Below are 43,739 nucleotides of genomic sequence, written 5' to 3'. Positions count from 1 at the left end.
AGGGCCTCGCCGATGGCGAGGATGCGGCGCAGCGAGGCCGGCAGGCGTCCGCCGGAGGCGGTGAGCAGCGCGTCGAGCATCGACGGGACGACGTGCAGCGTGGTCACCCGCTCGCGCCGCATCAGCTCGTCGAGGTAGGCGGGATCGCGATGGCCGTCCGGGGCGGCGACCACGAGCCGGCCACCACAGACGGCGGCGGACCAGAACTCCCACACCGAGAGGTCGAAGGTGGCGGCGGTCTTCAACAACACCGCGTCGTCGGCGTCCAATTCGAATGCCGCCGTCTTCCAGCGCAATTGGTTGACGATCGCCTCGTGCGCGACGGTGACGCCCTTGGGTCGGCCCGTCGATCCGGAGGTGAAGATGACGTAGGCCGGATGCTGCGGCAGCAGCGGGGCACGGCGGTCCCGATCGGTCACCGGGGCGGCGGACAGCTCCGGCACCTCGTCGACGTCCACCACGCGGAACTGCCTGTCCCGCAGCGTCGGTGCGATATCCGAGGTGGTCAGCACACACAGCGGAGCCGCGGTCGAGAGGATGTAGTCGACGCGTTCGGCCGGCTGGTCCGGATCGACCGGCACGTACGCGCCACCGGCGACGCTGACCGCGTACATGGCGACGATCAGTTCCCGGGAACGGCGCACGGCCAGCGCCACGCGGGTCTCCGGGCCGACGCCCAGTGCGATGAGATGCCGGGCGAGACGGTTGACCTGCGCCGACAATTCGGCATAGCTCACCGATTCACCGGCACCGTCGCGATCGACGATCAGCGCGGGCGCGGTACCGGCGGCTTCCACCGTCGCGGTCCACAGCGCGGGAAGCGTTGTCGCGCAATAAGGTTCGGCGGTGTCGTTCCAGGTCTGCAGAATCCGCGCCCGCTCCTGCGGCGCGAGCAGATCCACCGAGCCGAGCGCCCGCGCCGGATCGGCGCACACCGCTTCCAGCAGCCGTAGCAGCCGCTCGCCGAAGCCGGCCACGGTGGGGGCATCGAAGAGAGCGGTGGCGTAGGTGAGGGAGGCGGCCATGCCGAGCGGCGCACCGGATGCGTCGTAGCGGTCGGTGATCACCAGATGCAGGTCGAACTGCGAGACCGCGGTATCGAAATCCGCCGCGCTCACCGTCAGGCCGTCCAGCGCGAATTCCGCGGCGGCCTGATTGTGGAAGGAGAATCCGACCTGGAACAGCGGATGCCGGGCGGTCGACCGGACCGGGTTCAGCACCTCCACCAGCCGCTCGAACGGAATGTCGGCGTGGGAGAAGGCGGCCAGGTCGCCGTCGCGCACGCCCGTGAGCAGTTCGGCGAAGCCGGCGCCCGGATCGACCTCGGTGCGCAGCACCAGGGTGTTGACGAACATGCCGACCAACTCGTCGAGGGCCCTGTCACCGCGGCCGGCGATGGGAGTACCGATCGCGATATCCGTCGAGGCCGACAGCCGCGACAGCAGGGTCGCGAAGGCGGCGTGCATCACCATGAACAGCGTCGCGCCGTGGGTGCGTCCGATCTCGGCAAGCCGGGTGTGTGTCGCGGCGTCCACGGTGAAATCGACGGTGCCACCTGCGGTGGAGACCGTCGCCGGACGCGGCCGGTCGGTGGGCAGCGCCAGCTGGTCGGGCAGCCCCGCCAGGGTGCGAGTCCAGTACCCGATCTGCCGGGCGGCCAGCGATTCCGGATCCTCCTCGGAGCCGAGCACCTCGCGCTGCCAGAGCGCGAAGTCGGCGTACTGGACCGGCAGCGGCGTCCAGTCCGGCGCGGTCCCGCCGCGGCGGGCGGCGTAGGCGGTCATCACGTCCCGGGCCAGCGGTACCAGCGAGGACCCGTCGGCGGCGATGTGATGCACGGCCACGACCAGGACGTACTCGCTGCCGGGTGCGTCGGTGACGACGAACAGCCGGGCCCGCAGCGGCACCGCGGCCGTCACGTCGAACGGCTCGGTGACGAAGTGCGATACGGCATCGAGCATGTCGGCGCTGTGCAGCGGCACGGGCGCCAAGTGCGGTGCCGGGGCGTCGGCGACGGGGAGGATCACCTGCACGGGTCCCGCGTCGGTCTGCGGATACACCGTCCGCAGCACCTCGTGCCGGGCCACCACATCGGCGAACGCGGCATTCAGCGCGGGCACGTCGAGTGCACCGCTCAACCGCATGGCGAGCGGGATCGTGTAGGCGGCGGAGTGCTCGTCCATCCGGTTGAGCAGCCACATGCGCTGCTGCGCGAGCGACAGCGGCACCGGCCCGTCGACGGCGCGCGGGGTGAGCGCCACCCGGGCCGGCGCGCCCTCCGGCGCCGCGGCGGCGGCCGCGAGGGCGGCCACCGTGGGATGTTCGAAGACGGCGCGCACCGGCACCGTCGTCTCGAATGCCGATCCGAGCCGCGCGGCCAACCGGGTTGCGGTGAGCGAGTTGCCACCGAGTGCGAAGAAGTCGTCGTCGAGGCCGATGCGGCGGGATTCGCCGAGGCCGAGCACCCCGGCCACGATGTCGGCGACCGTGGATTCGGCGGCCGTGCGCGGGGCGCGGAATTCGGCTACCCGGAAAACCGGCTCCGGCAACGCCTTCCGATCCAGTTTTCCGGTCGGCGTCAGCGGAATCTCGTCGATGACCATGATCGCGGCCGGAACCATGTACGCGGTGAGACTGCGGGAGGCGTGGGCCACCAGTTCGTCCACGTCGACCACGTGCCCGGCTGCGGCGACCACATAGGCGACCAGCGAGGTCTCCCCCGCCGCATCGAGATGGCCGAGGGTGGCGGCGAATGCGACCGACTCGTGCGCCGCCAGCACCGCGTCGATCTCGCCGAGTTCGATGCGCAGGCCGCGCACCTTCACCTGATGGTCGGACCGGCCCACGTATTCGACGACGTAGTCCTCGCCGCGCGCCACCCAGCGCACCAGATCGCCGGTGCGGTAGAGCCGCTCACCCGGTGCACCGTACGGATCGGCGACGAAGCGCTCGGCCGTCAGCGCCGACCGCGCGTGATAACCGCGCGCGAGCCCGGGGCCGCGCAGATACAACTCACCCGTGACGCCGAGCGGCACCGGGCGCAGCCGCCCGTCGAGTACCACCGCCGACATTCCGGCGATCGGGGCGCCCATGTCCAGCGGGTCGCCCGGACGCTTCACCGCGCTCACGGTGGCGAACACGGTGGTCTCGGTCGGGCCGTAGGTGTTGTGGAATTCGCGGCCCGCGGCCCAGCGGGCCATCAGGTCCGGACCGTAGGCCTCACCACCGACCGTCAGCCGCCGCAGCCGGGGCAGCGCGGCGGGGTCGAGGGTCCGCAGCACGGCGGGGGTGATGAAGGCGTGCGAAACACGCTGCGCTGCCAGCAATTCCGTCAGCTCGTCGCCGCCGTAGACGCCGACCGGCGCGATGACGGCGGTCGCCGAGCCCGCGAAGGCCATCAGCAGTTCCAGCATCGACGCGTCGAAGCTCGGGGAGGAGGCGTGCAGCACCCGCGCGCCCGAATCGACCCGATAGTGCCGGCGATGCGCGGCAACGATCGCCCCGATACCGCCGTGGGTCACCACGACGCCCTTCGGCTTACCGGTCGTGCCGGAGGTGTAGATCATCCATGCCGGATTCTGCAACCGAACCGGGCGCAGCAGTTCGTGCGTCTCGATAGGCGCCGGAGAGGTATTCCGCAGGCGGGCAGCGAGTTCCGGCGCGTCGACGGTGAGCGTGCGCACCGTCGCCGGGAGCGCGGCGGCGTCCGCGACGGTGGTGATACCCACGGCCGCACCGGAATCGGCGAGCATATGGGCGATCCGCTCCGCCGGATAGTCCGGATCGACGGGCAGGAAGGCGGCACCCGCCTTCGCCACCGCCCACCAGGCCACCACCCACCGCACCGATCGGGTGATCGCAATCGCGACGAAATCCTCTGTGCCGACGCCGGATTCGATCAGGACGCGCGCCAATCGGCTCGATTCGGCGTCCAGTTCCGCGTAGGTCACATCCCGGCCGTCGCCACACAGCGCGATACCGGTGGGATTGCGGCGGGCCGCCTCCGCCAGGAAATCCGCGAGTGTGCGCGCGGCGACGAACGGCGTCGGCCGAGCGTCGAGCAGGGCCGCGTGTTCGGCCGGGGACAGCAGGTCGATATCGCCGACGGCGCGCTGCGGTTCGGCGACGGCCGCACCGATCACCCGGCCCAGCCGCCGCAGCAGTCCCGCCGCGGTGGCCGGGTCGTACAGGTCGGTGGCATAGGTGAGTTCGAGCGGCAGGTGCCCGTCGGCGTCGAGTTCGTCCGACACGGTGAACTGCAGGTCGAATTTGGCCACGGGATTGTCGAATTCGACCGGCTCGAGGATCAGCCCCGGTACGGCATGGGTGTGTGCGCCGAGATTGAGATAGCTCAGCGACACCGTGAACAGTGGGTTGCGGTCCGCGGTACGCGCCACGCCCAGGGCGTCGACCACGCGATCGAAAGGCAGTGCCGCATGGGCGAATGCGGCCAGGTCGACGGCGCGGGTGTGCGCGAGCACCGCATCGAAACTGTCGGTGATCCGAGGTCTCGTCCGCAGCGTGAGGGTGTTGACGAACATGCCGATCAGCTCGTCGAGTGCACTGGCGCCGCGTCCGGCGACGGGGGTGCCGATCGCGATGTCGTCACCGCCGGACAGCCGGCCCAGCAGCACGGTCAGGGCGGCGTGCCAGACCATGAACGGGGTCGCGCCGTGCGCCTTGGCGAGGCGCTGGACCGCACCGGCGACGGCGCCGTCGATACGACCGCGCACGACCGCACCCCGGCGCGAGGCCACGGCCGGGCGCGGCCGGTCGGCGGGCAGGGCGAGTTCGTCGGGCAGATCCGCCAGCGTCCGGGTCCAGAAGTCCAGGTGTTCGGCCTCGGCGGCAACCAGCGACTGTCGTTGCCACAGTGCGTAATCCGCATACTGCACGGGCAGCGCGGGCCAGTTCGGCGCGGTCCGCGTCCGGCGGGCCAGATAGGCGGCGATCAGATCCCGCAGCAGCGGATTCAGCGAATAGCCGTCCGCGGCGATGTGGTGGACGACCACGACGAAGACGTGGCTGGTGTCGGATTCGCGGATGAGCAGGGCCCGTACCGGCGGTGCGGCGGTGACGTCGAAACCGCGTCCGGCGAAGTCGGCGATCGGCTCCGCCGCGGCGCCCGTTCGGCTCTCGAACTCGATATGCGCCTGTTCGGGAGGCAGCACTGCCTGGCAGCCCTCACCCTCGGCATCGAGCGGATAGTAGGTGCGCAGCGCCTCGTGGCGGGCGACCACATCGGTGAAGGCGCCGTACATGGTCGCCTCGTCCAGATCGCCGAGGATACGGACCGCGACCGCGATATTGTCGGCCGCCGAATCCGGAGCCAGGCGGTTGAGGAACCACATGCCCTGCTGCACCGGCGCCAGCGGAACGACCTCGGGCCGTTCGGCGGCGACGGGTCCGGGCAGATCCGTTGCGCTGCCGTCGATGTCGATCATGACGGCCGCCAGACCGGCGACGGTCGGGTGTTCGAACAGCATGCGCACCGGAACGCGACGGCCGTGGCGCTCGCCGAGCCGGGCCAGTACCCGCGTCGCGACCAGCGAATTACCGCCGAGGGCGAAGAAGTCGTCGTCGGCGCCGACCCGTTCGATGCCGAGTACCTGCGCGAAGGTTTCGGCGACCAGCCGCTGAGCCGGTGTGCTCGGCTCGCGGTACTCGCCACCGCCGAAGACCGCCGCGACCCGCGGATCACCGGCATCGGGCAGCGCAGTGCGGTCGAGCTTGCCGGAGGCATTGAGCGGGAACGCGTCCAGGACGACCACGGCCGACGGGACCATGTACCCGGGCAGTTGCGCGACGGCGGCGTCGCGCGCCCGCTCGCCGAGGCCGGGTGCGACGGAGCCGTCGCCGGCCGCGGTGACGAAACCGATGAGGTGGTCGCCGCCCGGAGCCGTCACGATCCGCACGGCCGCCGCGGCGACACCGGGCACCGCCGCGAGCACCGCCTCGATCTCGCCGAGTTCGATGCGCTGACCCCGGAATTTCACCTGGAAGTCGGTGCGGCCGAGGTAGATCAGTTCCGGTGCGCCGCCGCTGACGTCCCAGCGCACCAGATCACCGGTGCGGTACATCCGGGAGCCGGGTTCGCCGGCGCCGTTCGACACCGCGAACGGATCGGCGACGAACCGGTCGGCGGTGAGGTCGGCGCGGCCGTAGTAGCCGCGCGCCAGCTGGGCGCCGGCCAGATACAACTCGCCCGCGACACCCGGCGGGGTCGGCCGCAGCCGCGAATCCAGCACGTAGACGCGGCTGTTCCATTCGGGCCGGCCGATCGGCAGGGCCGGGCGGTCGGTCACCCCGGTGACATCCCGGTAGGTGATCGAGACCGCCGCCTCGGTGGGCCCGTACAGGTTGTGCAGCCGCGCCGAGCTGATCGCGCCGAACGCCCGCACCGTCTCGGCGGGCAGCGCCTCACCGATCACGAACACCTGTCGCAGCGACCGCACCTGCGCCGAGCCGACCTGCGCGGCGAAGACACTGAGCATCGAGGGCACGAAATCGGTGACGGTGACGCCGTATTCGGCGATGGTCTCGGCCAGGTAGCCCGGGTCGCGGTGGCCGTCCGGAGCGGCCAGCACCAGGGTGGCGCCGATCCGCAACGGCAGGAAGTAGCCCCACAGCGAGACGTCGAAGGTGGTCGCGGTCTTCTGCAGGTACACATCGGCGGCGGTGAGCCGGTATTCGGCCTGCATCCACGTCATCTGATTGACGATCGCCGCGTGAGTGACGGTGACGCCCTTGGGCTTTCCGGTCGAACCGGAGGTGAAGATCACGTAGGCCGGATGGTTCGCGTACATCGGGCTGTGGCGTTCGTTCACCGCGATCGGGTCGTCGCGGTAGGCGTCGAGGGCGACGGAGTCGACCGCGACGGTCGGGCCGTCGAAGTCCACCTCGGCACCGGCGGTGGTGAGCAGGACCGCGGGCCGGGCCGTCTCCAGGATGTGGGCGATGCGCTGGGCCGGATGGTCGGGATCGATGGGAACGTACGCCCCGCCGGCCTTCAGCACGGCGTACATCGCCACCACCAACGCCGGCGACCGCCGAATCGACAGGGCGACCGGCGATTCCGGGCCCACCCCGGCGGCGATGAGGTGGCGGGCGAGCCGGTTGCTGCGGCTGTCCAGCTCGCCGTAGGTGAGGACGGTCGGCGCCGAGCCGTCGTCCGGGATGTAGCGCACGGCGGGCAGTTGCGGCGCGGTCGCGGCCTGCGCTTCGAATTCGTCGAGCAGCAGTTCCGCGCCGAAACCGATATGCGCCGAATCGTTCCACTCGGTGAGGACGCGCTCTCGCTCACCGGCGGCGAACAGGTCGATATCGCCGACGACGCGTTGCGGCTCGTCGACGACCGACTCGAGCACCCGCAGGAACCGCTCGGCCAGCCCCTCGACCGTCACCGCGTCGAAAAGCGCTGTCGCATAGGTGAACCCGATCTCGCGATCGGTGACGGTGACCTGCAGGTCGAACGGATTCACCGCGGTGTCGAGACGCACCTCGCCGACGGTCAGCTCACCCAGTTCGACCGTCACCGGATTCAGGTTCTGGAAGAACAACGCCACCTGGAACAGCGGGTGGTGGGCTTGCGACCGAGGCGGGTCGAGCACCTCCACGAGCCGCTCGAACGGGATGTCGGCGTGGGCGAAGGCGGCGAGATCATTCTCGCGCACCTGCCGCAGCACGGCCGAGAACGGCTGCGCCGCCTGGATATCGGAGCGCAGCACGAGGGTGTTGACGAACATGCCGACCAGATCGTCGAGCACCGCCGCACCACGTCCGGCGACCGGTGCGCCGATGGCGATATCGGCCGTCCCCGACATCCGGGCGAGCAGTACCGCGAGCGCGGCATGCACCACCATGAAGGGCGTGCTCTCGTAGCGTCCGGCCAGGCCGTCCAGGCCGGCGCGCAGCCGCGCGTCGAAGTCGACGGTGATCGTGGCCGCCGCGTGATCGGCCACCGCCGGGCGTGGCCGGTCGGTGGGCAGGTCCAGCCGGGCCGGAAGTCCGCGCAACCGGTCGCGCCAGAACTCCAGTTGGCGCGCGGCCGAGGACTCGGGATCGGATTCCGCGCCGAGTACTTCGCGCTGCCACAGCGCGTAGTCGGCGTACTGGATCGCCAGCTCGTGCCACTGCGGGGCGGTCCCGGCACTGCGGGCCGCGTAAGCCGTGGCGATATCGCGCGCGAGCGGTCCCATCGAGAAGCCGTCCGCGGCGATGTGGTGAACGACGAGAACCAGAATATGTTCGGGCGCAGCGGTTTCCGATCGCACCGGCAACAGGGCCACGCGCAGCGGAACCTCGGTGGTCACATCGAAGGGTTCGGCGACGAATGCGCCGATGACCGCGGCGATGTCGTCGCCGTGCAGCCGCGACAACACCGGTACGTGGTCGGCCGGCCGAATCTGCTGATAGCCGATGCCGCCGATATCCGGGTACACCGTGCGCAACGTTTCGTGGCGCGCGACGATATCGGCGAGTGCGGATTCCAGCGCCGCCGTATCCAGCGCACCGGTGAGGCGCAGCGCGACGGGGATGTTGTGCACGCTCTGCCCGGGGTCGAACCGGTTGAGGAACCACATGCGCTGCTGCGCCGGCGAGAGCGGCACCAGGTCCGGGCGCGGGCGCGCGATCAGCGGCACGGCGGCGCCGCGGCCCGCGAATTCCGCGACGCGGGCGGCCAAGGCACCGACGGCCGGCGCATCGAAGATCAGGCGTACCGGTAGTTCGGCGTCGAGTTCGGCGCCCAGCCGGGCGGCGACACGGGTGGCGGTCAGCGAATTGCCGCCGAGGGCGAAGAAGTCGTCGTCGAGTCCGACGCGGTCCAGACCCAGCAGCTCCGCGTAGACGGCGGCGACGGCGAGTTCGGCCCGCGTGCCGGGAGCGCGGAAGGCGCGCGGCCGGAAAGCCGGCTCCGGCAGGGCTTTCCGGTCCAGTTTGCCCGAGGCGTTGAGGGGCAGGGACTCCAAGGTCATGATCACCGCGGGGACCATGTATTCGGGCAGCCGCCGGGCACAGTCGGCGCGCAGCCGCTCGGCATCCAGGTCACGGCCGGACGCGGCGACCACGTAGGCGACGATCCGATCGCCGGTGTCGCGGTCGTCGCGCACCACGGCCACGGCCTGGGCGACGCCCTCGGATTCGCGCAGGGCGGCCTCGATCTCACCGAGTTCGATGCGCAGGCCGCGCACCTTCACCTGGAAATCGGTGCGGCCCACGTATTCCAGTTCGCCCGTGGCCTGCCAGCGTGCGATATCGCCGGTGCGATACATGCGTTCACCGGCGCGGAACGGATCGGCCACGAAGCGGTCCGCGGTCAGGTCGGGCCGGTCGACATACCCCTGGGCCAATTGTGTTCCGGCGAGATACAACTCGCCCGCCACACCGACGGGGACGGGGCGCAGCGCCGAATCCAGCACGTAGACACGGGTATTGGCGACGGGACGGCCGATCGGCACGGTCACCGCGTCCGCCTCGGTCACCTCGTGGAAGGTGACATCGACCGCGGCCTCGGTCGGACCGTACAAATTGTGCAGCGGCGCACCACCGAGCTCACGCCAGCGCGCGGCCGTATCCGCGGGCAACGCCTCACCCGAGGTGAACACCCGGCGCAGGCGCGCGGGAACCAACGCGGAGGCATCGGCCGCCGCGTCGACGAAGACCGACAGCATCGAGGGCACGAAGTGCGCGGTCGTGATCGCCTCGTCGTCCATCACGCGCGCGAGGTAGGCCGGGTCGCGGTGGCCGTCCGGACGCGCCACTACCAGCCGCGCACCCACCTGCAACGGCCAGAAGAACTCCCACACCGACACATCGAAGGTCGCCGGAGTCTTCTGCAACACCACATCATCCGCACCGAGGCGATACTCCGACTGCATCCACACCAGACGATTCACGATCGCCCCGTGACTCACCGCCACACCCTTGGGACGACCCGTCGACCCCGACGTGAAAATCACATACGCCACATGCTCCGGCCGCAGCTTGCCCATCCGATCCACATCGGTCAGCGGACCGTCGGCGTAGCCGGACACGTCCAGTCGATCGAGGTCGAGCACCGGCGGCGCCGACTCCGTGCGCACCGGCGCATCCGTGGTCGCGAGTACACAGGCCGGACGCGCGGTGTCGAGGACGTACCGGATGCGTTCGGCGGGATGATCGGGGTCCAGCGGCACATAGCCTGCCCCCGCGGCGACGGTCGCGTACATGCCGACCACGAGTTCCAGCGAACGGCGCATATGCAGCGCCACCAGCGATCCGGGACCCACGCCCTGCGCGATCAGGTGGCGGGCGAGCCGGTTCACGCGGGCGCCGAATTCGGCGTAGGTCAGCGTCGTCTCCGCGTAGGTGAGCGCGGGCGCCTTGGGCGTGCGCGCGGCCTGCACATCGAACAGCACGGGAAGCGTTGCGGTGCGGTCGATTTCGGCCGCGGTCGCATTCCAGATGTCGAGGACCTGCAACCGTTCGGACAGTTCCAGCAGATCGATGTCGCGGATGCGGACGTCGGGGTCCGTCGTCACCGCGGTGAGCACCCGTAGCAGCCGGCGACCGAGTGCGGTCACCGTCGACGCGTCGAACAGATCGGTGGCATACCGCAGCACCGCCTGGAGTTCGCGGCCCTGCGCGCCGTCGACCTCGGACAGCGACAGCGCGAGATCGAATTGCGCCACGGGATTGGCCAGCGGGTAATCGGTCACCTCCAGCCCGGGTAGCCGCAGGTCGGTGCCGGAGCGCTGCTCGAACGACAGCATCACCTGCACGATCGGCGCATAGGCTTGGGAGCGTTCGGGATTCACCTCCTCGACCAGCCGGTCGAACGGCAGGTCGGCGTGGGCGAAGGCCCGCACGTCGGCGTCGCGGACCTGGGCGAGCAGCTCACCGAACCGTTCGTGCGCGCCGATCCGGGTGCGCAGGACCAGTGTGTTGACAAACATGCCGACCAGATCGTCCAGCGCCTGCGCCGATCGGCCCGCGATCGGTGTGCCGACGGCCAGGTCCTCCGTACCGGACAGCTTGGCGAGCAGGGTGGCGTAGGCGGCGTGCAGCACCATGAAGGTGGACACGCCCACGCGCCGGGCCAGGGTCTCGACGGCGGCGGTCAGCTCGGCCGGAATGCGGAATTCGATCGCCGCGCCCGCGCCCGACGCCACCGCCGGCCGCGGCCGGTCGCCCGGCAGGTCGACGACGGCGGGCAGGTCGGCCAGCTCGGCGCGCCAGAATTCGAGGTGGCGGGCCAGGCGGGATTCGGGATCGTCCGCGCGACCCAGGACCGCGTGCTGCCACAGCGCGAAATCGGCGTACTGCACCGGCAGCGGCTGCCAGTCGGGTACCGCCGCGGCCCTGCGGGCGGCGTAAGCGGTCACCAGATCGCGGGCCAGCGGCGCGGTGGACACGCCGTCGGCCGCGATGTGGTGCACGACCACCAGCAGGATGTGTTCGTCGGGCGCTACCCGGAAAGCGCTGATCCGCAACGGAATGTCGTGCCGCAGATCGAAGCCGCGCGCCGCCGCGGCGGCGAGTTCGGCATCCACGTCGCCGGCATTCACGGTATGTAGCGTGAGGGCCGTGGCGGCGCAGTCCTCGACGGCGCGAATGTCCTGGCGCGGGCCTTCGGCATCCTCGGGGAAGACCGTGCGCAGCGACTCGTGCCGAGCCAGGACATCGGTGATCGCCTCGGAGAGGGCGAATTCGTCCAGATCGCCGCGCAGGCGCAGCGCGAACGGGATGTTGTACATCGCCGAATCCGGCTCGATGCGGTTCAGCAGCCAGATGCGAGTTTGGGCGAGCGACAACGGAATTCGGTCGGGGCGCGGCCCGGCGATCAGCGGCGGGACGGTCGCGCCCGGTGCGTCGTCGACGAGGCGGGCGAGCAGGGCGGCGGTGGGTGCGCCGAAGATCTCGGCGACGTTGAGATCGCAGCCCAGCGCGTCGTTGACCCGGGCGACCACCCGCATGGCGAGCAGGGAGTTACCGCCCGCGGCGAAGAAGTCGTCGTCGGCACCGAAGCGGTCGGCACCGGCCGGGTCGAGGCCCAGCAGCTCGGCCATCACGGCGGCGACCACGGCCTCGGCCCCTTCGGCCGGGGCGCGGTAGACGGACTTCTCCCCCGGGTCCACGGCCGGCAGTGCGGCGCGGTCGAGCTTTCCGGAGCTGTTCACCGGTAGTTGCGCCAGCACCGTGACACCGGCCGGGACCATGTACGCGGGCAGGGCGCGGCCCGCGGCGGCCAGGACGGCATCGGAATCGACGGAGGCGCCCGCCGCCGGCACCACGTAGGCGTGCAGCCGGGCCCGCTCGCCCGCTCCCGTCACCACCACCGCCGCCTGGGCGACGCCGGTCCGCCCGGTCAGCGCGGCCTCGATCTCGCCGAGTTCGATGCGCAGTCCGCGCAACTTCACCTGGAAGTCGTTGCGGCCCAGATATTCCAGCTCACCGGCGCGGTTCCAGCGGACCAGATCGCCGGTGCGGTACATCCGGGCTCCGGCGTCGAACGGGTCGGCGACGAAGCGATCGGAGGTCAGGTCGGGACGGCCGACGTACCCGCGCGCAAGCTGATCGCCCGCCAGGTACAGCTCGCCGGTGACCCCGACGGGCACCGGACGAAGCATCGAATCCAGCACGTAGACACGGGTATTGGCGACGGGACGGCCGATCGGCACGGTCACCGCGTCCGCCTCGGTCACCTCGTGGAAGGTGACATCGACCGCGGCCTCGGTCGGACCGTACAAATTGTGCAGCGGCGCACCACCGAGCTCACGCCAGCGCGCGGCCGTATCCGCGGGCAACGCCTCACCCGAGGTGAACACGCGACGCAGCGACGCCGGGGCCGCCGCCACCGAGCTGACGAATACGGCCAGCATCGAGGGGACGAAGTGCGCCGTGGTCACGGCCTCCTCGTCCATCAACCGCGCGAGATACGCCGGATCGCGGTGCCCATCGGGGCGCGCCACCACCAGCCGCGCACCCACCTGCAACGGCCAGAAGAACTCCCACACCGACACATCGAACGTCGCCGGAGTCTTCTGCAACACCACATCGTCGGAGCTCAACCCGTACTCGGCCTGCATCCACACCAGACGATTCACGATCGCCGCGTGACTCACCGCCACACCCTTGGGACGACCCGTCGACCCCGACGTGAAAATCACATACGCCATATGCTCCGGCCGCAGTGGCGACACCCGGTCGGCATCGGTCACCGCGTCGTCGGCACAGCCGGACAAATCCAGCCGGTCCAGCCGCACCGCGTCCACACCGGCCGGTAACTCGGATGCGTCGGTGGTGGTCAGCACACAGGCGGGTCGTGCGGTGTCGAGCACGTGGCGCACGCGATCGACGGGATGGTCGGGGTCCAGCGGTACGTAGGCCGCCCCGGCGGTGACGATCGCGTGGATGGCGACGACCAACTCCAGCGAGCGCGGAATGCGCACGGCCACAGCGGTATCCGGTCCCACGCCGCGGGCGATCAGATAGCGCGCGAGCCGGTGCACCCGCCGGTCGAATTCGCGATAGGACAGACTGGTGCCCTCGAAGGTCACCGCCTGCGCGGCCGGGCGCTGCGGCCGGGCGGCGAGAAGTTCGGGCAGGGTGCGGGGGCCGACCGGGTAGGCGGTGGCATCGTGCCCGCCGATCAGCCGCTCGCGTTCGGCCGGCGACATCAGCTCGACGTCGGCGACCCGGGTGGTCCCGTCGGCCGCCATCGCCGCCACGATCCGCTCGAAGCCGTCGAGCAGCGCCGCGACGGTCTCCGGATCGAACAGGTCGGCGGCATAGTGCACGTGCAGGTCGATACCCGCGGCCGTACCGTCCGGCGCGTAGGTCTCGTTCGCGGTCCAGTGCTGGTCGACCTGGATCGGCGCCGCCGCGGGTTCGACCGCGGCGATCTCCAGCCCGTCGAGCCGCAGCTGCGCGCGGGTCTGGTTCTGCAGCGTCAACGAGACCTGGTACAGCGGGGAATGTGCCCGGGAGCGAGCCGGATTCAGGACGTCGACGAGCTGTTCGAACGGCACCGCGGCATGGTCGAAGGCCGCGAGGTCGACGGCCCGCACGTGGTCGAGATGTTCGGCGAGACTGTCCCCGCTGTGCACCGGCGTCCGCAGCACCAGGGTGTTGACGAACATGCCGACCAGATCGTCGAGCGCCTGATCACCGCGCCCGGCGACCGGGGCGCCGATCACGATGTCGTCGCTGCCTCCGAATCGGGACAGCAGCACCGACAGCGCGGCGTGCAGCACCATGAACGGTGTCACCCGATGCGCGGCCGCGAGATCGTGAATGCGCTGGTGCAGGGCGGGACTCAGCCGCGCGGTGCGGGCACCGCCCCGCTGGGAGGCGATCGCGGGGCGCGGACGGTCGGTCGGCAGCGCCGACAGCTCCGGCGCCCCGGACAGTTGCGTACGCCAGAATTCCAGCTGCCGAGCGGATTCCGAGTCCGGATCCCCGATCGACCCGAGCGTGCGCTGCTGCCACAGCGCGTAATCGGCGTACTGGATCGGCAGCGGCGACCACTGCGGCGCAGCGCCCGCGGTGCGGGCCTGGTAGGCGACGGCGAGGTCTCTGGTCAGCGGGGCGAAGGACCAGCCGTCGGCCGCGATGTGGTGGACGACGAACAGCAGCACGTGGGTCTGTGCGGCGCGATCGGCGTCGGGGGCGCGGCGCACCCGCAACAGCCGGATCCGCACGGGCACCTCGTCCGCCACGTCGAAACGACTGTGCGCCAGGGTTTCCGCCATGGCGGCGACCTCGGTGGCATCGACATCGGTGACCGCGAGATCCGGGACAGCGGCGGGTAGAACGCATTGGGTCGCCGCCCCGTCCCGCTCGGGGTAGCGGGTACGCAGGGTTTCGTGCCGCTCGATCACATCGGCGATCGCGGCGCGCAGGGCGGCGATGTGCAGATTGCCGGTCAGCCGCAGGGCGAACGCGATGTTGTAGCTGCCGCCGCCGGTGTCCAGGCGGTTGAGCATCCACATGCGCTGCTGGGCGATCGACAGCGGCACGATCTCCGGGCGCGGGACCACGGCACCCGGCCCGGCGTCACGGGAACCGTTGTCCGACAGTGTGATCCGCGCCGCCAGCGCCCGCACGGTCGGCGCGTCGAAGACCGCGCGCACCGGCACCGTGTCCCCGGTCGCCTTGTTCAGGCGTGCGGCGAGCTGTGTGGCGACGAGCGAGTTGCCGCCCAGGGCGAAGAAGTCGTCGTCCGCACCCACCTGTTCGACGCCGAGCAGGGCGGCGAAGGTGTTCGCGACCAGGACCTCGGCGGCGCCGACCGGCGCCCGGAACCGCGCCGGCGCCAGCACCGGTTCGGGCAGCGCCTTGCGGTCCACCTTGCCCACCGGGGTCAGCGGAATCTTGTCCAGGACGACCAGTGCGGCCGGCACCATATGCGAGGGCAACCGGCGAGCCGCGAAATCGGTGAGGTCGGCGGGGTCGATCGCGCGTCCCGGCTTCGGCAGGACGTAGGACACCAGCATGGTGCCGCGGGTGTCGTGGTCGCGGCCCAGGGTGGTCGCGTAATCGACGTCGGGGTGGGCGCCGAGCACCGCGTCGATCTCGCCGAGTTCGACCCGGAAGCCGCGGATCTTCACCTGGAAATCCGAGCGCCCGACGTACTCCAGCTCCCATTCCGGCTGTGCCTGCCGCACGGTCGGCGCGATCGCCCGCCAGCGCACGACGTCGCCGGTGCGATACATCCGGCTGCCCGGCGCACCCCAGGGGTTGGGCACGAACCGCTCGGCGGTGCCTCCCGATCGGTTGCGGTACCCCCGCGCCAGGCCACCACCCGCCAGGTACAGCTCACCGGCCACTCCGGGCGCCACGGGCCGCAGCCGCCGGTCCAGCACGAGCGCCGACATGCCGTGCACCGGAGTACCGATGGTGACCGGCTGACCGGCGGTCAGGCGCGCGTAGGAGGAGATGATGGTGGTTTCGGTCGGACCGTAGCCGTTGAAATAGCGGCGGCCGGGCTCCCAGGTCGCCAGCAGTTCGTCGGTGGTGACATCGCCGCCGACCGAAAGTACCTGCAGCTGCGGCTGTTCCGTGGCATCCAGGGTGCCCAGCACGGCGGGCGTGATGATCGCGTGCGTCACCACTTCCGTGCGCAGCAACGCGCCCAGCTCGGGGCCGCCGATGACGCGCGCCGGCACGATCACCAGCGTCGCGCCGGTGGCGAAGGCGCAGATCCATTCCAGGACCGACGGGTCGAAGCTCGGCGAGCAGATGTGCAGCATGCGGTGTTCGGGCCGCAACCCGTACCGCTCGATCGCGTACTGGGCCAGCCCGCCCAGGCCGGCGTGCGTCACGGTGACGCCCTTGGGCATACCTGTCGAGCCCGACGTGTAGATCACATACGCCGGATGGGACATCCGCAGCGTGGCGATCCGTTCGGCGTCGCCGATCGGCCCGGCGGGCAGGGCGGCGAGCTCGGCCTCCGTCGCCGGTGCGTCGAGGACCAGCCAGTGCACGCCCTCGGGCAGTGCGTCGGCGTACGCGGCGACCGTGATGCCGACCCGCGCCGCCGAGTCGGTGACCATGTAGCGCACCCGCTCTGCCGGATAGGTGGGGTCGACGGGCACGTGTGCGCCGCCCGCCTTGGCCACCGCCATGGCCGCGGCGACCATCTCGAAGGACCGCGGAAGTGCCACGGCCACCAGCTGTTCCGGGCCGACGCCGGCCGCGATCAACCGGCGGGCCAGCCGGGAGGAGTAGTCGTCGAGGTCGCCGTAGGTGATCGAACGGCCCTCATAGCGCACCGCGATCCGGTCGCGCCCCAGACCCAGCCCGGCGGTGAGCAGTTCCGGCAGCAGCGCGGTCGCCATCGCCTCGTCGGGCCGCACCCGGGTCAACCGGACGTATTCGTCGGCACTGAGCAGCGACGTATCACCGACCGCGGCCTCGGGATCGGCGACCAGCTGCCGCAGCAGACCGAGGAAGCGGCTCGCGAAGCCCTCGATCGTGGCGTGGTCGAAAAGGTCGCGGGCATAGGCGAATTCCGCGGCCATTCCGTCGGCCGTCTCCCGGATGTTCAGGGCCAGATCGAATTTCGCGGTTCCGGCGTCCGGCTCGACCGTGCCGACCCGCAGCCCCGGCAGCTCCAGCTCACCGGTGGGCAGATTCTCGAAGGCCAGCGCCACCTGGAAAAGCGGATGCCGCGCGGTGGACCGTTCCGGATCGAGCAGTTCCACCAGCCGCTCGAACGGCAGGTCGGCGTGTGCGAAGGCACGCAGGTCGGCCTCGCGGGTGCGGTCGAGCAGTTCGGTGAAGCTCGCGCCGCCGGGCACCGCGGTCCGCAACACGACGGTGTTGACGAACATGCCGATCAGATCGTCGAGTTCGCGCTCGCCGCGCCCGGCTATCGGCGAGCCGATCGCCACGTCGTCGGTGCCGGCCATGCGGGCCAGGAAGATCGCCAGCGCGGTGTGCACGGCCATGAAGGTGGTCGCCTGCCGCCGCTGGGCGAGTTCGCGCAGGCCGTCGCGGATGTCGCCGCCGATATCGAATCGCACCCGGCCACCGGCGTAGGAGGGGCGCATCGGGCGCGGCCGGTCGGTGGGCAGATTCAGCTCGTCGGCCAGCCCGGCGAGCGTCGCCCGCCAGTAGGCCGCCTGGGCGCCCAGGACACTGTCGGGATCCGATTCCGAACCCAGCACCGCGTGCTGCCAGATGCTGAAATCCGCGTACTGCACGGGCAGTGGTTCCCACTGCGGTGCGGTCCCGGCCGCGCGGTGGCCGTAGGCGGTCATGAGGTCGCGGGTCAGCGGGGCGATCGACCAGCCGTCGGCCGCGATGTGGTGGGCCACGAAGACGAGGATGTGCTCGGGCTCCACGCCGTCCGGGCCGGCGGCGCCGATGTCGCTGCCGTCGTCGGCGTGGCTGCGCAGCAACGCGATGCGCAGTGGCGGTTCGGCGGTGACGTCGAATCCCCGCGCGGTGAGCGCGGCGATGCGGCTCGCGGTCTCCGCCGCCGGGACATCGACCGGTGTCAGGTCCACGCGCACATCGGCGGCGGGCAGCACCTCCTGGGCGGGGCCGTCCTCGTATTCGGGATAGCGCGTGCGCAGGGTTTCATGGCGTTCCAGCACATCCGCGACGGCGGCGGCCAGCGCCGCGACATCCAGGGCACCGGTCAGCCGGACCGCGACCGGAATGTTGTGGACACCGGACTCGGGATCGAACCGGTTGAGAAACCACATCCGCTGCTGCGCCGGTGAGAGCGGAATACGCTGCGGCCGTTGCTGTTTCACCAGCGCGGGACGGGCCCGCTCGGCCACGTCACCGCCGACGGCGGCCGCGAACGCGGCGACGGTCGAGGCCTCGAACAGGGTGCGCACCGGTACCCGGGCATCCACGATCCGGCCGACGCGGGCACTGACCTGGGTGGCGTCGAGCGAACTGCCGCCGAGGGCGAAGAAGTCGTCGTCGCGGCCGACCCGCTCCAGCCCGAGCACGTCGGCGAACACCGCGGCCACCCGCTCCTCGAGTGGGGTGCGCGGAGCGTGGAATTCGGCGGCCGCCAGCACCGGTAGCGGTAACGCCGCGCGGTCCAATTTGCCGCTGCTGTTGAGCGGGAATTCGGTCAGTTCGACGACGGCGGTGGGAATCATGTAGGCGGGCAGCACCGTGCCGAGACCGTCCCGCACAGCCTGCACATCGAGTTCGGCACCCGGCGTGCGGATCACGTATCCGGCGAGGTAGTCGCCGCTCTCGCCGGTGATCAGGCGCACCGCGGCCTGGCCGACACCCGGTGCGGCCAGCAGGGCGGTTTCGATCTCCGGCAGTTCGATGCGCTGGCCGCGGAATTTCACCTGGAAGTCGATGCGGCCCAGATAGTCGAGCTCGCCCTCGGGGGTCCAGCGCACCAGATCACCGGTGCGATACATCCGTTCGCCGCCGAAGCCGAAGGGATTGGCGACGAACCGGTCCGCGGTCAGGTCGGCGCGTCCGCAGTAGCCGCGCGCGAGCTGGGTGCCGGCCAGGTACAACTCGCCCGGCACGCCGATCGGCACCGGATGCAGCCGGGCGTCCAGCACGAAGACCTGCGAATTCCACTCCGGCTCGCCGATCGGCACGCTGCGCACATCGTCCGGGGTGACCTCGTGGCAGGTGATCGACACCGCCGCCTCGGTCGGGCCGTACAGATTGTGCAGGGCACCGTCGCACTTCTCGGCGAACAGCGCCGCGGTTTCGGCGGGCAGCGCCTCACCGACGACGAAGGCGGCCCGCAGGGTGGCCAGCTCCTGCGCCTCGGCGTGGTTGAGGAAGACGGTGAGCATCGACGGCACGAAGTCGGTCAGCGTAACCCGCTGCGCGGCAATGGTTTCGGCGAGATAACGGGCGTCGCGATGGCCGTCGGGGGTGGCCAGGATCAGGGTGGCGCCGGCCCGCAGCGGAAGGAAATAGCCCCACAGCGACACGTCGAAGGTGGTCGCCGTCTTCTGCAGGTAGATGTCGCCGGCCCGCACCCCGTACTCGGCGTGCATCCATTCGAGCTGGTTGGCGATGGCGCGATGGCTGACCGCGACTCCCTTGGGCCGCCCGGTCGAGCCGGAGGTGAACAGCACATAGGCCGGGTGGTCCGGATCCAGCGTGCCGCGGCGCTCCCGATCGCCGATCTTGGCGGCGGAGTAATCGGAGAGGTCCAGTTCGTCGAGGTGAACCACCGCCGTATCGGCGGCCGTCGGCGGCAGTTCGAAGCCGGCGGCCCGCGTGGTCAGCACCGTATGGGGCCGCGCGGTGGCGAGGATGTGGCCGATGCGTTCGATCGGATGGGACGGGTCGACCGGAACGTAGGCGCCGCCCGCGTGCAGCACCGCGTACATGCCGAGCACCAGTTCGATCGACCTCGGCATGGCCAGCACGACCAGCGTCTCCGGCCCGACGCCGGATTCGATCAGCTTGCGGGCGAGGCGGTTCACCCGGTCCGACATCTCGCCGTAGGTCAGTTCGGCGCCCTCGAAGACGAGCGCGCGGTTGTTCGGCGTGCGGCGCGACTGCCGGTCGAATCCCTCGTGCAGGAAGTGGTCGGCCACCTTGTGGCCGCTGGCATTCCAGCTGGAGGTCACATAGTCGAGTTCGCCGGCGTCGAGCAGTTCCAGATCGCCGACCGGCAGGTGCGGGTCGGCCGTGGCGCCGCCGAGCAGGCGCAGGAATTTGGCGGCGAATTCCTCGACCGTCGGCGCATCGAAAAGATCAGTGGCATAGGTGAATTCGGCGCGGTATCCGCCCTCGGGCGGTGTGGAGACGGTGAGCTGGAGGTCGAATTTCGCGAAGCCGGGATCGAAATCGACGAGCTCGGTCTCGAGGCCCGGCAGTTCCGGCGTGCCGACCCCGATGTTCTGCATGAACAGGCCGACCTGGAACAGCGGATGCCGCGCCTGCGACCGCGCCGGATTCAACACCTCCACCAGGCGTTCGAACGGAATCTCGGCATGGGCGAAGGCATCGAGATCGACGGCGCGAGTGCGGCGGACCAGCTCGGCGAAATCGGCATCGCCCGCCACCCGGGTCCGAAGGACGAGCGTGTTGACGAACATGCCGACCAGATCGTCGAGTGCGCGCTCGCCCCGGCCCGCGACGGGGGTGCCGATCGCGATATCGCTCGTCCCGGACAACCGGGCGAGCAGCAGCGACAACGCAGCGTGCAGCACCATGAACGGCGTGGCCCGCAGCTGTTCGGCCAGTCCATCGATGGCGGCGCGCAGACCGGCGTCGATGGCGAACTCGACGGTCGCGCCCCGATACGAGGCCGCAGCCGGGCGCGGCCGATCGGCGGGCAGATCCAATTGCGCCGGGAGCTCGGCCAATTCGTGCTGCCAGAAGGTGAGCTGGCGGGCCGCCTCGGAGCCCGGATCGGTGTCATCGCCGAGTACTCGCTGCTGCCACAGCGTGTAGTCGGCGTACTGCAGCGGCAGTGGCGACCATTGCGGGGCGGTGCCGCGGCTGCGCGCGGTGTAGGCCTGGATCAGGTCGCGCAGCAGCGGTCCCATCGACACGCCGTCGGCGGCGATGTGGTGGACCACCAGCACCAGGGTGTGATCGTCGGCGCCCGTACGCAGCAACCGCACCCGCACCGGAATCTCGGCGGCGACGTCGAAGCCGGTGGCGGCGACCTCTCGCACCGCCGCGACCAGATCGGCCTCGGCGACCTCGACCGGCGCCAGCTGCGGCTCGGCGACGGGCCGCACGACCTGCACGGCACCCGCGGCGGTCTGGGGATACACCGTGCGCAGCACCTCGTGACGCGCGGTCACATCGGCGACGGCCGCACGCAATGCCGCGGTGTCGAGCCGGCCCCGCAGGCGCAGCGCGACCGGAATATTGTCCACCGCGGCCGCGGCGTTGCCGGTGGCGTCGCTGTTGGCCAGGCGGTTGAGGAACCACATCCGGCGCTGCGCCGGCGAGAGCGGGACGGTATCCGGGCGCGGGCCGGCGACCAGCGGCGGCCGCACGCGCGCGGTGGTGGCCAGGGCGGCGAGCCCGGCCGGGGTGGGGCGGTCGAAGAAGTCCCGCACGTCGACCGCGATGTCGAGAGCGGCCGAGATGCGCGCGATCGCGCGGGTGGCCAGCAGCGAATTGCCGCCGCGGGCGAAGAAGTCGTCGTCGGCGCCCACGGCGTCGATGCCGAGCAGATCGGCGAAGATCTCCGCCACCGCCCGCTCGCCCGGGGTCGCCGGTTCGCGGAATTCGCCTGCGGTGACGCCGAATTCGGGTTCCGGCAGCGCCTTGCGATCGAGTTTGCCGTTGGCGTTGACCGGCATGCGGTCCATGGCGACGAGCAAGGACGGCACCATGTATTCCGGCAGTCGCCGCGCGGCCTCGCCGAGAATCGCGCCGGAATCGAGTTCGCATCCGCCGGCCGCCACGACGTAGCCGATCAAGTGGTCGCCCGTGCTGTGCCGGTACAGCACCACCGCGGCCTGTGCCACAGATTCGTGCGCCAGCAGCGCCGCCTCGACCTCACCCAGTTCGATCCGCAGACCGCGCAGCTTCACCTGGAAGTCGCTGCGGCCCAAGTATTCCAATTCGCGCGGGCCGCCGTCGATACCGCTGTTCCAGCGCACCAGGTCGCCGGTGCGGTACATGCGATCACCGGGCGCGCCGTGCGGGTTGGCGACGAACCTCTCGGCGGTCAGCCCCGCGCGGCCGAGGTAGCCACGGGCCAGCTGCACACCGGACAGGTACAGCTCGCCCACCACACCGTCGGGGACGGGTTGCAGATTGTCGTCGAGGACGTGCAGATCGGTGTCGTCGGCCGCGGCGCCGATCGGGACCGAGACCGTATCGGCCGCGGTCACCTCGTGGGCGGTCACGTCGACCGCGGCCTCGGTCGGCCCGTACAGATTGTGCAGGCTCGCGCCGCTCACGTCGCGGAAGGCGGCGCCGGTCGCGGCGGGCAGCGCCTCACCGGAGGCGAAAACCGCACGCAGGGAGTCGATATCGCTCATCGTCTCGGCGTCCGCGACGGCGGCGGCGAACACCGCCAGCATGGACGGCACGAAATGCGCGATGGTGATGTGCTTGCCGGCGATGGTCCGGATCAGATACGCCGGATCGCGATGGCCGTCCGGTGCGGCGATCACCAGCCGGGCACCGACCTGCAGGGGCCAGAAGAACTCCCACACCGACACGTCGAAGGTGAACGGCGTCTTCTGCAGCACCACATCCGCGGCGTGCATGCGGTAGCACCGCTGCCGCCAGCGCAGATTCGCCACGATGGCGCGGTGCGAGACCGCGACCCCCTTGGGCCGGCCCGTCGAACCCGAGGTGAAGATGACGTAGGCGGTGTTGTCCGGGCGCGCCGGCACCACCTCGCCGGACTCCAGCACCGAGGTCGAAGCCTCTGTCTCCCAGTCGAATTCGTCCACCCGCAGCACGGGCACTCCGTCGAACGAGGGACTGCCTGCATGGGTGAGGACCACGACGGGCGCGGCGATCTCCAGCACGTAAGCGATGCGATCGGCGGGATGCTCCGGGTCGATCGGCACGTAGGCCCCACCGGCCTTGTGGATGGCGTACATACCGATCACCAGTTCCAGCGACCGGTGCATGGACACACCCACCCGCGCATCCGGGCCCACTCCCAGCCGGACCAGCTGCCAGGCCAGTGCGTTCGCCCGGGCGTCGAGTTCGGCGTAGGTGAGGGTGCTGCCGTCGAATTCCACCGCGACCAAACCGGGCGTGCGCCGCACCTGCTCGGCGAACAGCGTGGCGAGCGTATCGGCGGGAGCCAGGCCGGGATCGAGCACATCCGCGGCCGCGGTGAGCGCGTCGTCGAGCAGATCGGAGACGGCGGCGGCCAGTGCGCCCTCCCCCGATTCCAGCAGTGCCGGCAGCCGGCCCGAGATCACCACCTGCACGAGCGCATCGGGGGTCAGCGCATCACCCATCACCGCGGCCAGCGTGGTCAGCTCCGCACCCAGCTCGGCATAGGTGATCGCGACGTCCGTGTGCCGGACCGCGACGCGCTGCGGTTCCAGGTCGGCGACGACCTCGATCAGGTACGGCAGATCCGCGATGCCGTAGGCGCCGCGCAGCGCGGGGTGCTCGGTGGACCGGACGGGTGTAACCGACTCTGCATGCGTCATCAGTGGGTTCCTTCCGTGGTGATCACGCCCTGTGCGCGCAGATGCAGGGCCTCGAGCATGGTGGTGAGTCCACCGGCGCCGGCGGCGAGAACGCCGGGCAGCAGTCCGGCCAGCGCGACGTTGATCAGCGCGTCGGGAGTGGCGTTCGCGCCCATGGCCCGGCCGACGGTGACCAGTTTGTGGTGCAGTTCCGCGAATCCGATTCCGCGCCCGCCGAATTCGACGGCCAGCGAATCGGGCGCGGTTCCGGCCGCGGCGGCGATGAGATCGACCAGGTCACCGGGCAGCCGGGTGGTCGCCGCGCGGCCGGTGCGGCGGTCGCGCTCCTCGGCGGTGCGAATGTCGATCGCGCGCACGGTGATCGACGGATCCGCCGCCACCGCCCGCACGATCAGCTGTAGTCGTTCGGCGAACAATCGCACCGTGCGCTCGTCGAAGATGTCGGTGGGATAGCAGAATTGCATCCGCAGCCGCTGCAGTTCACCGTCCGCGCCGAATTCCTCCAGCGCGGTGAGCTGCAGATCGAATTTCGCCTCCGGCAGCGGCGGTTCGAGCGTCTCGACCCGCAGACCGGGCAGCGTGACCGCCGTGGCCGGCAGGTTCTGGAAGGTGAACAACACCTGGAAGATCGGCGTATACGCGCTGGTGCGGGTGCGGCCCAGCGCCTCCACCACCCGCTCGAACGGCACCTCGGTGCGGCCGAGCGCCGCCAGGTCGGCTTCCCGCACACCCCGCAGCAGCTCGGCGAAACTCGTCCGGGCGTCGATCTCGGTGCGCAACGCCACGGTGTTGACGAACATGCCGACCAGATCGTCGAGTTCACGTTCCCCGCGCCCGGCCACCGGCGCGCCGACGACGATGTCGGACTGTCCGGACAGCTTCGCCAGCAGCACCGCGAAGGCGGCGTGCATCGTGGAGAACAGGGTCGTCCCGTGCGCTCGGGCGACACCGGCCAGCTGCGCGACCAGCGGCTGATCGAAGGCGAAATCAACTGTCGCACCGCGCATCTCGCGGCGGGCGGGACGCGGCCGGTCGGTGGGCAGCGCCAGCTGCTCGGGCGCGCCGGCCAGCCGGTCGCGCCAGTAGCCGAGCTGTTCGGACAGCACGCTGTCCGGGTCGGTCTCGGCGCCGAGAACGGTCCGCATCCATTCGCTGTAGTCGGCGTACTGGATCGGCAGCGGACTCCACTGGGGCGCGGACCCGGCCAACCGGCTGGTGTAGGCCACGATCAGGTCGCGGGTCAGCGGCGCCATCGAATAGCCGTCGGCACTGATGTGGTGGACCACCACGACGAGGATGTGCTCGTCGTCGGCCACCCGCAGCAGACGCACCCGCACCGGTGGGGCGGCGGTGACGTCGAAGCCGACGGCGACGATCTCGGCGATACGCTCGTCGATCTCGTCGCGCCGCACCGGCATCGGCTCGAGGTCGACCGGCGTGGCGGGCAGCACCTCCTGCACCGGTTCCGGTTCGGCGGAGGTGGTGCGGGCTTCCGGATACCGGGTGCGCAGAATGTCGTGGCGCTGCACCAGATCCGCGAGCGCGGCCCGGAGGGCGGCGAGTTCCAGCGCCCCGGTCAGGCGCAATGCGACCGGCACGTGATAGGCGGCCGAATCCGGGGCGAGCCGGTTCAGCACCCACATCCGCTGCTGGGCGAGCGACAGCGGTACCGGCGCGCAGGTGGTCCGGGCCCGCAGCGGCGGACGGACATCCCGCTCGGCCGCATCGATCCAGGCGGCCAGCGCCGCGACGGTCGGCGCGGTGAAGACCGCGGCGACCGGCACCCGCACGCCCGAGGCCGCACCCAGCCGCGCGGCCAGGCGGGCGGCCGCGAGCGAGTTGCCGCCGAGTTCGAAGAAATCGGTGTCGGCGCCGATGGGCGACTCGCCGTCGGCGGACCGCCCGACGATATCGGCGAATTCCGCCGCCACCAGGCGTTCGGTCTCGGTATCGGGCGCTCGGAACTCGGCCTCGGACAGCACCGGGGCGGGCAGCCGGTCGCGGTCTACCTTGCCGTTGGCGTTGAGCGGCAGCGCGTCCAGCACCACCACGGCCGCGGGCACCATATATTTCGGCAGTTCGCTGCCGAGCGCCGAGCGCAGCGTGCCCGCGTCGACATCGGCGCCGGGCACCGCCGCGTAGGCGATCAGGCGCGGTCCCGCGCTGCCGTCGGTGCGGGCCACCGCGACCGCGGCCTCGACGCCGGGCCGGCGCAGCAGGGCCGCCTCCACGTCGCCGAGTTCGATCCGGAAACCACCGATCTTGACCTGGAAGTCGGCCCGCTCCAGATACTCGAGCAGTCCGTCGGTGCGGCGGCGCACGATATCGCCCGTGCGGTACATGCGGCCGCCGTGGAAGGGATCGGCGACGAAACGGCCCGCCGTGAGCGCCGGTTGTTCCGCATAACCGCGGGCCAGCTGATCGCCGGCCAGATACAGCTCGCCGGGCACGCCCGGTGGTACCGGCCGCAGCCGCCGATCGAGTACATAGGCCCGGCTGTTCCACACCGGCGCGCCGATCGGCACCACCGGCTCCGGATCGGCGCCGACCCGGTGCGAGGTGATCGAGACGGCGGTTTCGGTGGGACCGTAGAGGTTGAACAGCGTCGCGTCGCAGCGGGTTCCGAACTGGCGCGCCGTCGACTGCGGCAGCGCCTCACCGATCGCGAGGACGGCCCGCAGCGTCTGCGGCAGGGCGGTCTCGTCGGCCAGCAGCATGCCCAGCAGCGAGGGCACGGTGAACAGGATGCTCACCCGGTGCTGCCGCATGAGCTCGCGCAGGTGGTCGGGATCGCGTTCGCTGCCCGGCTCGCTGATCACCAAGGCTCCGCCGCTGACCAGCAGCGACCAGAACTCCCACACCGACAGGTCGAAGGTCGCGGGCGTCTTGAGCAGCGCGCGGTCGGCACTGTCGATGCCGAATTCACTACGCAGCCAAAGCAATTGGTTGACGATCGCGCCGTGCGAGATCGCCACGCCCTTGGGGCGTCCGGTGGAGCCGGAGGTGAACACGACGTAGGCCGTGTTCGACGGCCGCAGCGGCGCGAGCCGATCGGCGGCGGTGATCGGCGTGCCCGGATACGCGGCCAGATCCGTACCGGGATCCACGATCGCGGTGTCGTCGCCCACGCCCGGCACCGCACCGCCGCCCAGGACGCACACCGGCCGCGCCGTCTCGACGATCTGCGCGATCCGATCGGCCGGATGGTCGGGATCGATCGGCACATAGGCGCCGCCGGCTTTGGCCACCGCGAACATCGCGATCACCAGATCGACCGAACGGCGCAGCGCCAGCACCACAGTCGTCTCCGGGCGTACGCCGAGGCCGATGAGGTGACGGGCCAGCCGGTTGACCCGGACGTCGAAGTCGCGATAGCTCAATTCGGTGCCGGCCGCGTCGATCAGCGCCACCGCCGCGGGATTCGCGGCGACCCTGGCATCGAACAGATTCACCAGCGTCGCCTCGGGAACCTCCCGCGCGGTCCGATTGCCGTCCTCGATCACGAACCGGTATTGCTGCTCTCCGAGCAGGTCGAGATCGCGAATCCGGGTCGCGGGCGCGGCGGCCACCGCATGCAGGACGCGGTTCACCTGCGCGGCGATCCGCTCGGCGGTCTCGGCGGTGAACAGATCGGTCGCATAGCCGAGAGCCAGCTCGATGCCGGCCGGGGCTCCGGACTCGGTGTGGTGGTCGACGGCGAACAGATGCAGGTCGAATTGCGCTGTCTCACTGTCGGGTTCGACTTCGGTGACGGTCAGGCCGGGTAGTCGCAGAGTCGCGCGATCGTGGTTCTGGAACGACAGACCCACCTGCACCAGCGGATGCCGAGCGGTCGAGCGGCGCGGATTCAACACCTCGACGAGGCGTTCGAACGGCACATCGGTATGTGAGAGCGCGGCGATGTCGGTGGCGCGCACGCCGTCGAGCAGCGTGTCGAAGCGCGCGTCCACATCCACCGCGGTCCGCAGCACCACGGTGTTGACAAACATGCCGATGACCTCGTCCAGCGCGGCGTCGTTGCGCCCCGCGACGGGCGTGCCCACCGCGATGTCGCCGGTATCGCAGAGCCGGGCCAGCACCGCCGCGAACGCCGCGTGCACGACCATGAACACCGTGGCGCCGGCGCCGCGGCCCACGTCGGCCAGCCGCCGGTGCACCGCGGCGTCGACGGTGAATTCGACGCGGCGGCCGTGCAGGCTCTGCCGGGCCGGGCGAGGCCGGTCGGTCGGCAGGTCGAGCTGATCCGGCAGCCCGGCCAGCGTCTCGCGCCAGAACGCGATCTGCCGGGCGGCCACCGATTCCGCGTCGTCCTCGGCGCCCAGCAGACGCTTCTGCCACAGCGCGTAGTCGGCGTACTGGATCGGCAGCGGCGACCAGCCGGGCCCGGCGGACCGGACCCGGGCCTCGTAGGCGCGCATCAGATCGGCGACGAACGGCACGATCGAGGATCCGTCGGCGCAGATGTGATGCAGCACCGCCGCCAGCACATGCTCGTCGGGGGCGAGTTCGAACACCCGCACCCGCACGGGCACGTCTGCGGTGACGTCGAATCCGGTGCCGAACAACTCCCGGATTCGTTGCGGCAGTGCGTCTTCGGCGACCGGTACGGCCGTCGTGTCGATGTGGACCCGCTCCACCGGCAGGATCACCTGCGCCGGTTCGCCGCCGATCTCGGGGTAGACGGTACGCAGCGATTCGTGCCGTGCCACGACATCGCGCAGTGCCGCGGCGAGGGCCTGCTCGTCCAGGTCGCCGGACAGGCGCAGCGCGAGCGGAATGTTGTAGGCGGCCGAGGTGCGGTCGAACCGGTTGAGGAACCACATCCGCTGCTGCGCCGGGGAGAGCGGCAGCCGGGCCGGGCGCACACCGGCGACCAGGGCCGGCCGGTCACCGCCCGTCAGTGCCGCCACCGCGAGGTCGGCGACGCGCGGATTCTCGAACAGCGTGCGCACCGGGACGCTCACGCCCAGGGCCGCGCCGATGCGGGCGACGGCCTTGGCCGCCGAGAGCGAGCTGCCGCCGAGGGCGAAGAAGTCGTCGTCGGCGCCCACCGCACGGTCGGTGCCGAGTTCGCCGAGCACCTCGGTGAACACATCGGCCACGATCTGCTCGGCGGCGCTCGCCGGCCGGCGGTAACCGACCGTCTCGAACACCGGCGCCGGAAGGGCGCGCACGTCGAGCTTTCCGTTGACGGTCAACGGAATTCGGTCCACCGCGACCACGGCGGCCGGAACCATGTGCTCGGGCAGCCGCTCGGCGACCGCGCGGCGCACCGACGCCACGTCGAGGTCGGCGCCCACCGCATATCCGACGATCCGGGCTTCGGCTCCGTCGTCCGCGCGGACCACGACCGCGGCCTGTGCCACCGCGTCCACGGCCACCAGCGCGGCCTCGATCTCGCCGAGTTCCACCCGGAAGCCACGCAGGTTGACCTGGTGGTCGGCGCGACCCAGATATTCGAGGTCACCGGTCGCGGTCCACCGCGCGAGGTCACCGGAGCGGTAGGCGAGTGAACCCGCCGTCCCGTAGGGGTCGGCCACGAAGCGCCCCGCGGTCAAGGCGGGCCGCCGCAGATATCCGCGGGCGAGCTGTCCGCCGGAGACGTAGATCTCGCCCGGCACACCCACCGGCACCGGCCGCAGCCGCGAATCGAGCAACCGCACGGTCAGGCCCGGCAGGGCGCCTCCGATCACCCCGGCCGGACCGGTGAGCGCGTCGATCGGCCGGAACGACACATGCACCGTCGTCTCGGTGATGCCGTACATATTGATCAACCGCGGTGTGTGCGGATACCGCGCGAACCAGTCCCGCAGCCGCGCCGGCTCCAGCGCTTCGCCGCCGAAGATCACACAGCGCAGCCGGTAGTCGGCCGGAACGTCGGCCAGATCCGCGCTCATCAGCTGGTAGAACGCCGAGGGCGTCTGGTTGAGGACCGTCACGCCCTCGTCGATCAGCAGCTCCCGGAATTGCTGCGGCGACCGGGAGGTGAAGTAGTCGACGACGACGATCCGGCCGCCGTGCAGCAGCGCACCCCACAGTTCCCACACCGAGAAGTCGAAGGCGTAGGAGTGGAACAGCGTCCACACATCGGAGTGGTCGAAACCGAATCGCTCGCGGGAATTGTCCAGCAGCCGAATCACATTGGCGTGCGGAACCTGCACGCCCTTGGGTCGGCCGGTGGAACCGGAGGTGTAGATGACGTAGGCGGTGTTGTCCGGGCGTAGCGGCGAGCGGCGGTCCGCATCGGTGATCGGCGCGGTGTCCAGCTCCTGCCAGGACACGGTGTCCAGGTCGATTACCGGGCCGTCGAACCAGCCGCGGGCCGGGCCGTCCGCACCGGTGACCGCGCACACCGGCCGGGCGTCGGCGAGGATGTATTCGATCCGGTCGGCGGGGTAATCCGGATCGATCGGCAGATAGCCGGCGCCGGATTCGACGACCGCGAGCAGTGCGACGATCAGGTCGGCCGAGCGTGGCAGCGCCACGGCGACCAGTGTTTCCGGACCGGCGCCGGCCGCGATCAGGCGCCGGGCGAGGCCGTGGGCCCGGTCCTCGAGCTCGCCGTAGGTGAGGGTCGCGTCGCCGGCCCGCACCGCGACGGCCGTTCGGTCCGCCCGCGCGGCCGCCGCGAACCGCGCTGCGATGGTGGTCGTTTCGGCACAGTCGACGCCGCTGACAGACCATTCGTACAGCGCGCGATGCTGTTCCTCGGCGCTGAGCAACTGGATGTCGCCGACCACGACGGTGTGGTCGTGGCTGACCGCGGCCAGCACCTGCTCGAAGCGCCGGGCCAGCTCCGCGATCGTCGCCGCGTCGAAAAGATCGGTGGCATAGGTGATCTCGACCGACATCCCGCCCGCACGACCGTCGTCGTCGATGGACTCGACCAGCGTGAACTGCAGGTCGAACGCAACGGCGGCCGCGTCCACCGCTTCGGGCGTGACGTGCAGCCCCGGCAGCTCGACCTCGGGCAGGGTGAAGTTCTGGAAGGTCAGCGCCACCTGGAACAGCGGGTGACGGCTCGCGGTGCGGGCCGGCGCCAGCATCTCCACCACCTGCTCGAACGGCACGTCGACCTGCGACAGAGCCGAAATATCCTGCGCGCGAACGGTATCGAGCACAGTGTGGAAGTGCTCGCGACTGTCGATCTCGCTGCGCAACACGATGGTGTTGACGAACATGCCGACCATCGGGTCCAGCGCGGCCTCGCCGCGCCCGGCCACCGGGGTGCCGATCGCGATATCGGAGGTGCCCGACATGCGCGACAGCAGCACCGCCAGCGCGGCATGCACCGTGCTGAACAGGGTGGTCTCGTGTTTGCGGGCCAGTTCGCCCAGTTCGCTGTGCAGATCGGAGTCGATCTGGAAGCGGTGGCTGCCACCGCGGTACGACGGTGTCGCGGGACGCGGACGATCGGTGGGCAGTTCCAGCTGTTCCGGCAGCCCGGCCAGGCGGGTGCGCCAGAATTCGCGCTGGCGGGACAGTTCGGATTCCGGATCGGCCGGATCGCCGAGGACTTCCGCCTGCCACAGCGTGTAGTCGCGGTAGCGCACCGGCAGGTCCTGCCAGCCGGGCGCGCGCCCGTCGCGGCGCGCGGCGTACGCGGCCGTCACATCCGCGGCCAAGGGACCCAGGGAAAGGCCGTCCGCGCAGATGTGATGCAGGACCAGCAGCAGTACGTGATGATCAGCGGACAGCGCGAAAAGCTCGGCGCGCAAGCCGGTTTCGATGGTGAGGTCGAATTCGGTGGCGCAGATCCCGGCGATGCGCTCGGCCAGCGTCTGCTCGCTCACCGCGGCCACGCGCAACGCCGGGACGTGCGCCGCGGCGGGCTCGACGACCTGCACCGGCCCGTCCGCGGTATCGGGGTAGCGGGTGCGCAACGTCTCGTGCCGCTCCACCACATCGGCCAGGGCCGCGCGCAGGGCGTCGATATCCAGTTCTCCGCGCAACCGCAGCGCCAGTGGGATGACGTCGACCGCGGCGGCCGCCCGCTCGTCGGCGCGGAAGCGGTTGAGGAACCAGATCCGCCGCTGCGCCGCCGAGAGCGGCACCTGCTCCGGCAGCGTGCGCGCGGTCAGCGGCGCGCGCGCACCGGTGCCGGCCAGCAGCTCGGCCCGCATCGCCAGCTCGGTCACCGTGGTGGCCTCGAACAGCAGACGAACCGGCAGCTGCGTGTCCAGAGCGGCGCCGATGCGGGCCAGCACCTGGGTGGCGAGCAGCGAATTGCCGCCGAGGTCGAAGAAGTCGTCGTCGCGCCCTACGCGCTCGGCGCCCAGCACCTCCGCGAAGACCTCGGCGACCACGGCTTCGGCCGCCGTCGCCGGCGCGTGATATTCGCGCGCCTGCCAGACCGGATCGGGCAGGGCGCCGCGGTCCAGCTTGCCCGAGCCGTTGAGCGGGAACGCGTCGAGTACAACGTAGGCCGCGGGGAGCATATAGGCCGGTAGTCGCTGCGCCAGTGCGGCTTTCACCGCGTCGATATCGATGCCCGCGCCGTCGGCGGGCAGCAGATACGCGACCAACCGGTCACCGGTCTGCGGATCGTGGCGAACGATCACCACGGCCTGTGCGATCTCGGGCACGGCGGTGAGCGCCGCTTCGATCTCGCCCAATTCGATGCGCAGGCCGCGCACCTTGACCTGAAAGTCGGTGCGGCCCAGATACTCCAGTTCACCACGCGGGTTCCACGCCACCAGATCGCCGGTGCGGTAGAGCCGCTCCCCGGTACCGAACGGATCGGCCACGAACCGTTCGGCGGTGATGTCGGGGCGGCCGACGTACCCTTCGGCCAGCTGCGTGCCGGCCAGGTACAGCTCACCGGCGACGCCCACCGGCACCGGCCGCAGCCGCGCGTCCAGCACGTACAGCCGGGTGTTGAACACCGGGCGGCCGATCGGCACGGTCGCGTTGTCGGTGTCGACGACCTCGTGGCGAGTGACGTCGACCGCGGCCTCGGTCGGCCCGTAGAGGTTGTGCAGTCGCGCACCGGTGACCGCCCGCAGGCGCTGCGCGACCTCCGCGGGTAGCGCCTCACCGGAGGCGAATACCGTCCGCAGCGAACCCGGCCGCGCGTGCGCGAGGAACACCGCGAGCATCGAGGGCACGAAATGCGCCACCGAAACGTGTTCGGCGCGAATCAGTTCGGCGAGGTAGGCGGGGTCGCGATGGCCGTCGGGCCGGGCCACCACGAGCCGGGCGCCGACCTGCAACGGCCAGAAGAACTCCCACACCGACACGTCGAAGGTCGCCGGAGTCTTCTGCAGTACGACGTCGGCGGCGGCCAGTTCGTACTCGGTCTGCATCCATACCAGCCGGTTCACGATCGCCCGGTGGCTCACCGCCACACCCTTGGGTTTGCCCGTAGAGCCCGAGGTGAAGATGACATAGGCGGGATGGCCCGGCCGCAGCGGTCGCAGCCGGTCGGCGTCGGTGAGCGGCGCCGACGAGTAGTCGCCGGTGTCGAACAGGTCGATATCGAGGACGGCGCAGTGACTGACCAGACCGCTCGTATCGAGATCGAGCCCATCGGTGGAGCGGGTCAGCACGCACACCGGCCGCGCGGTGCGCAGTACGTCACCGATGCGCCGGGCGGGATGATCGGGGTCGAGCGGTACGTAGGCGGCGCCCGCGGCGACCACCGCGTACATGGCGACCACCAGGTCGTCGCCGCGGCGGATGCCCAGGGCCACCGTGCGGCCGGGGCCGACGCCGATCGAAACCAGCAGCCGCGCCAGTCGATTCACCCGCGCCGAGAAGCCGGCATAGGTCCATTCGGCGCCCTCGAAGCGCAGGGCGACGGCATTCGGGCTGCGCCGCGCCTGCTCGGCGAACAGGTCGGCCAGTGTGGTCGCCGGCACCTCGTGGGCGGTGTCGTTCCATGCGCCGAGGATCTCTTCGCGCTCGGCGGCCGACATCGGTTCGATATCGCCGATGGGCCGTTCCGGCTGTGCGAGGAGGGCTTCCAGTACCAGGCGGAACCGGCGCGCGAATCCCGCGACGGTCGGCTCATCGAACAGGTCCGTCGCATATTCGAAGACCGCCGCCAGGCTGCCGTCGGCCGCTTCCTCGGCCGTCAGGTGCAGGTCGAATTTGGCAGTGCCGGAATCGAGTTCGAGCGTCGTCGCGCTCAGCCCCGGCAGTCGCGGTTCACCGGCGGCGGCCTGGCGCAGATCCAGCATCACCTGGAACAGCGGGTGCCGGGCCGCCGAGCGCATCGGATTCAGCACCTCGACCAGACGCTCGAACGGAACGTCGCGGTGGGCGAAGGCGCGCAGGTCGCCCTCGCGCACGGCGTCGAGCAGTGCGGTGAACGAGGACTCGGGCGCGACGTCGGCGCGCAGCACCAGCGTATTGACGAACATGCCGACCAGATCGTCGAGCGCGGCCTCACCCCGGCCGGCGATCGGCGTACCGATCGCGATATCGCGCTGCCCGGACAGTTTCGCCAGCACCACCGCGAAGGCGGCGTGCAGCGCCATGAAGAAGGTGGCGCCGGTCCGCTCGGCCCGCTCACGCAGCGCGGAGACGGTCTCGGCCGGCACCGCGAAGCGGTATCGGGCGCCGCGGCCCGTCGCCGTCGCCGGCCGCGGCCGATCACCCGGCAGGGCCAGCACGTCGGGCAGGCCCGCCAGTTCGCCTGCCCAGAACCGGATCTGCTCGGCGATGGGCGAATTCGGATCGTCCTCGGAGCCGAGCACGGCCCGCTGCCAGAGCGCGAAGTCGGCGTACTGCACGGGCAGCGGCAGCCACTGCGGCGCCCGGCCGGCCGTGCGCGCGGCATAGGCCTGCATCAGATCCCGCGTCAGCGGCGCGATCGACCAGCCGTCCGCGGCGATGTGGTGAATGGAGACGACGAGCACGTGCACATCGGCGGCGCTACGCAGCAGCACCGTCCGGATCGGCGCCTGGTCGCGCACCGCGAAGGCGACGGCCGCCTCGGCCCGCAGGCGCTGCGCCAACTCGTCCTCGGGCACCGGCTGGGGCGCCAGGTCGATCACCACGTCCGCCGGGTCGAGTATCTGCTGGAAAGGCACGCCGTCGACGGCGGGATACCGGGTACGCAAGGCCTCGTGCCGCGCCAGCACATCGCGCACCGCGGCGGCGAGAGCGGTGACGTCCAGCTCGCCCCGCAGCCGGATGGCGGTGGTCAGATTGTCGACCGCCGATTCGGTGTCGAACTGGTTGCGGAACCACATCCGCTGCTGCGCGTAGGACAGCGGCAGCCGCTCCGGCCGCGGTCCGGCGGTCAACGCGCGATGCCGGCGAGGAGATGAATCCCGCAGTCGCCGGGCAAGATTCGCGACCACCGGGTTCTCGAACAGCAGGCGCACCGCGACCTCGCGGTCCAGCGCCTCGGCCAGCCGGGCCGACACCTGGGTCGCCACCAGCGAATTGCCGCCGAGGGCGAAGAAGTCGTCGTCGAGCCCGACCTGTTCGGCACCCAGCACAGCGGCGAAGACCGCCGCCACGGCCTTCTCCTCGGCGCTCTCCGGCGCACGGAACCGTTCGGTGGCCAGTACCGGATCGGGAAGGGCGGCGCGATCGAGTTTGCCGGAGGCCGTCAGTGGCATGGCCGCCAGCGCGACGTAGGCGCTGGGCACCATGTACGACGGCAGCCGATCCCGCAGCCGGCTTTCGGCGAGGGTCCGCGGATCGCCGTCGCACACCGCATAGGCCACCAGCAGATCGCCGGCCCGATGCCGGTACACCCGCACCGCTGCCGCCTCGATGCCGGGCGTGGCCAGCAGCGCCGCCTCGATCTCGCCCAGTTCGATGCGCTGGCCCCGCACCTTCACCTGGAAGTCGCTGCGCCCCAGATATTCCAGATCCCCGTTGCGGAGGCGGCGCACGAGGTCACCGGTGCGGTACATGCGAGCACCCGCGGGGCCGAACGGATCGGCCACGAATCGCTGCGCGGTCGCGCCGGTCCGGCGCTGGTACCCCCGGGCGACCTGCGCACCGGACAGGTACAGCTCGCCGATCACCAGATCGGGAACGGGCTGCAGCTGCCGGTCGAGCACCAGAATGTGACTGTCGCGCACCGGCTTACCGATCGGCGCGGGCCCGATGCGGTCCGGCGCAACCGGCGCGTGGGTGGCGTGCACGGTGAATTCCGTGGGTCCGTACAGATTGTGCACGGCGGCATCGCTCACCGCGGCGAACGCCCGCACGGCCTCTCCGTTGAGGGCCTCGCCGGCGACGAGAACACACCGCAGCGTGCGGATATCGGCCGGTGTCACGGTGTTCGCGAAAGTCGCCAGCAGCGACGGTACGAACGAGATCATGGTCACGGCGTGCCGGGCGATGGTCGCGGCCAGATACGCGGTGTCGCGATGCCCGTCCGGTGTGGCGACCACCAGCCGCGCTCCGCTGCCGAGCGGCGCGAACAGCTCCCATACCGAGACGTCGAAGGTCGCCGGGGTCTTGAACAGCACCACGTCCCGCTCACCGATCCCGTACTCAGCGGCGATCCAGGCGATCTGGTTGTCGAGCGAACCGCGCTGGACGGCAACGCCTTTCGGCGTTCCGGTGGAGCCGGAGGTGAAGATGACGTACGCGGTGTCGGCCGAACGCACCGGGGCGAGCCGGTCGGCGTCGGTGAGCGGGCGATCGGACAGGCCGTCGAGCTCGAGCGCATCGATCGCGATCCGCGGAATGGCCAGATCGGGCGCATCCCCGGCGGTCAGCATGCATACCGGCGCGGCGGTCTCGGCCACCTGCCGCAACCGGGCCGTCGGCTGATCCGGGTCGACCGGTACGTACGCCCCGCCGGCGGCCAGCACGGCGTAGGCGGCGATCACCAACTCGGCCGACCGGCGCATCCCCAGGACGACCAGCGATTCCGGGCCGACGCCCGCGCCGACGAGATGGCGGGCCAGGCGGTTGATCCGCGCCGACAGCTCGGCGTACGTGTATTGCCGCTCGCCGTCGACCACGGCCACCGCATCGGGCCGCAGGAGGGCCTGCCGCTCGAACGCGGTGAGCACGTCCGGAGCCGTTCCCCCCGCGCCGCGGCGGCCGGCGTCGATCGTGCGCCGCAACTCGGCGGCGTCGAGCAGCGGCAGCCGACCCACCGCACGAGTGGGCTCGGCGACCACATGGACGAGCAGTTGCCGCCACCACCGCGCATACGCCGCGATGGTGTCCGACTCGAAAAGATCTGTGGCGTAGGTGAACTCCGCCGTGATCCCCGCCGGTGCCGGACCTTCCCCGGGACCGGCACCGGCGAAGCTTTCGGTGACCGTCAGTTGAAGGTCGAACTTGGTCACCGCCGTGTCCAGGGTACTCGTCCGCACGGACAATCCGGGTAACTCGACGGCGATGTCCTGAGTGTCGGCCACACCCAGCATCACCTGGAACAACGGGTGGCGGGCCTGCGAACGGACCGGGTTCAGCGCCTCCACCAACTGTTCGAACGGCAGATCGGCGTGGGCGAAGGCGCCCAGGTCCGCCGCCCGGACCCGTTGCAGCAGAGCGGTGAACGGTTCGTCGGCCGCCACTCGCGTGCGCAGCACCAGCGTGTTGACGAACATGCCGATCAGATCGTCGAGTTCGCGGTGGCCGCGCCCGGCGACCGGGGTACCGATCACGATATCGTCGCCGCCCGAGATCCGCGCGAGCAGCGCGGCCAGCGCGCCGTGCAGCACCATGAAGGTCGAAACACCTTGGGCACGGGCGAGTTCGGAGATCGCCGCGTGCAGGTCCGCGGGTAGGTCGAAGCGATAGGTGGCGCCCCGGCCGGCGGCCACCGCGGGCCGCGGCCGATCGGCGGGCAGGTCCAGCTGGTCGGGAATTCCCGCCAGCGTGTGCGCCCAGTAGCCGAGCTGCCGGGCGGCCAGGGATTCGGGATCTTCGGGGACGCCGAGCCGATCCCGTTGCCACAGCGCGTAATCGGCGTACTGCACCGCCGGCAACGCCTCGGGGGCGTCGATACCCGACCGGCGGCGGGTATAGGCGGCGGCCACATCCCGCGCCAGCACCGGCAGCGAGAGTCCGTCGGCGGCGATGTGGTGCAGCACGATCGCCAGCGCGACATCATCGGCGGCCAGTTCGTAAATCGTCGCTCGCAACGGGATTTCGGCGGTCAGGTCGAAGCCGCGTGCCGCCAGCCGCGTCAACTCGGCGTCGAGGCCTTCCGCCGCAACGGTTTCCACCGCGAAGGACTCCGGCCCCACCTGCCCGGCGGGGAGAATATGCTGCCGGGCCACGAGCTCGTCGTCCGCCGGAAAGACGGTGCGCAACACCTCGTGGCGGGCCACCACATCGGCCAGGGCCGCGCGCAGGGCCTCGGTGTCCACCGCGCCGGTCATCCGGACCACGAACGGCATGTTGTAGCCGGCGCTGTCCTCCTCGAACCGGTTGAGGAACCAGATGCGCTGCTGCGCGGGCGAGAGCGGCAGCACCCGCGGTCGCGGCCCGGCGACCGGCCCGGCGCTCTCGTGCATGTCCTCGGTTTCGAAGGCGCGGTCGATCAGCTCGGCCAGCGCCTCGACCGTGGTGGCCTCGAACAGTTCCCGCACGGTCAGCGCGCAGCCGAGATCGGCGTTCAATCGCGCCGCCACCTGCGTCGCGACCAGCGAATTACCGCCCAGGGCGAAGAAGTCGTCGTCGAGTCCGATGCGCTCACGACCGAGCACCTCACCGAACACCTCGGCGACCGCCCGCTCCGAGACCGACTGCGGCCGGCGGTACTGTCCGGCCGTCCGCTCGGGCGCGGGAAGCGCGGCCCGATCGAGTTTGCCGGAGGCGTTGACCGGCAGCGACGCCAGCTTCACATACGCCGCCGGCACCATATATCCGGGCAACTCGCGCGCGGCCGCGCCGCGCACGCGCGCCACGTCGACCGCGCCGGCGGTGGTCTCGACCAGATAGGCCACCAGTTGCGCACCCGTGCCGGCATCGTCGCGCACCACGACCACCGCGCGCGCGACCCCCGGCACCGCGCCGAGCACCGCTTCGATCTCGCCGAGTTCGATCCGCAGCCCGCGCAGTTTGACCTGAAAATCGGTGCGGCCCAGATACTCGAGCTCACCGTCGGCCGTCCAGCGGACCAGATCCCCGGTGCGATACATCCGCGCCCCGGGGCCGGCCTCCGTCTCACTGTCCGCGAACGGATCGGCGACGAACCGTTCGGCGGTCAGCTCCGGCCTCCCGACGTAGCCCCGGGCGAGCTGAACCCCCGACAGATACAGCTCACCCGGAACGCCGACGGGCACCGGCTGCAATCGTGCGTCGAGCACGTACAGCCGGGTGTTGAAGACCGGTGCGCCGATCGGCACACCGGTGGTATCGAGCGGACCCACCTGATGCGCGGTGACATCGACCGCTGCCTCGGTGGGTCCGTACAGATTGTGCAGCCGCGCGCGCGGCGCCGCGGCCCGCAGTCGCTGCGCCAGCGGTCCGGGCAACGCCTCACCGGACGCGAACACCGCACGCAGCGAACTCAATTCGGAGGCATCGATCACGCCGCCGAGGAAGGCCGCCAGCATCGAAGGCACGAAATGCGCGATGGTGACACCGAATTCGGCGATCACCGCGCGCAGGTAGGCCGGGTCGCGATGCCCGTCGGGCGTCGCCAGCACCAGGCTCGCGCCGACCTGCAACGGCCAGAAGAACTCCCACACCGACACGTCGAACGTGGCGGGGGTCTTCTGCAGGACGACGTCCGCGGCGGTGAGCCGGTAGGCACTCTGCATCCAGACCAGCCGGTTGACGATCGCGGCGTGGGTGACCGCGACGCCCTTCGGCCGCCCGGTGGAACCGGAGGTGAAGATGACGTACGCGGGATGCTGCGGCCGCAGCGGCGAGATCCGCTCGGCATCGGTCACCGGTCCCTCGGACAGCGCCGACAGGTCCAGTTCGTCGATGTCGATCCACCGGGTGTCACCGTCGCCGTGATCGCCGGCGGTGGTCAGCACGCAGACCGGCTTCGCGGTCTCGAGCACGTAGCCGATGCGTTCGGCGGGATGGTCGGGGTCCAGCGGCACATACGCCGCACCCGCCGCCAGCACCGCGTACATCGCGACCACGAGCTCCGGGGAACGCCGAATATGCAGTGCCACCGTGGTTTCCGGTCCGGCGCCGCGCGCGATCAGATACCGCGCGAGCCGGTTGACCTCGGCCGCGAACCCGGCGTAGCCGAGGGTCCGCGATCCGCGCAGCGCGACGGCCTCCGGGGTCCGCGCCGCCTGGCGCTCGAACATCGACACCAGGGTCGCGTCCGCACCGGCCAGCGCGGCGATATCCACCTCGGTGGCATTCCAGATCCGGAGGCTGACCTCGCGCTCCAGATCGGTCGTGACCGCCACCGACGACAACGGCCGCTCGGGATCGAGGTCGACCAGTCGCTCCAGGAACCGCACGAAGCGGGCGTGATGGCGGGCGATGTCGTCGGCGCGGTACAGATTCGGGTTGGCCTCGAAGTCGACGTGCACCCGGTCGCTGTCGCCGTAGTAGACGTTGAGGCTCATATCTTCGACCGGCCCGGTCGAGAGCACGTGGTAGCGGCCGGTGGTATCGCCCAGGGTCAGGTCGCTGCGGAACAGCATGATGTTGGCCAGTGGCCCGAACAGCGCGCGGCGGGTGGCCAAGCCTTCCATGCCGGCGTCGCGGCGGATGTCCTCGTGCCGGTAGCGCTGATGCCGCAGGGCCCCGGCGACCTCGACCCGGGTCTGCTGCAACAGCTGCGCCCAGGTGGCCTGCCCGACCTGCAACCGCAGCGGGACGATATTGGAGAGCATGCCGGCCGAGCGCCGCATCACGGCCGTCGTGCGGGCGGTCACCGGCAGGCTCAGCACCGCCTCGTCGCGTCCGGTCAGCCGGGCCAGATAGGCCGCGAAGGCCGCGAGCAACACCACGGCCGCACTCGAATCATGCGCTGCCGCAAGGTCGTTCATCCGGGTGGCGATCTTGTCCGGCAGCCGGCGGCCGTAGACCAGGTTTCCGGCCGCGCGGGGTGCGCTGCGGCCGTTGAGCGTGGTCGCGCCGTCCAGATCGCGGACCCGCTCGCCCCAGTACCCGCGATCGGAGCCGAACCGGGTGCTGTCGCGGTAGCCGCGTTCACCCTCGACCAGCGATTCGAGGCTGCCGGCCTTGGCCGGCTCGGGTTCGATGCCGCGCAGTTCGGCGGTGTAGCGCTCGGCGACGCGCACGGTGTTGGTCAGGGCGCCGAATCCGTCGAGAACGATGTGGTGGGCGCGCAGATACCAGAACCAGCGTCGCTCACCGACCCGCAGTACGGCGCCGGCGAACAGCCGGTCCGTCAGCAGATCCACCGGCCGCGTGTAGTCCGCGCGCATCCAGTCGTGGGCCGCCGCGACCGGATCGGGGGCGTCGCGCAGATCGACCGGCACGATGTCGACGGGAAGCCGCGGGTCCACGCACTGGTACGGCTCGCCGTCGATTTCGCCGAGCCGCACCACCGTGGACCCGAACTCCCGGGCCGCCTCGACCGAGACCTTTTGCAGCACTTCGACATCGAGGTCGCCGTGCACGTCGACGTACTGGGCGATGTTGATCGGAGTCCGCGGATCGAGCAGCTGGGCGTACCAGACGCCGAGCTGCGCCGGCGTCAACGGGAACGGCGACGGATCCGACGTGATCTCGGCGCCGTGACCTTCACCCGGACCGAACCCGCTCAACTCCGAACTCTGCACCAGAGCCTCCTCGTTTGACGAAATACCCAGCGACCGAACGATTTTCGGGCAGCACGAAATAAGCCCCGGGCACCGCGCGACGACGCGGACCCTGGCTTTGCCACGGATGGTTCGGCGAATACACCTCACGCGATCGCGAAGGTGTGAAAGAGCGAAATGGTTTGTGTCTCAGTAATTTCGGTGAACCGGTGCGGTCACCAACTCATCCTCGAACTCGACTTCCTCCAACATCGCGGCCCCGAGCTCCCGCGGCCTCATCTCCTGCATCGGCCGGTGGCGACTCGCGCCACCGTTCATGCAGCGAACACTAGGCCGAAGACTAATAAAAAGGAATCAGTTCCTTCAAAAAAACTCGGACTAGCGTCCAATTCGGTCGATCTCGGGGCAGAGATGTGCCCGAAACCACACTGTGACCTGTTTGTGTGAGTCAGGACACTTTCAGACGCGGAGCCTACGAGCCGAAACGTTGCATCTGCGTTGCATCGGCGCCCATCCGCCGGTCGAGTACCCGAATTTTGGCCTCGATCTGGGCATACAGGGCGGAATCGCGGTCGGCGGTGGCTCGATAGGCCACCCATGCGGCGGCATCGTCACGCCCCTCGGCTCCCGAGGTCCAACGGCTCAGCACGGCCGCGTCACCGGAACGTAACACTGCGGTCCGTAGCCGCACCCGCAATTCATCGCGAATGTCTATAACTCCGGGAGCGGTCGAACGGGGCAGCACCGGTCCGGTGTAATGGCGGACCGCACTGTGGACATCACCGGAGTCCAGTGCCGCGCGCAGCGCCTCCACATCCGTGGACACCGGCACCCGCAACCGATACGGCCGCGAGCCGAAGACGTCCGGGCCGACCACCGAGCGCAGCCGCGACATGGCGGCGCGGATGGTGGCGTTGTCGAGGTCGGTGTCGTCGAGCAGCAACGCCAGATGATCGGCGGACAGACCTTCGGCATGTTCGGCCAGCAGCAGCAGGATCTCGGCATGCCGCTGCGACAACGCGATGCGCTCGCCGTCGACCGACAACTGCGGCTGGCCCAGCCCCAGCACCTCCAGCGCCAGTCGGCCGGCGGTCCGCGGCGGCGTCGAATGACCCACGGGCGCACGGCGATCCGCGCCTCGTTGTTCGGTGCGCACGGCCGCGAGCACCAGATCCATTTCCGCCGCGGTCGCGGCCGCCTTCACCAATGCCAGAATCTCCGGGCGCGCGACGCGCACGCCGCCGGCGATCATCAGCACGCCGACCAACCGGCCGTCCGGATCGTGGACGGGCGCGGCCGCCCCGGTGAGCTGATGCATCCGGTGCAGAAAGTGTTCGGGCCCGTGGATCCAGGTGGCGCGCCCGGTGCGGACCACCAGTCCGACCGCGTTCGTGCCGATGCGGCGTTCGGACAGATCGTCGCCCTCGCGCAGGCCGACCTCGGCGGCGGCCTCGACCCGGTCGGGATTGCCGTGCACCGACAGCACCCGGCCGAACTGGTCAGCGACGACCACGATCAGGCCGATGCCGGTGGCGTCCTGCAGCAGCAACTTGTCGACCAGTGGCATCACCGCGGCAATCGGATGGTTGTCGCGGTAGCGCTGCAGATCGGCACCTCGCAGACCGCGGCCGTCGAGTACGTCCATGGGGTCGACCCCGCCGCGCAGACTGCGCAGCCAAGACTCCAGAACCAGCGGACGCAGCAATCCGGGCAGCTGATTGAGCTGATCACCCCCGACGCTGAGGTAACCGTGGGCCTGAGCGGCATAGGCTTCCAGCGCACCGAGCTGTGTCCCGGGCTCGACCCTGCCCTCGGGACGGTTATCGCCTGTGAGATTGCTGACCATTTGCCTTTCTTTCCCGTCCCACACTGTACCGGCGGGTCAGGAAGGGCATGGGCGAAGCATACGGTTTGTCCGACAGGTCACACCAGTATCGGATCGCGGCGAAATGTGAGGTAGACGGCATATCGGGGCCAACTGTGACCCCGGCCATCAATGCCGCGGAACGGCCGGGCGCAGCGCGGCCACGTTGCGAGCACGCAGCGCACCCGACCAGAGGCCGGTCCCGTAGGCGAGGTCGTCGAGCCGCTTGCACATCAGATACCGCACCGGATCCAGGCCGCCGGCATCGCGGTGGGTGAACCAGTCGGCCAGTCCGTCGGCGATCGCCAGCGCGACCGCGAGCCGGCGGATGCGCCGGGAGGCGATCATCGCCAGCACGGTCACCGGCCAGTAGTGCCGGCACAGCGCCGAGACGATCCGCCACACCCCGGCGGAGAATCCGCGGGCCAGATGGATGGCCGCCACCCGCGTCGGATTGTCGAGTTCGGCGAACACCCGCCGCAGCCGGATCAGCGCGGCGAGCAGCGTGGCGAGTCCGCCCAGGATTCCGGCCCGCGAGGCGGTGGCAAGCAGCGCGGTCGCGGCGACGGTCCAGAACGGCACCGACAGCGGGGCGACCATCCCGGCGTGGCGCCTGGCCAGCGGCGCCGCGGCGGCGCCGTGAGAAACCTTGCG

At 70.6% G+C, this 43,739-nt stretch carries 4 protein-coding genes (1 of these 4 cut by a window edge); all 4 read right to left on the bottom strand.

Annotated elements, in window-relative coordinates:
- The coding region (locus NE2_RS22960) for a non-ribosomal peptide synthetase (protein ID WP_063029277.1) at positions 1-23,585 on the bottom strand (23,585 nt) is incomplete at its 3' end.
- Positions 23,585-41,242, bottom strand: coding sequence for a non-ribosomal peptide synthetase (locus NE2_RS22955; RefSeq protein ID WP_063029275.1), 17,658 nt, complete (start codon positions 41,240-41,242; stop codon positions 23,585-23,587). The genes NE2_RS22960 and NE2_RS22955, both read right to left, overlap by 1 nt.
- A gap of 451 nt (positions 41,243-41,693) precedes the next feature.
- A complete protein-coding gene (locus tag NE2_RS22950; RefSeq protein WP_030517133.1) occupies positions 41,694-43,067 on the bottom strand; it encodes a GAF domain-containing protein in 1,374 nt (457 codons plus the stop codon).
- A gap of 147 nt (positions 43,068-43,214) precedes the next feature.
- Positions 43,215-43,739, bottom strand: partial view of a mycofactocin biosynthesis glycosyltransferase MftF gene (mftF, locus tag NE2_RS22945; protein WP_063029273.1) — the final stretch only. The gene runs 873 nt beyond the window's last position; the window shows 525 of its 1,398 coding nt (coding positions 874-1,398); the start codon falls outside the window, past its right edge; the stop codon is at positions 43,215-43,217.

Origin of the sequence: Nocardia elegans NBRC 108235, assembly GCF_001612845.1 — a bacterium.
In the GTDB taxonomy this organism is placed as follows: Bacteria; Actinomycetota; Actinomycetes; order Mycobacteriales; family Mycobacteriaceae; genus Nocardia; species Nocardia nova.
This window is presented reverse-complemented; position numbering and strand designations above follow the sequence as displayed.

Coding starts and splice junctions, on each gene's coding strand:
- NE2_RS22950 (WP_030517133.1), bottom strand. CDS start 43,067: ATGGTCAGCAATCTCACAGGCGATAACCGTCCCGAGGGCAGGGTCGAG.